Origin of the sequence: Anabaena catenula FACHB-362, from assembly GCF_014698735.1 — a bacterium.
In the GTDB taxonomy this organism is placed as follows: Bacteria; Cyanobacteriota; Cyanobacteriia; order Cyanobacteriales; family Nostocaceae; genus Anabaena; species Anabaena variabilis_A.
Map to the genome: position 1 here is coordinate 1 of NZ_JACJTQ010000045.1, position 41,050 is coordinate 41,050.

A 41,050-nucleotide genomic window follows, 5' to 3' on the forward strand; every position below is an offset into this window, starting at 1 on the left:
ATTATTTGGGTTATTAAAAAAATTAAGTTTATTAGCTTCAATTTCAATAGATATACAAAGTCCCTCTCGCTGATCTAATGCACAAAATCCGCTCTTTACTAAAAAGTCAGCAAGTTCGCGTTTTATTTCCTGTAAATTATTTATGTTAGAAAACATAGTTTTAATTTTTATTTATCACTCACCTTCGCATTAGTAATAGCGTAATTTTGCTTTGATAGACCTCAATATTTCTGCATTTTTTCCTTCCTTAAATGCTGCTTCTAATTCATTAAATAGTAGCTTAAGAGAAGTTGTCTTCTCCATTTCAAATAAATGATTAACCAGTAGAAGAGCAAAAGTGCTATTATTTGGGTTATTAAAAAAATTAAGTTTATTAGCTTCAATTTCAATAGATATACAAAGTCCCTCTCGCTGATCTAATGCACAAAATCCGCTCTTTACTAAAAAGTCAGCAAGTTGTTGCATATCTTGCTTTGTTATTTTTTCTTCTGATATTGGTTGCTCTGATATTGGTTGAGCTACTAACCTTCTAATATTAAATTGCGACTGCGAATAGAGTACTGGAATGCACCAAGAAACTTCTTCATACGGTAGGGCATTACGTGCAAATTCCATTGATTTATCAATACCTTCACTTCTTAGAAGTTTATTGTAGAATGATTCTACAAATGTTTTGGCTTCCTCTTGAGGAAAGTTGTATTGCATCGCCACTACAGCCGGAATACCTCTGCCAACTAAACTATGTGCCACGCCGTTAAATGTATTTTCCTGGCTAGTTATTCCTGTTTGGCATGAGCAAAAGAAGGCAAATTTAACCTCGCTATTCCAGAGCCAGTCGCTTAGATCGTTTCCCCTAATAGACTCTGAATTACCTTGTTGGTTTATCACTATAACTTTACCATTATCTTTCGCAAAAGTTCCGTGTCCTACAAAGTGAAACAAGTCATATTTGTTTTCATCCAATATTCTCTGTAAGCCTAGCCTTGTAGCATTTTCTCCCGTCAGAATATCAGGTTGTATCCCATATCCCTTAAATAATGTTTTCACTGGCTCTATGTATTCGTTCTCAATAAAACTGTTATTCTTAGGTGAGGCTGAGACAATAAGTACCTTCATATTTTGAAAATCAAGGTTTACATATTTTTTGGGAGCATTACCAATAAACCGAACAATTGAAACCCCACGACGTACAAGAAACTGCTTGTCATCCCGCAGCAGTTCCCACGGGATAGAAATCAATTCAGGTGCTTGAATATCCAACCGCAGACGAAATCTTTCCCCTTCTGTAAGAGCCTGATACCACGCCTCAAATTTTGACCCCAAATCTTCTCGAAATACAAGATTATAGAGTGCTTTACCAACAATGTCTAAGTCTTCTTCTCTTGCCTTTAGTTCGCCTAATCGCTGAAAGTAATAACTAAAATCGTTGTTGCCACTAATTTTATCAGTGAGAGCAAAATTGAAGGTTACGGGTTGTGGATAGGGTTGGCTATCATGTTCTAATTGAGCTTGATAGTTACTCTCTCCATGCTTTCTGAGAAGGAGCCGTAGGTTAATAAATTGAGTTTCAGTCATCGCTTAATTCCTTTATTTTGTGGATTACTCTAATTTGGCTTACCTACTTACCTATAATTCCAATACAACCTCATCCGGGTGTATTTCTTCAAGTTCTTCAAAGGAAGGAGAGAACGCAAAGGTTGGCTTGTAGCGATCAAGATGTTCAGTCTTTCCCTGATTAATAAGGTCATGGATAGCAGACAACACATCATTATTTTTTTGAATTGAACCATGATCAGCCGTTGTTTCATAGGTTGTTATATCCTTAAGATAAGCCGAGTCAAATGGAACAGTACCATCACCTACTTTTGCTCCCAAGAACCTATAATGCCAGTTATTGCCATCTTGCTCCCGTTCAACACGGGTAATGGTCTTTAATGAACGGTTAGCGATGAGGAACATCTTCTGTGGTAAATGTGCTTGGATAGTTTGGTGGAACTGTTGAGCATCTTGGAGATACTGTACATTGATAGACTCTTCATTCCAATAGTCTGCATTATATATATTAGGTTGTCCAAAAATTTGTGGATTAGGACACAATTGATACAAACCTGGAAAAGATTGAACAACTTTTCGCACTACTTCTGCGCCATAACGAAATCCAGCAATTTTAACAATAGGAAAATTGCCTTTCATTGCCATAAAGGGTAGATAAGACCCTTTATTAGGAGTGCCTAGCATAATTAGCTTATCAAGCCTATCTTCTGCTTGCGCTTCAAAAAGGTCCAGATATCGGCGCACTACCAGTCCCCCCATACTGTGGGCAAGGAAAACAAATTGCTTGTTTCGTTTATTCCCCCCTTTTGCTTCCACAAAATCTCTTAGCTGAGATGCAGTATTGTCAATGGGCTTGCGCCAATCGTAGGCAAAGCTGTGAACGGTGTAGCCTTTGTCCTGTAACCATAGCTTAGTTTTGAGATAAGCCCCTTCATAAAGCCCTATTGGTTGTAGGCTATTGTTGGGCATTGTATCATCAGAGTGGTGAAGGCGGACAAAGTTACCATCTATAATCAAACCTCGTAGATTTACCCAGACTTTATGTCCACTCTCGTCCGCTAATTCAGACCCCATAATTCCTGGTAGCAGGATAATCTCTGTCTCTAATACAGCAAAATGAGGTGGGGCAGTAAGCAGTTCTCTGAGTGATTCATACTCATCTTCCCCAAAATATGCTGTCATCTGCGATGGGTACGACCCATCCTTAATGTACTGTTTTAACTCAGTGTCACTCAGTTCGTTGAACCAACAAAATTCTTCACTTGTTAATGACATAGCTGTTTAACATCTTAATTTTAGAATTACTATCTCACATAAAGCGTATTATGTGTGCGTGTATGCGTGCTTTTAAACTTTAAATTGGCTATATTGATTGGTAATTGCCCAACTGTATCTATTCTTAAATAATGATAAAGCGATGGTTTACCGACAGCATTTTACTGAAAATAATCATTAAAAATGCTACTTGGTTGTTAGGAGGGCGAGTAATCACTGGACTAACCAGTTTAGTTTATTTAGGTATAGTTACTCGTCATCTTGGTGTTACAGGCTTCGGCACGCTGGTTCTCATCCAAACATACATTCAAATAATTGTAGATTTAACTACTTTTCAATCTTCTCAGGCGGTGATTCGTTACGGAACTATCTGTCTGGAACAAAAAAATCAAGTTGCTTTACAAAAACTGCTAAAGTTTACTACCTTACTTGATCTTGTTGGGGTGTTAGTTGGTTTAGCGATCGCTGTGTTCATTGCTCCCTATATAGGTTTCTATATAGGATGGAATCAAATGGTCATTACTCAAGTGCAGTGGTACAGTTTGATTATTCTGTTTACTAGCACAACCACACCTAAAGGTTTATTACAGCTTTACAACCGCTTTGATTTATTAGCCTTCCAGATTACTATTCCTACTATTATTTCTATGTTGGGAGCGATGGTAGCGGCGATGCTTAATGCTCCCTTGTGGGGATATCTTATAGTTTGGTTCATTGCTCAGGCATCTGGAGAGTTACTATTATTCTTAGTTGGTTGGCGAGAAGCTTGGAAACAAGGTTTGCTAAAGAATATAGATTGGTCTTTTATGAACTTAAGTCAAAACCATCCTGGCTTATTGAAGTTTTGCATTGTGTCTAACTTCGATTCTTCTTTACCGATCGTGATGAGGCAAGTTAGTCCCTTAATAATAGGAATTTTTGCCACTCCCTCAGCCACAGGACTGTTCAAGGTAAGCTATGAATTGTCTACCCCACTTAAGGATATAGCTCAAATTTTGACTCAATCAATCTATCCAGAATTGGCTAGGTTAGATAGCCAGAAAAAAAGGCATTTATTTATACCCTTACTGCTGAAATCAACTGCGATCGCCATTAGTATTGGAATAATTATCTGGATAATTAGCGTTTGCTTAGGTCAGATTATACTTAAATATGCCTTTGGCGAGGCATTTATTTCAGCCTATGGAATTTTAGTACTGTTGGTGGCAGCAGAAGTCTTCACAATGGGAAATTGTGCCTTAGAACCAGCCTTTTATGCCATTGGCAAGCCCAGTTTTCCCTTGCGAGTAAATGCGATCGCTATTTTAGGCGTTTATTTACCATTGTTGCTAGTTTTAACTAAAAACTTTGGGATTGTAGGTGCAGGTATCGCCACATTATCATCAACAGCTTTAATATTAATTCTCAATAGCCTACTGATCTGGCCGCAACTGCATCGTAGGTAAGCAAATTAAACCCCACATCCCCTACTAAATGGATGCCTAAGCCAGGAAGTCACCTCCCTGACTCGGCTACAAAACTGTGCATAAAACGTTAATTTCACACAGATCCTCTATTTGGTGGTAGCGTTACCCTTAACCTTGTCGTTAATTTACTAGTTTTACTTATTTAGTTTTGCTCAAGTTTTTTTCAAAAATGTATTTAGGAATACGGTTTTTTGACAATTAGCAGGTTTATAGGTATCCGTCTGTGCGCGATCGCAAAACTTTTCAGTCTACTGACATTGGTCACTCATACTCTATTGTCTCAATCCTGCCCCAGAAAGATACTTCCGGCAATCTGTGGGGGCGGAAACGGTTGTGGTAGCGACACAATTGTTGGATGATCTATTTCAAAGCCTCATTCAACTTGCTGTGAACATCTGCGCGATCACTGACAATTTTAACCCAGAGTCGCTGGCGTTAACCCAACCAGTACCGTTAACTATGCACCCAGATGAAGTGATAAGGCAAATAAAATTATACCGAGACGGATGAGTGAGCAGGGAATGTTGCGAGCATTGCGGTGACGGGGGGAAAAGCTGATGTGGATGCTTTTACACCTCATGATTTTAGAAGAACATTTATCGGTAATCTATTAGATGCAGGTGCAGATATCGTCACGGTAGCGAAACTTGCAGGTCATGCTTTGCCAAAGTACCACAAGTAAGTATGACAGGCGTGGAGAAGCGGCGAAGAAACGAGCAATTGATTTGCTGAGTGTGCCTTACATTAAGCGGAAAAATCGCTAGTTTTCTCAGCCAGTGTTTAGAATACTTCAATTATTTTCGTCTTAAATCACAAAAAGTAGGACATATGAAGATACATTATCAAGCTTTAGTTCAATTACTATCAAAGCTAAATAGAAAGATTAAATACAAATGTAGCAATAAGCTAGTTCTTGTAAAAACAAGCTTATTTATTATAATAATTTGTTTTATTTTTTATAATATTCCACCTGCATTTACTCAAATCCTAAAAAAAACAATACCAATTGACGTAATAAAAATGCAAATACACTCAAAAGAAATCTCTTTTGATAACTGGAGTTTTGAACTGGGATTACAGGGTTGGGAAAAGACAGGAACAGCATTTTATAGTCAGCCTACCCAAGGGGACAATGTTGTTATGTCTAGAGTTGAGTCACTTCCTATAGGAGGTGATTACTGGAAGGATCTTGCTTATCCCATTGGGCATAAGGGTAACTATTGGATTGGTACTTACGAAAAGCATCCCAAAGATTCATATGAACTTATTGGTAGCGTGCAGGGAGATGAACCTACGGGAACTTTAGTTTCTCTACCTTTCATGCTGAACTCTGATTTCATTACATTTCTCATTGGCGGAGGAGATGATATTAGAAACCTCAAAATAGAATTATTGGAAAAAGTAAGTTTAGGAGGAACAGTAACTTTTTCTGATGGTGAATATAAAGAAGTTCTAGATATGGCTACAACTGGAAGAAATTCAGAAGTTATGCGACGAGATTGGTGGAATGCCGTAAATTATAAAGGAAAAACTGTACGTATAAGAATTGTTGATAATTCTAGCAGGCTTGGGGGGCATATTAATATTGATGATATTCAGTTTACAGATATTGAACCTTCTTCAGTTTCCATAGGAACAAGTCTACCTACTCCTATTGTTGAAAAAATTGGTAATGTATATTACGACTGGGATGCTCCTATCTGGGGTTTTGTAGATATGCATACGCATCCAATGGCACATTTAGGCTTTGGGAAAAAACTTTTACATGGTGTTCCTGATGTTGGTTCAATCATTCCGACTGGAACTAGAGATTGCAACCCTGCTGATAGAAAAGCTACAAGTATTCAAGAAGCACTAGGAGATGATAATTCAACACATGGCAAACCACAGGGTTTATTCGATAACCCATGTGGCGATTTTCAAAGAAATTTTGTCATACGAGGGTTAGAAATTGCAAATGAAGCACAAAGTCAACACGGTTCCAACTCTCTAGGTTACTCCGATGACCCTAATAAAGCATTTGTGAGTTGGCCAAAATTTAATGACATAACTCATCAGCAAATGTGGGTTGATTGGATACAAAGAACTTACCAAGGCGGCTTAAGGGTGATGGTTGCCTTGGCTGTCAATAATCACACTTTAGCTGATGCAGTTAATGGTGATTCTCCTACAGATGATAAAGGTTCAGCTGATCTACAAATTCGTGAAATAGAAGAATTTGTGAATAGACATAACGATTTTATGGAAGTAGCTACTAGTCCTCAACAATTGCGAAGCATAGTGAGGAGAAATAAACTAGCAGTCATAATTGGTGTGGAAATAGACAATATAGGTAATTTTAATAAAACCTCTTCTTTAAGTCAGCAAATGATAACCGAGGAAATCCAAAAATTATATAACAATAAAGTTCGGTATATATTTCCCATTCATGTGCTTGACAATAAATTTGGAGGAACAGCAGTTTACCAAGATATTTTTAATTACTCCAACAAGACAGAATATGGAAGTTTTTGGAATTTGAAGTGTGCAGAACCTAGTGACGGAATAACTAAGCAAATTAAGGGAAACATGGCAATTCAATTTGCAGGAGCTTTTATAGGTCAAGACCCATTTGAGAAGCTTCCCATTCCCTCCTGTGCTAATGGAATTGGACATAAAAATCGAAAAGGGTTAACACCAGACGGAAATTTCGCTATTAAAGAAATGATGAAACGAGGGATGTTAATTGATATAGATCATATGTCTGAAGAATCAGCGAACCAAACTCTGACGATTGCTGAGAGTATTCCGGGTGGATACCCTATAAACGCCGGACATAATGGATTTAGAAGTAATGGTCAACAAAATGAATATGAGCGAACAGATGCACAAGTTGCAAAAATATCTACTCTTGGTGGAATGATGGGAGTAGGATGGGGTAACAATGTATCTTGCGAGTTTTTAAATAAATTCCAATACGGATTCGTCAAAATGAATGGAAAGCAGCTTGCTATTGGAACAGATATTAACGGACTTGTGAAAGTGCCAAGACCAAGAAACGCAAGTATTGATTGTTCTGGAAGTCGAGTGATCTATGTAGAAATCTCAGGTAAACCTAATGGACTTCTAACTATGGCGCAAACTGGAGCAAAAAAGTGGAATTATAATACTGAGGGAGTAGCTCATTACGGCCTGATTCCAGATTTTTTACAAGATTTGAAAAATATAGGTATGGCTCCCCAACAGCGTAGTTCTTTCTTCATGTCTGCCGAATACTTTGCTCAAATGTGGGAAAAATCGCTCAAAGTATCAGATAATGTTAAATAAACAGCTCCTAAAAAACGCTTATCTTGAAAAAAATTGTTGAAAACAGAGGAACAGTAGATATTGTCAAGCCTGCTTTAGGTTGACAATATCTAAATTCTACAGTGAGGAAGTTATCATCATGATGGTTAAACAGATTAATATACATCAAGTAGTTTTACAGAGACAACATAAGTTGATTCTTGCTTGGGTAAAAAAAGTTTTACATCAGAGCCGAATAGGAATACTACTTATAATAGTTTTCACTATAATAGCTTTCCCTACAATGCCTGCATTGGGAGCCGAGCGGATTTCTATGTTTTATGGATCCTTGCAGTTTTCACTTCCTGTTTCTGCTCTCGAAAGCTATGCTAAAACAGGCAAAATTAATGACGATTTGGCTTTTTATACCAACTTTTTTAAACCGCAAGATTTAGATATTTTTCGTCAAGCTCTACTGTATCGTGAAGATGTGAGTCCCTTTACTATTTCTCAGTTCCTCTATTCAACTAAGGGAGAAAATGGATTGAAAAAGATAGGAGAACTGATCCAAACAGAGTCAAGACAAAATGGTTTCTATGCAATTCGTGCAGCGGTAATATTAGCTGCCAATGATCCCGAGGGTTTAACAATTTTAAATGTGATGCATTACTATCCAAGTAACAGTATTCACATTAATTTAAGCAAGATTTTTTAGATTTTGGGGTTTTTTGTACAAACCCTCGAAAAGGGGGAATAGGCTAGACTGTGCCAAAACGGGAGAATCGTACGCTAAGGAATTGAGGGAAGTGCTGAAAGTATTGTGATAGTTAGCTTTCAGCCATTGCCAAAAATCAAGTTTTCAAAAAAATTGATGAATATGGGGTTTGGATAACTCAGTTTACAGATCAAGAGTAATAGGAGAGCGAAAAATTTTGGGGGAGATGGGGTACATAACACGGTAAGATGCACAAATGCCCTCTCAAGAACCACTCATTTATCAACTAAAGATAGTGCTGTTAAGCATCAGCCCCATGATATGGCGGCGCATCTTATTGTAAGTTTCATCAAGGGGTAAGTGTAGCGAATTGCAAACACCCAGGATTGTCCTCTGCCCATGCAGTAGCTTCTGCTACTAACACCTCATGACCCGAATCCAGGTAAAATTGCATCTTGAGCGTCATCTCCAAGTGATTGCCTTCGGCACTGCGCTCCGCGCGATCGCGCTCTTGACCACAAATAAGTCGCCCTGAAATCACCCCGTATTCCCGCACCTTTTTCTTAGCATTAACCACTGCCAAGAGCCGCAGCTTTGTTATCCGTTTAATCTCTTCAATTCTTGATTTTTCATCAACCGTAGAATCATCAATCAAACCACTTTGCGACCCATTATTGCCATTTGCGGCTGGTGTTGCTGGAGAAACGACTGATTCTATCAAATCCCCAATCAAGCCACTTTCCTGCTCATTCTTGGCGCTGTAGAGTGAATCTTCTGCTGTTTCTTCTGCCCCCTGCCCCCTGCTCCCGTTCGACTGACGCTCACGGCGGAAGCCTGCTCCCCTGCTTCTTCGGTCATTCCCCGCCATTGATAAGTTTTGATTATCGCTTTTTGGCAAGTCGCCGCCGAGCAAAGACAATAACAAATCCTGATGAGAAGAAGATTGATTTGATTGCCACCCAATCGTTTGAAATGTTGGCTCTAATTGATTGTTGGATTGATTTAAATCAGTTTCAGAACTATTAACAGAATTTATAATTTCCTGATTTTCTGACAGCTGAATTATTTCTAATTCGTTGTCACTCCTCTGAATTTCCAGATCACAATCCTGATTTAACTGCCTTTGTTCATTTACCTGAGCGGCTTCCAGACCCTCAGGGTCTGTCGCCGCTGGCGGTAAGCATAATACCTTCATATAAGGGAAGTGTGTGTAATCGCTCTCTGGGTAAGGGTTTTGAGCTTGTTGTTTTTTCCACGGGTGATTCGGGGGGTCAAAGTGTGTGTAATCGCTCTCTGGGTAAGGGTTGGCGCTATTTTTTGGCTCTTGGCTGTTTCCTAGATTTATGCTTCTTATCAGGATGTTATCTGATGGGTTAATGCTGTTTATTTGATTTCTATTTTGTTGGCTTTTATTTGTTTCGACGCTTTTATCTGTGGTTTTGTTCTCTGTCCAAGGGTCTGGTATGTACCATTGTGGATGCCATAAGTGCTTATATTTGTATAGTGTATTTTGACTCAGGGTTTTGTTGTACAGTAGTTTATATTCTGCACTTATTTGTTTGCTTCTTTCGGTTACTATTTCGCTTAATCCTGTTTCTGTTAGTTCTGTTTGTACTGGTAAGGTATTCTGTACTTCTGTATTTCTGTTTTTCTGTATTCTTTGTTGTATTTCTAATGTTTGTACTATGGCTCTAATGCGTTTTTGCGTTTTTTCGCTGCGTTGCTGGTTTTGGCTTTTTGGTTTTTCAAAGGGAAGTAGGTTGTTTTGGTTTTGTTGTTTTTTCTGTTCTCTTATATCTGCTATGGCTAGGGCAAAGGTGTTGATGTATGTCAAGAGTGGGCGGTTGGGATAGCTGGCGTAGGGGGTATACCATTGGTGTCTGATTGTGCATTTTACCCAATCTCTGACTCTGGTTTCGATGCGTTTTTGGTGTTGACAATATTCTCTGTATCCTGGGGCATTTCTGGCTGTTTCTACGGCGTATTCAATCAGGTGTTCGTGTTGTAGGTCTAAGAAGACTATGCCGTAGCCGACGATTATTTGCAGGAGGGTGTTTGTTTGTCCAAAGCCTGTCCATCCTGTGGCGATGATTTCTTCCCAGTTACTTTGCCATTCTTCGATTTTGATGCTGGCTTTTTGACGATACTGTTCTTTTGTATGCCGCTTTCTGGCTTTTTTGCAGGCGTATCTGAGTTTACTGAGGTCTTGACGACTGGCTGCATGATCACAGTGATCTAGGAAGGTGGCTACTGAGTGGCTGATTGGTTGCAGGTCTTCGTCTAGGAGGTATGCGCCGCTTTCTGGCTGCATGGGGCAGCGGATGGCGTTGTAGTTGGTAATGCTGTCTTTTCCCCAGGGTTTGGGGTTGGGAAATATTTCTATGTGTCCTGGACGGATGTTGAAGCCTGCATCTTTTAGGGTTTGTTCTAGGGCGCAGGCTAGGTTGAATGTGGGTATTTTGGCACTGAAGGGGATGATTAGGTGGTAGCCGCCGCTATGGCTTGATTGGATGGGTACTATTTCGACTATGCCGATGTCTTCTAGGGCGGTTTTGATGGTTTGATAGGCTTCGAGGTTATGGTAGTGGCTGAATGTGTCTATGTCTATTGTGGCGTACCGGGTATAGTCGGCAAAGCGTATTCCTATGAGTTGGTCGCTGTTTTGATGGTTTTTCCACAGTTGGGAGGGCTGGAGGTAATGGTCTATTGTTCTCCAGGCTGGTTTGCTGTGGCTGTTGTTGACTGGGGCTACTATGGCACTCCAAGGATGCCAAAAATATTTGACGTACCGTTTTCCCAACTCGGAGGCTGGTTGGTGGGGTTGGCTTTTTGGGCTGGAACGACGACGGGCTGGTTTGTTGAAATTGTCTGTGTTTTCTGGTAGATACATGACTGGCTTTCCTCGATGTTTTCTGTTTTTTCATCGGGTAGCCGCTAGTTGGCATTTAATCTCGCTAGATGTAAAAAGCTGCTTTTGGGCTTGAATGGTCTGATTTTTCGCTGCTGTTGGCTGTTATTCCAGAAATTAGCTTTCTTTTGAACACTTTGTCGGACAAATTCTAACGGTGTTTAATTCTGTCTAGCTTTGTCCAAGTGTTGTACGGCGGTTTCAGAACCTATTCGCAGATTTTTACTATCTCGGTTTGATGATTAAATGCCTAATTGTTGGTAAACAGGAGACTCATGGACTAGAATTGAGATCAAATTTAAATAAATTTAGCTAGGGTTTGATAGCCCTGCTAGCGCGGCTGAGACGACTGATAATCGTTTCGCGGTTTTCTTGATTCATTCCTAGATTCCTAGCTGGCTTTCTTTCTGGCTTTAAGGCTGGCTTTAAAGCTTTCTGTTAGTGTCCATGAGTCTCTTGTTAACCAAGCACCTAGCGGCTATCCAACTTTTTTTTTGTCAGTTGGGATACTCCACTCTCCGGCTGTGACAGCCTTCAGAGGTGGTGATAAGGATTTATCTTCTATTAAAAATTTAGCAGCATTCGTCTGCTGCTCCCGATACTGGGTATTGGGTATTGGGGATTGGGTACTAGGGATTGGGCTTCCGCCGTGAGCGTCAGCCGAACGGTACTGGGTATTGGGTACTGGGGAGAATTTGCCAATTTTGGTGAGGATTTGCACTGCTGCCAAATATTTATTGCTATTTCCCAATAACGAGTCCTGGAGAAATGACCCGTCAGTTCATCCGTACTCCAGTGAGCTTGATTGTTGCTAGTTCTGGAGAGATGGCTCGTTAGTTCATCTGTACTCCAGTGAGTTTGACTGTTGCTAGTTCTGGAGAGATGATTGGTTAGTTCATCTGTACTGTCTTGAGATTTAAGTCTATATTTATCTTGAATTCTGTACATAATTTCCTCCAATTTTGACTATTTTTGAGGCGATTGGAGGAGGATTTCGCATTTATAGAGGTACATTTAGGTTTATTTACGTCATTTCTCAAAAAAGCAGAGTTTTATGCGATTTTTGAGAATTTCGTAAAAATTGACAAAAAATATCTCCACACTGCACACAATTTATAATAAGATTGTGTACAGTAACAAATACGGATTGTGTCTAACTTCAACTCCAACAGCGAGATCGGTCTGCAAACTTCACTAGCTGTTAAGGATAGTTAAACGCAACTCCTCCTTCAATTCGATTTGCTTAAAAACGGACAAAATGTACTTCTATCTTCCATTTTGTCCTCACCATTTCCATAACTTCATAACCTCCATTAACTCCACGAGACTGAAAGTATTTATTTAAGTGTTAATTGTACTCTAAGACGCTGCGATTAGACTCAAAGCACAAAAAGTTTTGGGTAAACAAAACCGATGCAACTATCATATATCGCTTACGGGACAAAAAGAAGTTTTAGGGGATTTTTGTGAAGTTCTGCAACGCACATCCTCCTGGGAATACAACTGGATGAGGTGTTGGATGTAATTCATCGCCACTAGTGCAAGGAGGCAGAAGCAATCCTACTCAGCAGATTTGAGTAGATATTTTGTTGCAGCTGGACTCCCTTTCAGTTGACAATCAGCCGATATCAAACATAGATATCAAATGCCTGTAAACTCCTCCCATGCTGTGACTTACGCCAAAAGCAGTGGTTTTGCATTCAGCCATCGTAAGGGACATTTAACAACTGCACAGCTTGGCGTTTGGCAACTTCAGGACGCAGATCGTATTTTTGGGTAGTCGCTGGATCGGAATGACCAGCCAGACGACTCACAGTTAAAACATCGACACCAGCTTCCAACAAATTACTAATAAAAGAGCGCCGAAAATCATGGGGGCTAAAAGGTGCCACCCCAGAACTTTTAGCCCGTTTTTGGAGAATTACCATCACCGCCTGGTCAGTCATCCGTAAAATATGTACGTGACCACCACGCCGCACCGGACAAATCAAAGCACCAGCAGCATTACCTCTAATATTTAGCCAAGCATCTAGAGCCGCCACCGCCCCTACTGGCAAATACACAGTCCTGAACTTGCCCCCTTTACCCTTGCGGACTTGCAAAGAACCATCTTCCGGCTGATAGTCCCCCAAATCTAAAGCCACCACCTCAGCCCGACGCAAACCAGAACCGCTGAGAATAGCGATCAACGCCGCATCACGCACACCAATCCAATCTTGATTCTGCTTGCAATCGCTCAAAAGAGCGGCGATTTCACTGGTTTTAAGCAGCCGTCCCCGCAAAGCCGAATCACCCCGCACACACTGAATATCCACCGCATGGGCATAATCATCAGCACTCATCAACCCCAACCGAAAAGCTTCCTTCAGCACCCGCCGTAAAGCACAAAGCATCCGGTTAACGGTTGCTGGGGCATACTGTTCCATTAACACAGCGCGAATTGCCGCCGTGTGCTGATAGCGTAATTTTGACCAATCCAAAGATAGAGCATCGTACTCATCCGCAGTGAGCAGCCGTGCGATCGCATTCAGAGCCTTTTGCATTGTCCGCCTGCTACCAGTAGTTAAACTAGACAAATAGACCGCCGCCGGGTGAAGCGTCAACGGCGTTGGTGTTGCCAATATTAAGTCTGTGTACTGTATTAATTGCTCTGCCATTAAAAGAGCGTGCTTGCGCCTAATTTTCTTGGGTAAACTGAAGTTTTAATAACTTACGATCCATTCTACTCCCACACAGCATCCCCTGCACGCCAATTTCATGACATCAGCACGTACAGAAACCTTATTATTAGAAGTTGTAAGGAGAGAGCCATGACCCAATCAATTCCTTTCTCTGCCGGAGATACTGCACTAACACAATCTGAATCTTCTACAAATGGTGTAATTCAGCACAAACGGTTGATGGAGTTGGTAGAGGCAGAGGATGCTGCTAACGGGGAAGTTGGATGTGGTCGGGATTGGGGAGAGCAGCTTTCAGTTTATTTGCACACATCTGGTATCAATATCTCGGATGAAAATTTCCGAACTCTACTGAGGGAACACTTAGGACATTTATTGATGGAACGGGACTTTGATTCCATTACGACCCAGGTCAGTCGCTTTATTGAGTCAAAGTTGGTGCAGGTGAATTTTCAGCATCAACAACATTTACCCGTAGGGAGAGAGCAAGTTGTCGAATATATCTCTGATGAAGAACTGAGAGGATTTTTCCAAGCAGAGTTGGGTGAGTTTTGTAATGATGCGATACTTGAGCAGATAATCCAGTTTACTCATAACTGTGTTCATAAAGCTGTGCTTCAGCCTCGACATACCTGGCCTAAACCTCTTTGGGTGCTGACAACTGGTGAGAAAATTTACATTGCCCAAGCATCTGATTTGGATGATGCTATAACGAAGGTTAAGGCACAGTATCCTCAAGAAACTGGAACGTTGTCAGTTTTGACTGTTGGTGGGGTGCTAGGACCAGAGCCGGTAATTTGTTTAGAAAGGGCAAACTAAATGCCATCCCTGCAAAGAACTAGGGTCACTCGATTTTGGATTGACGATTTTGGATTTTGGATTGATTCCACCCTAAAGTGTAGAGCTTGAAAATTTTGGATTTGGTCTTGACGTTAGCGAAGCGTACGCAGCGCAGCGAGTATTTTTCCGTCAGTAGAGGACGGGGCTTGTACCAAATTTTTTTAATCTAAAATCTAAAATCTAAAGACTAAGCCTGAGAATCAGCGAAAGAAGAATGCAAATCTTGCAAACTTACGCCGCCACTCAGTAGGAAAAGGGGACGCTTGAGAAGCATTGCATCGTTAGCGAATGCCTCAATCCACTGCTCATCTGTCCAAGTCTTCTTGTTATCACCTAAAGCCCGGTAGGATTGACCGGAGGTATTTCGCATGGCAGCAGAACCCAAAGACTTTACCCAGTTTTGGATCTGGTCACGAGTTGGAGGAGTTTCTTTGGTGTTAATAAACTCATAGTCAATACCGTTGTCTTGAAGCCACTTGAAAGCCTTTTTGCAGGTTCCGCAGTTCGGTATTCCGTAGATTTGAATGGACATAAAAAAGGTTAATCAACATCGTCTTCATTTGATATTACTTGTATATGTGCCATTTATTTTAAATTACAAAACTTTCTTTTTAACATACAATTTTAATTACAAAAATATCCGACTTATTGGCAATAAAATCATAAATTAGTACAACAGATAAACCAGCTACAATTCCAGTTGTTTTTGTTCGCTTCTTTGTTTCTTGATACTGGCTTCGTGTTGTTGTTGCAGTGCTGACTTGACATAGGGTAAAACTTGTTTGACAAAATAATTAGTTGTTCCTTGGGAGAGGCAGGAAATTCTCACATCCCAGGATTTAATTTCTCTATTCCAAGCTGCTTCCATGATGGGAAAATCAGATCCAGTTCTGCCCAAAGTTAAACACTCTCCATCCCACTCCGCAATGTAGTGTTCCCAGGTAAAGCGAGTTGTTTTCTTAAGATTTAAAAGAGCAGCCACTATGGGTGCAACAGTTTCTGCTCGCTGTTGTTGATAGCGATTTTCTGATTGTTTGATTAAATCTTCTTTGAGGGCAATCATAGCATGAACTTCCGAGGGGGTCATTTCGCTTTCGGTGGGTAATGCTTCCCAGTCATCACTATTACGTCTAGCCCGCAGAATTTCGCTTTGGTCTTGTGTACGACGCAAGGAAATTTCAGTGGCAGATATTCGCTCGGCGGTAAAGTGTTTGTCAATGTAGCGATTTGTATTTTCTAAGAGTAACTCGTCAATATCTGCTGCAAACATCGCTGTGCATTTAATCTGCTTGGCACTGATGAAAAGAGATTGGGTACTAGCAGACACAGATGAATTAGGAACAGATGCAGATTTTTTATTAGATAGATGTTGGGTACTAGCAGATACAGATGAATTAGAAACAGATGCAGATTTATTATTAGATAAATGTTGGGTACTGACAGATACAGATGAATTAGAAACAGATGCAGATTTATTATTAGATAAATGTTGGGTACTAGCATATACAGACTGGGTATGATTCTCCAAGTCTTCTGGTAATAGTTGCATTTGTTCACCAGCAGCAATCGCTGCTGGCACAGCGGAGTCGATAGCGATACCTGTAGCGGGCGTAGCGATTGCCTTTGGCACTGCGCTTGGCGCGATGCCGGAGGTGGGCGTAGCCATCGCCTTCTGGTGGGTCTGCTCCGGATTAGCGTAGCCTGTCCGCAGGACATACAGTGGGCGTTTCGCTATCGCTCGTAAAAAAGGTAAATCACGGGTGGGGTTATAATCAACTCCCCGGATTGTTTGCAGTTTTTTCCAGCTACAGTTTTTTAGCTGTGAGCCTCGACACCGAAATCCTTCATACTCAAAAGTCAATCCCTTCATTTCATCACCAATAATGGTAGGGTAAACATCAACACCCTGGTGCTGAAGCCTACCGATGAAGATTTGGATGTGAGGTTGATTTTCAGCGGCGGCAATGACCATACGTTCCAATCGTTGCTTAGTTGGTTCTGCTGGTGGTGTATTCCGCAATCCAGTGTCATATTCTTCTTGTTCTCGCAACATTCGGCGCTTTTGTCCGGTGGTGGGGGCAGAATAATCAATCTCTGCACTCTTAGTCAGTTGATATAGATGCCACCGTTGCTCGATTTCTCGTGTCAGTTCTTCGGCACGGGTTTTGTCTTGCCAGTCGTTGATGCGGGTAAAGTTTTCACATTCAAAGGTGTGAATCATGATATGAACGTGAGGCGGTGCATCTGGGTTGTACTGTAGTTGACTTTCTGTGGGTTTATGCTTAATCATCAGCCACAGGTTGTTGGTGTAGCCTAGTCCGTTGATCATGAAGTTGCCAATTTCTAACCAGTCGTCAGGAGTGAGGCGGTCTGTGTGGTGGGGACTCATGGTGATGTGCTTGGTATCTTTGTCGGTGCGAGGATTTTGCCCTGATATGGCACGCCATTCTTGAATGATTTGGGTGTAAGTCTGCCCTGCTATGTTGCCACCATACAACTCGAATTCTTTGTGTTTATCCATGAGATAACGCAGTAGACCACCGGGGTTATTGCCAGTAGGAACAACTTTGGTCAGCATTTACCATTCTCCGCTTCAACACTGAAAGATAAGAACTTACGCATTGGGTACAAAAGATTTAAGGTAATAACAACGGACAAGATACCAATAGCGCCAAGACATGGCAGATACAGGGTAAGTGATAACGATATCTGCAATCAGAAAAAATGACCGAGATGGGAACGCAGCTATCAATATTAGAGCAGAAGGAATCAGAATGCTAAAGGCGGAAGGTTCAGCCGTCTCTGCTGTAGGAGGGGAGATAAGACCAAAACTAGGACGAAAGTCCAAATTGCGGCACTCCCCCGTGATTACAGAAGCTCCTAGTTCAGCCGTAGGCAACTAGGAGTAGTTCACTCCCAGTCCTCCAAAAACTTACTGCACCACCAGACCTCCCAGAAGCTTGAAAGCCCATAAGTGTAGTGTGTTGTTGACTTCTACATCTAATCCCAGTCTTCGTCGTCAAAGTCATCTGTTGAACTTTCTTCATTTTCCGTGTTGTCATCGACACCAGATAATTGCAATCTCACTTCGCGCAATTCTGAGCGCACTTCTCCTAACAAATTATCCACGTCACCAATTTGCTTAATTAACTGCTGGTATGTTGGTTTTGAGAGAGGTTGTTTTTGGTTGAGGAGAGCGATCGCTGTTTGTAAATCTTTTTCTAAATGTCTTAGTCTCAGGTCAACTTGTCCCATTTGTACACTCGTTTTCACATTAATAGCTGGCACTTTTGGCGGACTAATGGGACGACCTTCTACTCGTCGTCTAATAAATTCAGCTAGGGGTAAAGCATAGAACTCAGCCATTTTATGCCAGCGACTTTTTTCTGCCGGAGTTAAGCGCAGCAAAAAGGTTGAAGTTTTATCCTGTTTACGCTCTGGTGGTGAGGTCATAGCAACGAGTTGAAGGGGTGAAAATTGAGAACGTTTTAGAATAAATAGCAATATGCGATACTAGAGAAGATGTGAGACAATCTGAAAATAATGGGCTTACCGTTGATGTGGATGGCGATTGCACTCTAAGATTTAGGTTGTTATCAATTTTTGTATATACGTCCTCCCTGCTTGCTTCCCTAGTAATGGTGCTGTAACTGTGTGTTTCGTGCAAGATGTGAGATAATGCTGATAATGTGTATGTTGTGATTGAATTCCACATTATGAGTGTGGTCATGCAATCAGCATCCATCAAGAGAAGTATTTTCAATCAATTGAATATTTTTATGTAGAAAATACCGTGTTCATAGAGGGTAATTTTTGCAATAGACTTGTCGTGAAAAGAGGGGCTAGGTACTGGTAATTGGGGATGGGACAAATAAGATATTTATGAGTTTTTGGTGTAATTTCATCTACAAAGCAACAATTGTAATTATCGTATTTCTCCAAATTGCTGGATATATTCTACTAATTGTTTGGTATAACCACCTTCAGAAAGTCTGTCTAAATTCCCCACGAGGATAAACAGTTCTCTGGCTCGGCTGACAGCAACATTGAGTAAATTCGGTTTGCGATTAATAAACCAAAGGCTATCAGCGGGTTCTGATTGGCGAGTTGAGAAGATTATCGCAGATTTTTGACCACCTTGGAAGGTGTGGACTGTGCCAATACTATTTGCTGAAAAGTCGGAAGAGCGTGATTGTAAGCGTTCTTGCAAGGCATTTGCTTGGCGACGATAAGGTGAAATTACGCCTATTGTGTTTTGATTGCTAGTGTTTTGATTGCTAGGAGAATTGAAGCTGTAACCTGCCTCTAGCAATTGGGCAATTAACGTTTCTACCACATCAACTTCTGCCCAATTTATGTGGTTTTCTGGCTTTCCTTCAATATGGTAAGCAATTAGGTTAGCACCTAACAGAGATGGTTTGGCTTCTGTTTTGATGATCATGCCATAATTGCACAGGCGATCGCTAATTTCGGCAATCACTGGCACACAACGATAATGATATTTAAGGATAATGCCGTTACCAATGTCTTCTGGTTGTGCTGAGGCTCCTGCGGCTCGGTGATAAGCTGTGGTAGCGGTGGGACTGTAGCAGTCATAATCTGCATCTGTAAGTCCCCTTTCCAGGAAGGATTTACCGCGATATTCTTCTTTCTTCTGGTCGCTTAAATTAATGACCGGCTCTAGTTGCAATGGGTCGCCGACAATCAAAGCCTGACGACACCGCACTAACACTGGAAAGACCTGATGGGGGGGAATCTGACCGGCTTCATCTACAATGACTTGGTTGATACAACCGCTATCAGGATAGGGTAACAGACGGCGAATGGAGTGCAAGGTACTCAAGAAAACGGGAAACAAAAGGCTGATATCACGATAAATGTTTCTCCAATGCAAGGACATTTGACGAAAAGCGTCCCATTCGTTATTTAACACCCCAATGTAAGTTTTAATAGCAGCCATGACTTCATCTTTTCTGCGTTGTGCTTCCTGTTGTTGAAATTGCCAAGCACACTCAAATAACTGTACTTGCAATGTGTGCAATTCGATGTAGAAACGACTGTAGAAATCTTGGTTAGGATAAGTGGCCAGCCGATTTTGGATTTGTTGTTGCTGGCGTTGTCGGTCAGTGAATTGATGTTGTAAGTCGGTTAATTGGCGTTGTAATAATTCTAGCTGTTGTTGTCTGTAGTTAAGTTGATTTTGTAGTTGTTGCCAATCAGATACTTCTTTCAGTAGCTGGGAAACACTTTGGCAGGCTGCTACTAAAGATTCAATTGTCAGGGGAATTTGAAAGGGAAAGGGTGTAGCTAAGGTTGCCAATACGGGCATTTCTATTTGTTTGTGCAAGCGTTTGAGAATATGGCGTGGGCTGCTTCTGGTTATCTGTTGCCAGAATCGTTTAATCGTTTGCCATAGTTTAATTCTCTGCAATAGTTTGATTGTTTGTAATAGTTTAATTGTTTGCAATAGTCGAATCAACCAGTTGGGGTTTTGACCTAAAAATTGCCTGGTACTTTCATGAGGTAAGGAATGATTTGCTGTGTTCAAGTGTTGCTCTATCTGCTGGTACGCGAATAGTGGAAATTTGGAGTAGTCGCGTGATGAGTTTAATGGTGAGGGCGGCTGGGAGTTAGAGTAATACCGTGAGGGGTTTGAGGATGATGGTTGGAATTCATAATCCGAGTTAGGAGAAACGTTTCTCCTAGATTCTGAGGTAACATCTACGGGGTCTATTGGTAAGGGATATTGAGAGTCAGAATAGTAATTTGGTGATTGGTTGAATGGTAGTGGAGATTGAGGCTCTGGGTCGTTCTGTGAGGAATTTGAGGATGATGGCTGATATTCAAAATCTGAGTTAGGAGAAACGTTTCTCCTAGATTCTGAGGTAACATCTACGGGGTCTATTCGTGAGGTAGGTTGAGAGTCCCAATAGTAGTTTGGTGATTGGTTTAATGGTAGTGGAGATTGAGGCTCTGGGTCGTTCTGTGAGGGGCTTGGGGATGATGGTGGGAATCCAATATCTAAGTTAGGAGAAACGTTTCTCCTAAATTGTGTGGGGTTAATTTCTGTAGAGTTATTTATGGCTTGATGATGAACATGAGAGTTGTTCGGTGATGGGGTAAATGGTAATGGGGAGTGAGCGCGAGAGTTGTTTTGAGAGGAGTCTGTCGGTGATGACGATGGAGGCTGTAACTCAAAATCTGAGTTAGGAGAAACGTTTCTCCTAAATTCTGGATTCACTTCTAGAAAGCTATTTATTGCTTCTTGCAGCCGTTGTACATCTCTATCTAGCTGCTCTAATAACTGCTCATCAGCAATCTTCTGTTGTTGGTAATATTCATCTTGCTTGATGTGAAATTGTAGTTGCTGCACAAGAGCTAACAATTGTTGCTTGGCTGACTCCCATGCAATTGGGTTAAAGGTTTCTCTAGCTAGTGAGTCGAGTGCAGCTTGCAAAGAGGGCAAAACTTGGAGATCAACTAATTCTTTGGAGCCGCCTGATAAGTAGAAGCAGTTTTGTGGAAAGTGGCTCTCTAGCAGTTCTTCAACGTTGTTGACTGCATGGTTGTTGGTACTGGTGACTAAAGTTAGGTTACTTTCATCTTCACCTTCTGTGGCTAATTGCACGGCGCGGTGGACTACTTGTTGCGCTATTTTGTGTAACAGCAATGTGGTTTTACCATTCCCCGGTGGTCCAATTACGGCGGTGAGGGGTTGAGATTGGCAATGTTTGAGAGCCTGGGCTTGATAGTCATCGGGGGGTAAGCTTGGGAAAGCACCGAGAAATAATAGGTTGTGTTGGGATGCTATTGGTTGTCCAAACAGATATTCGTATGCGGGATGTCCAGGGACTGCCCAATTCCATTTTCGCTGTTCGCTGATTTTCTGGAAGTCTTTGTTGAGGTTATGGTTGAAGGCTACGTAGCCAAAGTTCAGGAGGTAGGGAAGCAGTTTTGAGCGCACGGGAAAGGGTGGTAATTCAATCAGGCCGATAAAGTCTTGTAGAGTTTTAAAGGGGCGATTGAAGGTGGTTTCCAGAAAAACTTTGAGTCCTTCTTTGGTGACTAGGGATTCAGCAGTCTCTTCTTCTAGTCCGTACCACTGCATTAAGTTGGGGATAACTGGTTGAAACTCGAATGTAGTTAAGTCCCAGCCGCTTTTACGATAATTGCTATCAAAGATAGGAGAAATGTCGATGGTAAAGAGGGGGCGAAATTGACGGCGATTTCCTGAGATTAAATAAAGCTGGGGGAAGGCTACGGCGATTGATGGTGGGTTGGCTTGAGATTTTGTTTGAGGTTTGGTTTTTGAGGTTTTGAAGGGTTGTTTGAGTTGTTTGAATAAGGATTCGTCTAGCAGTAATCTGTCGCCTACTAAATTTACACCAGAGTCCCAGATATGGGGTTGCTCGTCGTCACCTGCTTCGACTTTGGCATTACTCAAGTTTTCAATGTGGATGTAATGCAGCCAGGTTTGGAGCAAGTCGCGAATCTGTGACTCTTGTGCCATTGTTCGTCTCCTGATACTTTTAACCGAGACATCTTCAGACATTAATAGATATAGCTGTAGCCAGGTTAATTAGGACACTGCTCCAATTACTTTTTGTAGGAAATCATTACTATTAGGTTTAATCATTATAGTTTATGTCCTAATCTTGGTGGCTACAGCGATATCTTGAACATCCAGTACAACTCCTAGAGTTGCCATTGAAACACAAGCTACTAGAATTTACGTACAATGTCATCTAACAAATGACTGAGTTTTTGTCAGGGCTTATACATAAAGGTTGAGTAGCGAGTATATTTTCCTATTTAGGCATCTCGGATCAATGGGAATGCAACAACTAGTACCGCTTCGCGGAATTCGTAATTCGTAATTCCTAATTCGTAATTACTATTCCGTAAGGGTTTCGGACTTTTTGAATGGTTGGTTTATTTACGCCGTGCTGTACTAGTAAAATAAAATTATCCCCCACTTAAACCCCATCATGGTTATCCAAGAACTCGAACAACAACTCCTTCAGCTTTCCCCCAACGAAAAACTGTATATTATCCAACTACTGGCACAAAGCCTGACTACACAAAACACCCACCCAGAGCAGCCCACCACAATCGTAGAGTTTTTTCGTCAATCCCCCCTGGTAGGAATTGCCGAAGAACTGGATTTTAGCCGAGACCGCAGCCTACCCCGTGATGACTTCAACCCATGAACTACCTCCTTGACACTTGCTTGATTTCCGAGATGGTTGCCAAACAACCAAATCAACAAGTTTTAGATTGGCTAGATGCCCAAGTGCCAGAAACACTTTTCATTAGCATGATCACAATTGGCGAAATAGCTAAAGGCATCAGCAAAATGACCGCATCTAAGCGGAAAGAATCTCTAACAAATTGGCTAAATGAAAATCTACCTAATCGCTTTGAACAAAGAATCTTAAGTATAGATTTCTCAACAATGGTGTTGTGGGGAAATTTAGTCGGGCAACTAGAACAGAATGGGCGACCTTTACCCGCTATGGATTCTCTCATTGCAGCCATCGCCCTGCAAAATTCTCTATCACTTGTTACTCGTAACGACAAAGATTTCGCTCTTACAGGGGTTGTAATCGTTAATCCTTGGTCTATTTGAGCTAGTCACCATACCAAGTGCTGATAATGACATTCCACTAACTATGAACCACAACCCCTCTGACTGGCTAGGAAACATCATCTCACAACTTCCCACCCTTGCTCTCTTGCAAAAGATAGGGATGCAGCAAAATCGTAATATCTGCTTTTTTTACCGAAGAAAGGCAGAGGGCTGTCTTGCTGGAGGCAGAAGGTTTTAGAAAATAATTCTTCCCTCTGCCAAAAGGGTTTAATGTGACTTGAATCATAAAATAAGCTTTTAGCTCACTTTATGGGGTCTTGTCAGACTTCTGCCCTCTGCCGTCTGCCTTGTCCCAACCAAGATCACCAAAAGTTGCCAAGACCCCCATATCATATCTTTGAGATTGGCACAAATTGAAGGGGCTATTTCTTTACTTGGACAGCGTTCTGCAACTCCTCAAAGCTGTCAGTTCGCTGATTTTGAGATCCGAAGGGGAATTAAAGCCTTAATGCAAAAGGAAAAGGGTGATTTTTAAGTACCCAATTAATTTTCAGTAAAATTTATAACCATCACATCAGGCTTCCAGAGGTGATTATTTAAGGCACAGGGATACCATAAATCATAAAATGGTAAAAGCTCTATGTGAGATGAAAATGCCTGAATCAATTGAATTGCCTGGATTACAAGCCCTGTAGGGCTTAATTAAATCTTGCAGGTTAAAAATGAGCGAACGTACAGTTAACATTCGGTTTTCGCACTGCTTCCTGCTTTTTTTTGCGTGGTTTCTATAGATGTTTTGTATCTAAACTGAAGACAAACTACTCCCCAGCGTGCTTTGAAACTGTGTACTATTTTGAATAAACTGGAAAATAAAAACGAGCCAATTCACTAAAGCCATCCTACCTTTAGGAACGAAAGCCAGTGTCAAATTCTCAAGATCAGTGTCGCATCATAGCCCTCTTTAACCAAGCAGGTGGTGTCGCCAAATCAACACTCACCCAAAACCTGGGCTACCACCTAGCCCAACAAAAACATCGTGTCCTCCTCATCGACATTGACCCCCAAGCCTCCTTAACCAAATTCATGGGCTTAGTCCCATCCCAATTACAAAAAACCGTAGCCGATGCCATTATTGATGAACAGCCCTTACCCATTCATACTGGCATTCACGGCATGGACATAGTACCAGCTAACCGACTTCTGAGCGGAGCCGAAATGCAGCTAGTCAGTGCCGCCATGCGCGACTTGCGCCTCAAAGAATCCCTAGAACCAGTCCAAGACTCCTACGACTTCATCCTCATCGACTGTCCCCCCAGCTTAGGATTACTTTCTTATATTTCCCTAGTCGCCGCCACCCACGTCCTCGTCCCCATCGAAACCCATCTCAAAGCCTTCGAGGGAACAGACGAACTTTTGCAAACCATCACTCAAGTTAAAAATAAACCCAACCGCAAATTACAAATCGCAGGTTTTGTTCCCACCCGCTATGCTCACCAAAACTCAGCCGATAAACGAGCATTAGCAGCCATACAAGCACAACTTTCAGCATGGGGTCGGATTTTTCCACCCATCCCCAGAGCCACCGCTTTTGTTGATGCCACAGAAGAACGTGCGCCCCTAGCAGTAGTTGACTCCAAACACCCTGCTGTTAGTATTCTTAAAGAAATCGCTTCTGCTTTAGAATCCGCTATATAAGTTACCTGTTTTAATCGCTGAAAGACCTGGTAATTAAGGTTTTTAATTTCTAAAACAGGCAAGTTATTTCTCCGCCTAAACTACAGCAGATGGCTTTAGAGAGCGACGAGAGATTTTCATCAATGATTTAGGATGCCTATATTTCTCTAAATTTAGAGTAGCATTCCGATTTCTGTCCCCCATTCAACTATATTCCCTACACTACAATGGTACGCAAACGCACCGAAAAACCCTTTGCTGGTCAAATTACCACCCCACCCCCAGCCCCTTGGTTATCCCCAGTGGAAGCAGACACCCCACCCGCTGCTGAAAGCAAAGTCAAACTCCAAGACATTCACCTGCCTCCACAGCAACCTAGACACTACTTTGACCCCCAAGCATTAACAGAATTAGTTGCATCAGTTAAACAGCATGGCATCCTTCAACCCCTCTTGGTGCGTCCACTAACAGGAGGGAAATACGAATTAGTAGCAGGAGAACGGCGCTATCGCGCAGCCACAGAAGTAGGACTGGAAGAAGTGCCAGTGGTTGTGCGTAAGTTATCCGATGACCAGGCGTTTCAGTTAGCCTTGATTGAAAACCTACAACGACAAGACCTCAACCCAGTTGAAGAAACAGAAGGCATCTTGCATCTTTTGGCTATTCGGCTAGAGTCGGATGTGGAAGCTGTGAAATCCCTGCTGTACCGGATGAAAAATGCCAGTAGCAAAGGTGAAAAGCAGTTAAAAGACTCTGAAGATCAATTTAGGAGAAACGTTTCTCCTAACTCAGAAACAACTGATGAGACGGAATCTGGTAGCAATGTTTCGACTGACCTGAGTGATTCTGTTTCACCCACCGAAAACGGAGAAACAACTTCAGAATCTCCTAGCAATGTTTCGACTCACTCAGAAATAACTGAAGAAACACAATCTAGGAGAAACGTTTCTCCTAACTCAGAAACAACTAATGAGACGGAATCTGGTAGCAATGTTTCTCCTAAATCTCTTCTAAATAACGAGACAGAATCTGGTAGCGATGTTTCTTCTAACTCGGAAATAATAGATGCTACCGCATCTGGGAAAAACATTTTTCCCAACTCAGGAACAACCACACTTAAGAAATCTAGGAAAAACGTTTCACAAGACGCGAGTACTTCCGTTTCCTCAACTGAGGAGTCAGAATTAAAGGATGAAGCTAGGGAAAATATTGCTCCTGACTCTAGCATCACTGAAGAAACAGAATCTAAGAGCAATGTTTCACAAGATGCGGATACTTCCGTTTCCTTAACTGAGGAGTCAGAACCAAAGGATGAAGCTAGGCAAAATGTTTCTTCTGACTCCGGCATCACTGAGGAAAAAGAATCTAGGAGAAACGTTTCTCCTAACCTAGATGAAGAGAAAGCAAAAAAAGTACAAGAGGTGTTTGAAAGCTTGGGACTGATGAATTGGCTGTCCTTCACCACCAAGCGCCTACCCTTACTCAATCTGCCTCTGGAGATTTTAACAGCATTGCGAGAGGGCAAACTGGAGTATACCAAAGCACAAGCCTTGGCACGGATTAAAGATAATGCTCTCTGTACACAACTCTTAGACCAAGCGATCGCACACAACTGGTCTTTAAGTGAAATCAAAGCACAAATCGCTGCTAATACCCAACCGGCTCAACCCCCATCCGCAAAATCACCCAACCAAATACCAGAGCGTCTCAAAAACATCACCCAGCACATTAGCAAGCGTAAACTCTGGGAACAACCTGCCAAGCAAAAGAAACTAGAAACCCTCCTGAGTAAACTCGAAGCTTTACTGGGGGATGAATCATAGGACTGACCTAGAAACCCCCAACCAATGCTCACCACTTTTGAGGGAGTGAGGTGGTGACAATCTATTTGGATGCCTAAGTGTAGTGACCTGCAATTATAAATGCCCAAACCTGCAATCAAGACCTGAGCAAACCAGGATTATTTGCAACTATAATTTCAGTTGAACCAGGATTAACTGCAACTGAGCCAGGATTAACTGCAACTGAGCCAGGATTAAGGGTCTTGGCAACTTTTGGTGATCCTGGTTGGGGGAAGGCAGAAGAAAGAAAGGAAGAAGTAGTCAATTCAAGCTTTAAGTTTGTTTAAAGTAGCAACTAATATACTTTGCATTTCCTCAACTTCATTTAATAGGGGTCAGGACTTACGCAACTGGCATATCAGTAGGGTGCGTCAGACTTTATAAATCCTGTAAATAAACAGATATTTGATATCTGACGCACCATAAAATAGATCTTTAGTGTGACACTTGCGTAAGTCCTAGGGGTGTAAAAAGATTTTTGTCGGCATTTAATAGTGTATTGCGAGAAACTTTTATCCCCAATTGCTCTGATAGTCTGACCCCTGCTGCACCACCATTAGCTAAACCAATTGCACTGAGTCTTTGAGCTAAACGTAGAGTTCTTCGCGCCCAAGGTGTAGTTACATTAGTCAGCCTTTCTGTAAAAATACGCCGTTTACATCCTGTGTTGATGCAAAAAAACTTTCGCACCCGTAACTGTAAACTAATGCTATAAGCAGAAAGCGGCAAGTCTGCTAACTTACGCTCGTAGCGACTATGAATTTTGTGAGTTGGTTGGTTACAAACTGGACAATTAACTACTCTAGTGATGGCGGAAACAATCAAGTTTATCTGAGTTTTTATCTTGTCAACTTGGCAATTCTCAAGTTTAAGATTGGTTGAATCTGGTAATAGCTGAGTTAGCACCGACATAGGGCTTACTGAGGCTTATTCATCAAATGTTTGATGGAGTGAAGTTTGAAGTATCTCAATTATATCTTTCTGCCTTCTGCCTTCTGCCTTCTGCCCTCTGCCTTCCCCCAACCAGGATCACCAAAAGTTGCCAAGACCCTTAATCCTGGCTGAAACGGATGATTGCAGGCTGGTTGCATTTAATCCTGGCTCAGTTGCAGTTAATCCTGGTTCAACTGAAATTATAGTTGCAAATAATCCTGGTTTGCTCAGGTCTTGATTGCAGGTTTGGGCATTTATAATTGCAGGTCACTACACCTACCTAGATATTTGTAGGCTGCTTGACGGAATTCTTCCAATCTGGCACGTTTCATATTAGCAGGTGAGAGTTGGTAGTACTTCTCTCAGTTTCTGCTACTCGGGGGGCTGTATTCAATCAGACCTCCTTTTTTCTTCAACTTCTCCGATTTAGTCTAAACTCCAGTAAGAATAGAAGACAAATATTATGGGTATAGCATCTACATCCTTGATAGAAATTCTCAACTATAGAGCACAATATCAGCCTGATAAACAAGCTTACATCTGTCTCGAAAACGGAGAAACAGAATCAGCAAGTCTCACCTACGGAGAGTTAGACAGGCAAGCAAGAGCGATCGCAGCCCATCTCCAATCTTGGCAAGGAGAAAGGGCTTTATTGCTATACCCTTCTGGATTGGAGTTTATAACAGCGTTCTTTGGCTGTTTGTATGCTGGGGTAGTGGCGGTTCCGGTTTATCCTCCCAGACGCAATCAAAAGTTGTCTCGGTTGCTTTCTATCATTAATGATGCCCAGGCTAAGGTAGCACTGACAACCTCATTAGTTGACATTGATCAAAGGTGGGAAGAGGAAACAGAGTTATTAACCCAGTTGAAGTGGGTGGCTACCAATACCATCGAAGCTAATCCTCAAGAGTTTTTATTTAAATCAGTCACACTAGAGAGTTTGGCATTTTTGCAATATACTTCCGGTTCTACAGGAACACCCAAAGGGGTGATGGTGACACATGGAAATATCATTCACAACCAGCAGTTGATTCAACAGGCTTTTGGTCATAGTGAGCAGAGTATCGGTGTTAGTTGGTTGCCTTTGTTTCATGATATGGGATTGATTGGTCATGTCCTACAGCCTATTTATCTAGGATCTCTCAATATTTTGATGTCTCCAGTAGCTTTTCTTCAGAAACCGATTCGTTGGTTGCAGGTGATTTCTAAATATAGGGCTACTACCAGTGGCGGACCAAATTTTGCTTATGATTTATGTGTCAAAAAAATTCAATCAGAACAATTAGCTAATCTTGACTTGAGTAGTTGGGATTTGGCTTTCAGTGGGGCAGAACCAGTACAGGCAGAAACTTTGGAGCAATTTGGTCAAAAATTTGCTCTGTGTGGCTTTAACTACAATGCTTTTTATCCTTGCTATGGCATGGCGGAGACTACCTTGTTTACTACAGGTGGGGATAAAAATCAAAAGCCATTAATTCAGGGAGTTAAGGCTAGGGAGTTAGAACAAAATTCGGTAGAGGAGAGTGATATTTTATCGGTAAAAAGTCGTGTGTTTGTGGGATGTGGTCGTCCTTACATAGACACAACAGTTAGGATTGTTAATCCTGAGTCGTTAACTTGCTATGAAAAAGGGCAAGTAGGAGAGATTTGGGTATCCGGTGGGAGTATTGCCTCTGGGTATTGGAATCGTCCTGAAGCCACACAAGAAACGTTTCAAGCTTATCTAAAGGATACAGGAGAGGGACCATTTCTTCGCACAGGGGACTTAGGATTTTTCAGTAATGGAGAACTTTTTATTACAGGAAGACTAAAGGATATAATTATCATTAGAGGTCGCAATTATTATCCTCAAGACATTGAATTGATTGTGGAGAAAAGCCATCCAGCACTGCGAGCCAATTGTGGAGCCGCTTTCTCTGTGGAAGTAGAAGGAAAAGAGCAATTAGTAGTGGTGCAAGAAGTAGAGCGTACTTACTTACGATATCTGAATGTAGATGAGGTGGTCGGGGTGATTCGTCGGGAGGTCTCAGAAGCGCATGAATTACAAGCATATGTAGTAGTTTTACTAAAAACCGGAAGTATTCCCAAGACTTCCAGTGGTAAGATTCAACGTCATGCCTGTCGAAATGCTTTTTTAGCAGGAAATCTCTCTGTTGTCGGTTCTAGCATTTTAGACCAGCCTAAACTCAATTTTACAAGCCGAATTGAGGTAAAAAATTCATTTAAAAGTTCAGTATCGCTAACTGACTTCAAAATACCAAAATTGCCAATGCCCTCATCTATTCAAAGTAGTAAAAAGATATTAACTGAGGAAATGAGTAAACATAAAGCAGATGATGTGATTGACTGGCTGCGTAATTATGCTAGTCATCGGATTAATTCTCGTCTAATAGATGAACGAAGATCCATTCCTCCCCATATTGTTCTTGATTTTGGCAATCGCGGCATTATGGGAATGCAAGTATCTGAGAATTATGGAGGGCTTGCACTCAACAACCGCGATGGGATGCGTGTAATGGAACAAATTGCCGCCATTGATTTAACTCTGGCAACATTTGTTGGTGGGAACAATGCTCTTGGCATTCGTCCAATCGAGCGTTATGCCAAACCAGAATTAAAGGAACAACTATTACCTCTGCTATCTTCTGGTCGTCAAATGGCTGCTCTAGCATTGACAGAACCGAATGCAGGCTCAAATCCCAGAGCTATTTCTTCTCAAGCATTACCAGATGGTTCAGGAATTTGGCGCTTGCAAGGGACTAAAATTTGGAGCGGTTCTGCTGCTTGGGCAAGTGCGATTAATATATTTGTTCAACTCATTGACAACAATGGTCAACCTCAAGGCATTACTGGTTTTGTTGCTCTTCAGGGAACACCAGGTTTACGCCTTGGTAACGAAGCTTTAACAATGGGAATGCGCGGTATGGTACAAAATACTATCCATTTGGAAAGTGTTCCTGTAAAAAAAGAAAATGTGCTGGGTGAACTAGGCGCAGGTATGGAAATTGCCCAAGATACATTTATGTATGCCAGGTTAGGACTGGGGGCTATAAGTGTAGGCGGAATGAAGCGGATAGCACAAATTATGCATCGTTATGCAACACGTCGTACTATTGCTACAGGTTTTCTTTTAGATAATCCAGTTACACTCACCCAGTTTAGTAATTTAGCAGCAGCAATTACTGCAACAGAAACGTTGGTAGCTATGATTGCTGAATTTTTAGATAAGAACTTTTCTGTTCCAGAAGAAGTATTTATTGCCTGTAAGATAGCTGGTTCAGAATTTCTTTGGAAAGCTGCTGATACTTTAGTACAATTACTGGGAGGTCGTGGATACTTAGAAAACAACATTGCACCGCAAATTCTTCGAGATGCAAGATTGTTTCGCATCTTTGAAGGACCGACAGAAACCCTAAATATGTATCTGGGTTCTAACATTATTCATAAGCCGGAAAAACTGATTGAGTTTCTGACTAATACCTTAAAAACACCAGATGTATCAAGCAAATTAACTGATGCTGTAAATGAAATTAATACCCATTGCTTAACAACAACATCGTCTTTTTTAGAGCGATTGCAAGCACAACGTTTAGCATATAGTTTGATTGGGGAAGTAAGTACCCAGGCAATTTTACTAGCAGTGATTCGAGAAGCCTTAAACCGTAATCCCAATCAAGACTCTTTACGTCATGCTGCCTTATGGGTACAAAAACAGTTTGAGATGGCTTTATATCAAGCCTTAAATGGTATGCCAACAAAATCTGAACTGCTTAATATTAATGATTTAGTATCTAGTTATACTGAAACAATCGGTGATATTGAACAAGCCCTTCCTGGTGAAGATAATGATTTAGACCCATTATTACGTCAAGAATTAGTTATAGATTCTCTACATTCAATGACTATTAATAATTTTAATATATTAAATCAAGAAATAAAAAAAGAAACGAATAATTATCCACTAACTAATCAGTTAACTATTAAATATTCCACCTCAACATCCCGTGGCATAAATGAAAAGATACACGAGAAAGATTTCCAGAGCTTGATAGAAGATATTGCACATAGCGACAGTAGTAAGGGAGAGGATGCTGACAGTTATATTAGTAAAAACGAATCAATTAAATGTTGGTTAAAAACATGGTTTGCCAATGAGTTAGGAGTAGAAAACAGAAAGATTGCTTTAAATCAATCATTTTTTACGTATGGTCTTGATTCAGTAACGGCAGTCAGTTTGGCAACAGCTTTAGGAAGTTTCTTGAACTGTGAAATTTCACCAACAATAATTTGGGATTATCCAGATATTCAATCTCTGGCGAAATACTTATCTAATCAATCTAGTCTAGAGTCTATCCCAGAAAAATTGCCGAAGCACCATATACCAGAAATAAAACAGCTAACAACAGAAATATTACCTGAATATTATAATTTTAATCTGCATCCGAATTATCTGAATTTAAAACGAAGGATTCAGGAATTAGAACTAATAGGAGACGGTGCTAATCCATACTTTAAAGTTAATGAAACTGTAAGTAATAACACAACTATTATTGACGGACAAGAATTTATAAATTACTCAAGTTACAATTATTTAGGATTATCAGGTGATGCTAATATTAACTCAATTGTGAAAAAAGCAATTGATTTATATGGTACTTCTGTTTCCGCAAGCCGCTTGGCCTCAGGAGAAAAGCCTATACATCGCCAATTAGAAAGGGAGATAGCTGACTTAATAGAAGTCTCTGACAGTATAGCTTTTGTTGGGGGACATTCAACTAATGTAACTACAATTGGTCATTTGTTTGGTGACAAAGATTTAATTGTACATGATTCGCTAAGTCACAATAGTATTTTAGAAGGTTGCTCCTTATCAGGTGCAAAAATACTTCCTTTTTCTCATAATAACTGGCAGGCATTAGACAATTTATTAGTTACTCAAAGACACAATTTTCAACAAGTATTAATTGTCATTGAGGGGATTTATAGTGTTGATGGTGATATTCCTGATCTGCCCAAATTTATTGAGGTGAAAAAGCGTCATAAAGTATTTTTAATGGTTGATGAAGCACATTCGATAGGTGTTTTAGGAAAACAAGGACGTGGTATTAGCGAATATTATAGAGTAAATCCCAATGATGTGGACATCTGGATGGGAACTCTGAGTAAATCTTTTGCCAGTTGCGGTGGGTATATAGCAGGTAGTAGTGCTTTAATTGAATACCTCAAATATACTGCTCCAGGATTTGTTTATAGTGCCGGTATGTCTCCAGCTAATACAGCAGCAGCTTTAGCAGCTATTCAAGCTCTCAAAGCTCAACCAGAACGCTTGGTAAATTTACATTCCAGAGCAAAGCTATTCCTAGAACTTGCACAAAAATACCAACTAAACACAGGATTTAGTCAAAACACGCCAGTAATTCCTATTATTATAGGTGACTCATTAAAAAGCATAAAACTTTCTCAATCTTTGTTCCAACGTGGTATTAATGTTCAGCCAATGATTTATCCATCAGTTCCAGAAAATATGGCTAGGTTACGCTTTTTCATAACTTCCAGTCATACAGAAGAACAAATTATTTTTACTATAGATGCTATTGTTAAAGAACTAGAAAAATTGCAGAATTAGCTATCTGTTTTGACTCAAAATTTAATCCTTTATTTAACAGATTAATAATCCCCATGCAATTTTATCAACAACATGCAATTATTACTGGTGGTTCTAGCGGGATTGGCAAAGCGATAGCAATTATGTTGGCCCAGCAAGGAGCGCACATATCCATAATTTCTCGCCATCAAGACACACTGGAAACAGCCAAAGCAGAAATAGAAGCAGTAAGAGCAGATTCAGCACAACGCATTCTTTGTATTTCCGCAGATGTAGCACAGCAAGCTCAAATTGAACAAGCAATTACCAAAGCTACTGAGGAAATAGGTACACCAGACTTATTAATTACTTCTGCCGGAATTGCCCACCCAGGTTATTTTCATGAACTTCCCCTGCAAGTATTTGAAGACACGATGGCAATCAATTATTTTGGTACTCTTTATGCCATCAAGTCAGTTTTACCATTGATGATGCAAAAGCAGCAGGGACATATTGTGATCATATCTTCTGGCGCTGGACTAATTGGGATTTATGGCTATACTCCTTACAGTCCATCTAAATTCGCTTTACGGGGGTTAGCTGAGTCATTGCGAGGAGAGTTAAAATGCTTGGGAATTTATGTTTCAATTGTCTATCCTCCCGATACTGATACTCCACAGTTAGCAGCAGAAAACCTGACAAAACCTACTGAAACCAAGTTGATCACAGGTACGGCTAAAACTTGGAGTGCTCAAGGTGTAGCAGAAGTAATTTTATGCGGTATTAAAAGAAAAAAATTTGCAATTACACCTGGACTAGAAATGAAATTATTACAAGTTTGGCATAGTTTGCTGGCTCCAATACTTAATTGGTACTTTGATGGAATTGTCAAGAAAATACGCAGATAATTTTGCAAAAAAAAATTCTATTCAAATATTGTCATGTTAACATTAAACAATCAAAACCTAACAGAACCTATCAGAACTCTAGTCTTAACTTCTAGTAGTGGAAATGGACATAATGCTGCTGCTGCCGCTTTTACTGATTGGGCTAACTATTTATTAGGCTCTCAGATAGAAATTAAGATTGAACATTTACTAGAAAACTCTAGTCCCATATTAGCAAAAGCAGTTGATTTTTATAACTATCTTCAACGAAATGCACCTTGGTTTCATCACGCCTACTATAACATTATCGAACTACAAGAACTAATTAATCCGGGGACAGTTTCTTTAGGTAGAGACTACTATATTCAACTACTTAATGATTTTCAACCTCAAGTTATTATTAGTGTTCATGATGCTCTAAATAAAGGATACTTTGAGTTAGGAAAACAAATTATTGGTTCTCATTTACGTTGTATAACCTATTGCTTAGAATTTCAAGGAGGCTACGGTTTTAGTCGCAATTGGGTCAATCATAATGCAGATTTATTTTGGGCACCCACAGAAGAAACTACACAAGCAGCAATCTCTTTGGGGATGAAACCTGAGAGAGTGAAACTTTTAGGAAATATCTTGCCTCGTAATTTTTATAATCCTCCTCTAGATGAGATAGAAAAAAACAATATTTTAGTTAAGGAATTAGGTTTAAAGACTGAAAAATTTACATTATTGTTAGCCACAGGTGGATCTGGTGCTCAAAACCATCTTGCATTCTTAAAGAATTTGGTTACCTTAAAAAATTATTTGCAAGTTATAGTGCTGTGTGGTCACAATAAAAATGCTATGGAGCAGGTAATAATATGGAATCAACAAAATTCAGATTTAAATTTATGTATTTTACCTTTTACAGATAAAATGTATCAAATTATTCAAATTTGTGATGCGATAGTCACAAGACCTGGAGGTAGAACTTCTTGTGAGGCTCTACATCTTGGGTGTCCTATTATATTTAATGGCTTAGGTGGAATTATGCCCCAGGAATTATTAACAGTAAACTTTTTTAAAAATCGAGGTATATCCGCTACTATTTATAGCTCTAAACAATTATTATCAATTCTTCAAAAATGGATTTTCCAACCAGACAATTATTCAGAAATCCACAATAAAAATTTATTGTCTAAACAAAACTTTAGTCCAGAAACAATTATAAAACAAATTTTTAATCAATAATTTTTTTAGGCTCTTATTTCGGCAAAGGTATTGTTACCACCACTTGATATCGAAATACCCTTTTTCTGGCTGTAACAATTCCTCTTCTAAAGATTCTACAAGCTTGTATTGCTTGTAGGTGCCAAAGACTCGATCCCAGACATCCATCGCCAAACCAAAATTGTGCTGCTCCATATTGTACTTGTGATGTATGTAGTGAGTTTTAGTCCAGAAACACAGACTGGGATTTTCATGCTGCAACTGGTGCGAGTAGGCTGAAAAAGCTGCATAGACCAATATGCCCATAGACCAGATCAAACCTGCTTGTATGGAAATTAAAAATATTGGACACATAAAAATGGAAACCCCTCCTGCATATTGCAGAAACTCCCAAATCACTCCTTGTCCAGTATTGCTATGGTGGTGTTTGTGATGTGCCTTTCCAACCATATGTAATTTATGCATCGAGCGATGCACCCAGTATTCAATTAAACTGCCAAAAATTAAGGCCCCGACAAAGTAGAAAACTACAACCATAAAACTTGCTTTGGATATGGGTTCTGTAAACAATACTGTAGCCAAAAAAAGAGTCTTGATAATTTTTGGCAAAACTGTCCAAAATAAGTATACATAAGCGTTTCGAGCAAAAGGTAGTTTGTCACCTGAAACCCTTATCCTGCTTTCAATACATTAAAAAACCCTAGTGGGAAACCTTAAAGGAATTTTTAGGACTGATTGTTTTTGCCAAGCCTTAGATAAATGGGAGTTAATGGTTAAAGCGTCATCATCTCACCCTCGTAAATTGGCTACAGTATTGGTAAATATAGCAATTTTCAACTAAGTAGTCTATTGACCTGGCACTTTATTAATTTGTGTCAACTTCAAATAATTTATTGAGCATACTATTTTGCTCTGCTTTAAGAAATCGCCATTCACCTATCACATCCAAACTTCCATCTAAAAATCTAGTTCGACAGATATGGCGCTGAATTTTGCCACTGGAAGTTTTGGGAATACTGCCGGTTTTGAGTAGCAACACGGCATATATTTCTGCAACGTGTTCTGTCGCTACTGCCATTCGGATGGCTTCGACTACCTCGTCAACATTTAGATTCCGCAGGTAGCTACGCTCAACTTCTTGAGCAATGACAAGTTGCTCCTCACCGTCAATCTGAACTGCGAATACTGCACCACAACCATGACGCAGTGCAGGATGGCTTTGCTCTACCGTTTGTTCGATGTGCTGGGGATAATGATTATTACCCCAGATTATAATTATGTCCTTTAGCCGACCAGTAACAAACAACTCGCCATCTAGCAAAAAGCCCAAGTCACCAGTGCGTAAAAATGGACCTTCACCGCTATCAGCCAGGTAGGCTTGGAAAGCTTGAACTGTTTCTTCTGGTCGGTTCCAATAAGCTTTGGCTACACCTGGACCTGACACCCAAATCTCTCCCACTTGTCCAGTTGGACATAAAGTTAAAGATTCGGTATCTACAATAACGACTTTTGTACCCAACCAGGGTTTGCCACAGCTGACAATTGCTTGGGTACTCTCTTGCTTTTCGGGAGCGATCGCGACTCGGTGTTGCTCAAGGGCAGCTTTTTCAACGTATTTAACAGTGGGTGGAGATGTTTTCAGCCCTCCAGAAATGAATAAAGTAGTCTCAGCCATCCCGTAGCAAGGGTAGAATGCTTCAAAGCGAAATCCGCATGGCTCAAACTTGGTAGTAAACTGCTTTAGTGTTTCAGCCCGGACAGGTTCAGCACCATTAAAAGCAAGTTCCCAACTACCCAAGTCAAGACTTGCCCGTTGTTCGGGGGTAACTCGATGAATACACAATTCATAAGCAAAATTAGGTCCTCCACTAGTAGTCACTTTATAGCGAGATATAAGCTGTAACCAGCGGAAAGGCTTTTGGATAAATGCTACTGGAGATATAAGGATGGACGGTATACCTAAGTACAATGGCTGTAACACATTCCCAACAAGTCCCATGTCATGATATAAAGGCAACCAACCTCCAAAGATAGTTTTTTCACTATGCTCAAAGGCTTGTTGGATCATTTGCTCATTATGCAGAATATTGTCATGAGTCACCTGCACTCCTTTAAACGTCCCTGTTGAACCGGAGGTGTACTGGAGATATGCTAAGGTGTTGCTACTTACCACTGGTTCCTGCCATGACTCTGCTAAATCAGTGTCAATGCTATCAGTAGCAAGCCAGCGTAACTCTGCTATATCTGAAGTTTGAACTGATTCACGCTCTATGACGCTTAACAAATTTGTAGTGGTGAGTACAAGACTGGCCTCAGTATCTGCTACCATCCATTGTATTTTAGACATTGACTGCTGGGGGCGAGGGGGATAAGTAGTAACAGCTACAACCCCAGCGTAAAGGCATCCTAAGAAACCTGCTATGAACTCTAAACTAGCCGAGAAAGGGTAAAGCAATAAGGCTCGGGTGTCAGTCGCTTTGAGAGTTTGAAGTGTGGCTGCGATCGCTCGTGCTTGTCTGTCTAATTCTTGATAAGTTAGTCTGTTTGACTCTGTTTCTCCATCTAAGAGAAAAGTAAAAGCTATTTTATCAGGTTGATTCTGCGCTCGATAGCGTAGCAGTTCCACTAAAGTTGCTAACTTCTGCATTGATTGTTCAGATCCTGTATAAGTTAGTACAGCGTTTTTAGTGTTGCATAAATGCGGAATGAATTACAAGCTGAAAATATCTAAACTTCGTGCCAAAATACATGAAACCATACCATACTCCAGCAACGCCGCGTTTCTCAATATAGTGAGTTACAATAACAACAATGAATAAAACAGTTACGGATTTAAGCGATTCAAGATACAAGCTGATGTTTTTGTTTTAAAAGCTTATTTCTAAGAATCAAACTGTGATTGTAATGTTTCTACCCTAAAATTAACGTTTTTCTAGCTATCTTGCCCCTCTTTACATCCTAGCAAAATGTTCCAATAGCATTCGGTGGAAAAAGATATAACTACCCCCGATTTGATTCATCAAACGACGAACTGAAACGAAGTTAAGAAATTTTTCATAGTTTTTGGGAATACAACCTTTCTTGTAAAGCATCTGACGCAGGATGAAGTGTTGAAGGCAAACCACACCCGAACTTTCATTAGCTCCTAACCCACCGAGTAATCCTACAGCTAAACCAAGACATATTAAAACTGGGTTGAAATGAAATGAAAAATCCATTCCCCAACCAACAAACATAGCACTAAAAAATAGAGCGCAGAAAGTTATTACCGTGTATCTTAATGACCTTTTAATTCCTTGATTAGGAATTGAATCTTTTAAATCTATGCTATTTTTTCGTACTCTAAAACCACCTATAAATAGGCCAACAATCATGAAGATTATCGTTACATAAATAAAATAATAAAATTTATCAGATAAAAAAGTGTTTGGATTCTCTATGTATAGTCCTAAAAATGAAGTTCCACCACCAAATATGCCAAAAAAACCGACATATTTAATCATTCTCTTTACGTCTAATTCTATACTGTCTACGGGTTCAATGCTTGTATCTATTGAACTAAAAATAGCTCCACCGAATATTGCACTCAGATATATTGGAGTTATTGGAATCGGTTGATGAAGAAAATAACCGATAAAATAAATTGATAATGCAAATATAATTCCTGATATTACCCCCTTTCTTAACCTTTTGGATTGTAAATATCCTGAAGATAAAGAAAGCAGCCCTACAATTACTCCATATATTAGTCCACTTAACAATCCAATCGCTATGAATTGTACTGAAATATTTATTTCTGTAACCTGTTTATTATTCAGAAATGCGGTATAATAATATATGAAATATGTCCCTGCAATAATTCCAAGAATGACGCATAATATTAAGCTTATTGCAATACGATATATATTTATATCGTTTTCTGAAGGCAAGTACTGAGGTTGGATTTGTTCGATCTGAAAAACTGATTGAGACATTTGTTTTGCCAACCAATTTAGCCAATGTAGCACGTCATTTTGGGAGTATTCTGAAGTAGCAGCACCTTTACGTAGCTTCCTATTGATGTAATCATCAAATAGATTTTTATTCCGATCGCTTGTTGATTGCAGTCGTGATATTAAATGTTCAAAAGAATCTCCCTGGTATGCCTCACTCATGAAGTACAAAATCAAAGGAGTTCGAGCAAACTGTTCTAGTTCCGCATTGCTTTTTAATAGCTTATTTAACGCTTCCAAAAGACCACCATATTGGTCTAAATACTGATACACTTGCTCTAATGAGTAAGGTTGTAGGCAAAGGGCACTGCTGATCTTTAAGCGTTGTTGGAGAGCGTCATACTCTTCCAATCTGCTACAAACCGCAACTTCAGTTTGGGGAAAGTTAACAAGAAAATCGTTCAATTTACTGACACAATTGTTACGATGCCTTTTTTCGACTTCATCCAGCCCATCCAGCAATAAGATAAGCTGTTGTCCACGAATCCATTTCTCACTCAAAGACTGGGAAACTTGATATTTGTCTCGTAGTTCATCAATCAACCAATCAAATATATTTTGGTTCTCCGCCCAAGAAGACAGATTAAACATAATAGGCATCGCTGAATACGAATTATTCTTACTGTCTTCGAGCAGACGTTCTGCCAGTTGCAGAAGTGCGATCGTCTTTCCAGATCCTGCCTCTCCCAAAATCAACAGCGTTCGACCTTGTTTTTGCCCAATTTCCTCAAAGGTCTGCGTGTTTTTTAGTGCTTTATAGGACTCATTCAGGTTGAATTCCCGGTTAGGATTAATGATAGGAATATTACCATCCTCTAAATCTAGGGAAGGATAGAGAAATCCCTTGATCCAGGATTCGTTCACTTTTTGCAAAACTCCCTTGCGTTCTTTTTCGTTCAGTTTTTTTTGCTTCAGTTCTTTTGGATTCAATTCTCTTTCATTGATTTTCTTTCTCTGAGCAGCATTTTTTTGAAACGAAAACTGTCCAAAGTTGTCATAAGCATCCCTTGTTTGTTCCTTGTATTCCTTGCACTCGATTTCCTCTTGAACAGAAGTCTTCATTTCCGATAGTCTTTTTTGCTTATTTCCTCCAAATTCATTTTCTAATTTATTAAATAGTAACTTAAGAGAAGTTGTCTTCTCCATTTCAAATAAATGATCAACCAGTTGAAGAGCAAAAGTGTCATTATTTGGGTTATTAAAAAAATTAAGTTTATTAGCTTCAATTTCAATAGATATACAAAGTCCCTCTCGCTGATCTAATGCACAAAATCCGCTCTTTACTAAAAAGTCAGCAAGTTCGCGTTTTATTTCCTGTAAATTATTTATGTTAGAAAACATAGTTTTAATTTTTATTTATCACTCACCTTCGCATTAGTAATAGCGTAATTTTGCTTTGATAGACCTCAATATTTCTGCATTTTTTCCTTCCTTAAATGCTGCTTCTAATTCATTAAATAGTAGCTTAAGAGAAGTTGTCTTCTCCATTTCAAATAAATGATTAACCAGTAGAAGAGCAAAAGTGCTATTATTTGGGTTATTAAAAAAATTAAGTTTATTAGCTTCAATTTCAATAGATATACAAAGTCCCTCTCGCTGATCTAATGCACAAAATCCGCTCTTTACTAAAAAGTCAGCAAGTT

24 protein-coding genes and 3 pseudogenes are annotated in these 41,050 nt (G+C 40.3%); 13 read left to right on the forward strand and 14 right to left on the reverse strand.

The genetic code is table 11. The features are described from left to right. Positions 1 to 189: 189 nt before the first annotated feature. Both H6G68_RS21675 and H6G68_RS21680 read right to left on the reverse strand, forming a co-directional pair. Positions 190 to 1,575 (reverse strand): CHAT domain-containing protein, encoded by a 1,386-nt coding sequence (locus H6G68_RS21675; protein WP_190908498.1) that lies wholly within the window; start codon positions 1,573 to 1,575, stop codon positions 190 to 192. Between the two features lie 51 nt (positions 1,576 to 1,626). After that, complete coding sequence (locus H6G68_RS21680; RefSeq protein WP_190908499.1) at positions 1,627 to 2,829, reverse strand: lipase family alpha/beta hydrolase; 1,203 nt, start codon at positions 2,827 to 2,829, stop codon at positions 1,627 to 1,629. Between the two features lie 131 nt (positions 2,830 to 2,960). Here H6G68_RS21680 and H6G68_RS21685 point away from each other — a divergent pair, with 131 nt between their 5' ends. The 4 genes from H6G68_RS21685 to H6G68_RS21700 all read left to right on the forward strand — a co-directional run bounded on the left by H6G68_RS21685 (position 2,961) and on the right by H6G68_RS21700 (position 8,274). Continuing rightward, complete coding sequence (locus H6G68_RS21685; RefSeq protein WP_199332683.1) at positions 2,961 to 4,274, forward strand: lipopolysaccharide biosynthesis protein; 1,314 nt, start codon at positions 2,961 to 2,963, stop codon at positions 4,272 to 4,274. Positions 4,275 to 4,833: 559 nt separating this feature from the next. Further along, positions 4,834 to 4,977 carry a site-specific integrase gene (locus tag H6G68_RS27820; protein ID WP_339327879.1) on the forward strand — a complete coding sequence of 48 codons (144 nt, stop codon included), beginning with the start codon at positions 4,834 to 4,836 and terminating at the stop codon, positions 4,975 to 4,977. A gap of 146 nt (positions 4,978 to 5,123) precedes the next feature. Beyond that, positions 5,124 to 7,601 carry a membrane dipeptidase gene (locus H6G68_RS21695; RefSeq protein WP_190908500.1) on the forward strand — a complete coding sequence of 826 codons (2,478 nt, stop codon included), beginning with the start codon at positions 5,124 to 5,126 and terminating at the stop codon, positions 7,599 to 7,601. 118 nt (positions 7,602 to 7,719) lie between these two features. Then, entirely contained in the window at positions 7,720 to 8,274 is a 555-nt protein-coding gene (locus H6G68_RS21700; protein WP_190908501.1) for an alpha/beta hydrolase, read from the forward strand. Positions 8,275 to 8,623: 349 nt separating this feature from the next. Here the strand turns inward: H6G68_RS21700 and H6G68_RS21705 are convergent, their stop codons facing one another. From H6G68_RS21705 to H6G68_RS21715, 3 genes are all read right to left on the reverse strand, one after another. Then, entirely contained in the window at positions 8,624 to 11,164 is a 2,541-nt protein-coding gene (locus tag H6G68_RS21705) for a hypothetical protein (protein ID WP_190908502.1), read from the reverse strand. A 582-nt stretch (positions 11,165 to 11,746) separates the two neighbouring features. Beyond that, positions 11,747 to 12,130: a hypothetical protein gene (locus H6G68_RS21710; RefSeq protein WP_190908503.1), complete on the reverse strand. Its 384-nt coding sequence runs from the start codon at positions 12,128 to 12,130 to the stop codon at positions 11,747 to 11,749. 752 nt (positions 12,131 to 12,882) lie between these two features. Further along, positions 12,883 to 13,839, reverse strand: coding sequence for a tyrosine-type recombinase/integrase (locus tag H6G68_RS21715; protein WP_190908504.1), 957 nt, complete (start codon positions 13,837 to 13,839; stop codon positions 12,883 to 12,885). 153 nt (positions 13,840 to 13,992) lie between these two features. On the opposite strand from H6G68_RS21715, the gene H6G68_RS21720 reads away from it, so the two are divergent. Beyond that, entirely contained in the window at positions 13,993 to 14,679 is a 687-nt protein-coding gene (locus tag H6G68_RS21720) for a hypothetical protein (RefSeq protein ID WP_190908505.1), read from the forward strand. A 208-nt stretch (positions 14,680 to 14,887) separates the two neighbouring features. Here H6G68_RS21720 and H6G68_RS21725 read toward each other — a convergent pair whose 3' ends face one another. Together H6G68_RS21725 and H6G68_RS21730 are read right to left on the reverse strand one after the other, a co-directional pair. Next, a complete protein-coding gene (locus tag H6G68_RS21725) occupies positions 14,888 to 15,232 on the reverse strand; it encodes a Spx/MgsR family RNA polymerase-binding regulatory protein (protein ID WP_190908506.1) in 345 nt (114 codons plus the stop codon). A 156-nt stretch (positions 15,233 to 15,388) separates the two neighbouring features. Then, complete coding sequence (locus H6G68_RS21730) at positions 15,389 to 17,278, reverse strand: relaxase/mobilization nuclease domain-containing protein (RefSeq protein WP_190908507.1); 1,890 nt, start codon at positions 17,276 to 17,278, stop codon at positions 15,389 to 15,391. 145 nt (positions 17,279 to 17,423) lie between these two features. On the opposite strand from H6G68_RS21730, the pseudogene H6G68_RS27355 reads away from it, so the two are divergent. Continuing rightward, positions 17,424 to 17,603, forward strand: a pseudogene (locus H6G68_RS27355) (RNA-guided endonuclease TnpB family protein); the annotation flags it as partial. A gap of 97 nt (positions 17,604 to 17,700) precedes the next feature. Here the strand turns inward: H6G68_RS27355 and H6G68_RS21735 are convergent. Continuing rightward, complete coding sequence (locus H6G68_RS21735) at positions 17,701 to 18,153, reverse strand: hypothetical protein (protein WP_190908508.1); 453 nt, start codon at positions 18,151 to 18,153, stop codon at positions 17,701 to 17,703. A gap of 472 nt (positions 18,154 to 18,625) precedes the next feature. Next, complete coding sequence (locus H6G68_RS27360) at positions 18,626 to 22,210, reverse strand: DEAD/DEAH box helicase (protein ID WP_242045355.1); 3,585 nt, start codon at positions 22,208 to 22,210, stop codon at positions 18,626 to 18,628. Between the two features lie 478 nt (positions 22,211 to 22,688). On the opposite strand from H6G68_RS27360, the gene H6G68_RS21750 reads away from it, so the two are divergent. From H6G68_RS21750 to H6G68_RS21765, 4 genes are all read left to right on the forward strand, one after another. Then, a complete protein-coding gene (locus H6G68_RS21750; protein ID WP_015217822.1) occupies positions 22,689 to 22,910 on the forward strand; it encodes a hypothetical protein in 222 nt (73 codons plus the stop codon). Continuing rightward, positions 22,907 to 23,329 carry a type II toxin-antitoxin system VapC family toxin gene (locus H6G68_RS21755; RefSeq protein WP_190908509.1) on the forward strand — a complete coding sequence of 141 codons (423 nt, stop codon included), beginning with the start codon at positions 22,907 to 22,909 and terminating at the stop codon, positions 23,327 to 23,329. Before H6G68_RS21750 ends, H6G68_RS21755 begins: the two co-directional genes overlap by 4 nt. A gap of 882 nt (positions 23,330 to 24,211) precedes the next feature. Further along, positions 24,212 to 24,985: an AAA family ATPase gene (locus H6G68_RS21760; RefSeq protein ID WP_190908510.1), complete on the forward strand. Its 774-nt coding sequence runs from the start codon at positions 24,212 to 24,214 to the stop codon at positions 24,983 to 24,985. 206 nt (positions 24,986 to 25,191) lie between these two features. After that, positions 25,192 to 26,787 (forward strand): ParB/RepB/Spo0J family partition protein, encoded by a 1,596-nt coding sequence (locus tag H6G68_RS21765; RefSeq protein WP_190908511.1) that lies wholly within the window; start codon positions 25,192 to 25,194, stop codon positions 26,785 to 26,787. 480 nt (positions 26,788 to 27,267) lie between these two features. Here the strand turns inward: H6G68_RS21765 and H6G68_RS21770 are convergent. Continuing rightward, positions 27,268 to 27,717, reverse strand: a pseudogene (locus H6G68_RS21770) (transposase family protein); the annotation flags it as partial. Between the two features lie 484 nt (positions 27,718 to 28,201). Here H6G68_RS21770 and H6G68_RS21775 point away from each other — a divergent pair. Genes H6G68_RS21775 through H6G68_RS21785 form a run of 3 tightly spaced genes read left to right on the forward strand, consistent with a single transcriptional unit; the run spans position 28,202 to position 35,436 of the window. After that, entirely contained in the window at positions 28,202 to 33,364 is a 5,163-nt protein-coding gene (locus tag H6G68_RS21775) for an aminotransferase class I/II-fold pyridoxal phosphate-dependent enzyme (RefSeq protein ID WP_190908512.1), read from the forward strand. A 53-nt stretch (positions 33,365 to 33,417) separates the two neighbouring features. Next, a complete protein-coding gene (locus tag H6G68_RS21780; protein ID WP_190908513.1) occupies positions 33,418 to 34,230 on the forward strand; it encodes an SDR family oxidoreductase in 813 nt (270 codons plus the stop codon). Positions 34,231 to 34,263: 33 nt separating this feature from the next. Next, on the forward strand, positions 34,264 to 35,436 hold the full coding sequence (locus tag H6G68_RS21785) for an MGDG synthase family glycosyltransferase (RefSeq protein ID WP_190908514.1): 1,173 nt from the start codon (positions 34,264 to 34,266) through the stop codon (positions 35,434 to 35,436). Positions 35,437 to 35,469: 33 nt separating this feature from the next. On the opposite strand, the gene H6G68_RS21790 is transcribed toward H6G68_RS21785, so the two are convergent. From H6G68_RS21790 to H6G68_RS21805, 4 genes and pseudogenes are all read right to left on the reverse strand, one after another. Next, the gene (locus H6G68_RS21790; protein ID WP_242045356.1) at positions 35,470 to 36,024 is read right to left on the reverse strand and encodes a sterol desaturase family protein; all 555 of its coding nucleotides are present in this window, start codon (positions 36,022 to 36,024) and stop codon (positions 35,470 to 35,472) included. A gap of 256 nt (positions 36,025 to 36,280) precedes the next feature. After that, positions 36,281 to 38,062, reverse strand: coding sequence for a fatty acyl-AMP ligase (locus H6G68_RS21795; protein ID WP_190908515.1), 1,782 nt, complete (start codon positions 38,060 to 38,062; stop codon positions 36,281 to 36,283). Between the two features lie 304 nt (positions 38,063 to 38,366). After that, on the reverse strand, positions 38,367 to 40,748 hold the full coding sequence (locus H6G68_RS21800; RefSeq protein ID WP_190908516.1) for an NACHT domain-containing protein: 2,382 nt from the start codon (positions 40,746 to 40,748) through the stop codon (positions 38,367 to 38,369). A 33-nt stretch (positions 40,749 to 40,781) separates the two neighbouring features. Further along, a pseudogene (locus tag H6G68_RS21805) lies at positions 40,782 to 41,050 on the reverse strand (hypothetical protein); the annotation flags it as partial.

What these genes read in the sequence shown, in the direction of transcription:
- H6G68_RS21675 (WP_190908498.1), bottom strand. Translation starts at nt 1,575, where the DNA reads ATGACTGAAACTCAATTTATTAACCTACGGCTCCTTCTCAGAAAGCAT.
- H6G68_RS21680 (WP_190908499.1), bottom strand. Translation starts at nt 2,829, where the DNA reads ATGTCATTAACAAGTGAAGAATTTTGTTGGTTCAACGAACTGAGTGAC.
- H6G68_RS21685 (WP_199332683.1), top strand. Translation starts at nt 2,961, where the DNA reads ATGATAAAGCGATGGTTTACCGACAGCATTTTACTGAAAATAATCATT.
- H6G68_RS21695 (WP_190908500.1), top strand. Translation starts at nt 5,124, where the DNA reads ATGAAGATACATTATCAAGCTTTAGTTCAATTACTATCAAAGCTAAAT.
- H6G68_RS21700 (WP_190908501.1), top strand. Translation starts at nt 7,720, where the DNA reads ATGATGGTTAAACAGATTAATATACATCAAGTAGTTTTACAGAGACAA.
- H6G68_RS21705 (WP_190908502.1), bottom strand. Translation starts at nt 11,164, where the DNA reads ATGTATCTACCAGAAAACACAGACAATTTCAACAAACCAGCCCGTCGT.
- H6G68_RS21710 (WP_190908503.1), bottom strand. Translation starts at nt 12,130, where the DNA reads ATGTACAGAATTCAAGATAAATATAGACTTAAATCTCAAGACAGTACA.
- H6G68_RS21715 (WP_190908504.1), bottom strand. Translation starts at nt 13,839, where the DNA reads ATGGCAGAGCAATTAATACAGTACACAGACTTAATATTGGCAACACCA.
- H6G68_RS21720 (WP_190908505.1), top strand. Translation starts at nt 13,993, where the DNA reads ATGACCCAATCAATTCCTTTCTCTGCCGGAGATACTGCACTAACACAA.
- H6G68_RS21725 (WP_190908506.1), bottom strand. Translation starts at nt 15,232, where the DNA reads ATGTCCATTCAAATCTACGGAATACCGAACTGCGGAACCTGCAAAAAG.
- H6G68_RS21730 (WP_190908507.1), bottom strand. Translation starts at nt 17,278, where the DNA reads ATGCTGACCAAAGTTGTTCCTACTGGCAATAACCCCGGTGGTCTACTG.
- H6G68_RS21735 (WP_190908508.1), bottom strand. Translation starts at nt 18,153, where the DNA reads ATGACCTCACCACCAGAGCGTAAACAGGATAAAACTTCAACCTTTTTG.
- H6G68_RS27360 (WP_242045355.1), bottom strand. Translation starts at nt 22,210, where the DNA reads ATGGCACAAGAGTCACAGATTCGCGACTTGCTCCAAACCTGGCTGCAT.
- H6G68_RS21750 (WP_015217822.1), top strand. Translation starts at nt 22,689, where the DNA reads ATGGTTATCCAAGAACTCGAACAACAACTCCTTCAGCTTTCCCCCAAC.
- H6G68_RS21755 (WP_190908509.1), top strand. Translation starts at nt 22,907, where the DNA reads ATGAACTACCTCCTTGACACTTGCTTGATTTCCGAGATGGTTGCCAAA.
- H6G68_RS21765 (WP_190908511.1), top strand. Translation starts at nt 25,192, where the DNA reads ATGGTACGCAAACGCACCGAAAAACCCTTTGCTGGTCAAATTACCACC.
- H6G68_RS21775 (WP_190908512.1), top strand. Translation starts at nt 28,202, where the DNA reads ATGGGTATAGCATCTACATCCTTGATAGAAATTCTCAACTATAGAGCA.
- H6G68_RS21780 (WP_190908513.1), top strand. Translation starts at nt 33,418, where the DNA reads ATGCAATTTTATCAACAACATGCAATTATTACTGGTGGTTCTAGCGGG.
- H6G68_RS21785 (WP_190908514.1), top strand. Translation starts at nt 34,264, where the DNA reads ATGTTAACATTAAACAATCAAAACCTAACAGAACCTATCAGAACTCTA.
- H6G68_RS21795 (WP_190908515.1), bottom strand. Translation starts at nt 38,062, where the DNA reads ATGCAGAAGTTAGCAACTTTAGTGGAACTGCTACGCTATCGAGCGCAG.
- H6G68_RS21800 (WP_190908516.1), bottom strand. Translation starts at nt 40,748, where the DNA reads ATGTTTTCTAACATAAATAATTTACAGGAAATAAAACGCGAACTTGCT.